Origin of the sequence: Streptomyces sp. NPDC016459, from assembly GCF_040632845.1 — a bacterium.
GTDB lineage: Bacteria > Actinomycetota > Actinomycetes > Streptomycetales > Streptomycetaceae > Streptomyces.
This window is the reverse complement of record NZ_JBEYCR010000007.1, coordinates 57,672-115,342: the sequence shown is the minus strand read 5'-3', so window position 1 is coordinate 115,342 and position 57,671 is coordinate 57,672. Positions and strand designations below refer to the sequence as shown.

44 protein-coding genes and 1 pseudogene (2 of these 45 cut by a window edge) are annotated in these 57,671 nt (G+C 71.8%); 24 read left to right on the top strand and 21 right to left on the bottom strand.

What is annotated here, in order from left to right:
* Window positions 1–782 carry the 3' portion of an ROK family protein gene (locus ABZ567_RS19060; protein WP_360791132.1) on the top strand. The gene continues 199 nt to the left of window position 1, outside the view, so 782 of the gene's 981 nt are visible here — the last part of the coding sequence; its start codon lies beyond the left edge, outside the window; its stop codon occupies window positions 780–782.
* Window positions 783–804: 22 nt separating this feature from the next.
* Here the strand turns inward: ABZ567_RS19060 and ABZ567_RS19055 are convergent, their stop codons facing one another.
* On the bottom strand, window positions 805–987 hold the full coding sequence (locus ABZ567_RS19055) for a hypothetical protein (RefSeq protein ID WP_360791129.1): 183 nt from the start codon (window positions 985–987) through the stop codon (window positions 805–807).
* Between the two features lie 138 nt (window positions 988–1,125).
* Between ABZ567_RS19055 and ABZ567_RS19050 the strand changes: the two genes are divergently transcribed.
* Window positions 1,126–2,160: an NUDIX domain-containing protein gene (locus ABZ567_RS19050; RefSeq protein ID WP_360791126.1), complete on the top strand. Its 1,035-nt coding sequence runs from the start codon at window positions 1,126–1,128 to the stop codon at window positions 2,158–2,160.
* 12 nt (window positions 2,161–2,172) lie between these two features.
* Here ABZ567_RS19050 and ABZ567_RS19045 read toward each other — a convergent pair whose 3' ends face one another.
* Window positions 2,173–2,853, bottom strand: a complete 681-nt coding sequence (locus ABZ567_RS19045; RefSeq protein WP_360791123.1) for an MBL fold metallo-hydrolase — start codon at window positions 2,851–2,853, stop codon at window positions 2,173–2,175.
* A gap of 85 nt (window positions 2,854–2,938) precedes the next feature.
* On the bottom strand, window positions 2,939–4,303 hold the full coding sequence (locus tag ABZ567_RS19040) for a dipeptidase (RefSeq protein ID WP_360791120.1): 1,365 nt from the start codon (window positions 4,301–4,303) through the stop codon (window positions 2,939–2,941).
* Window positions 4,304–4,696: 393 nt separating this feature from the next.
* Between ABZ567_RS19040 and ABZ567_RS19035 the strand changes: the two genes are divergently transcribed.
* Entirely contained in the window at window positions 4,697–6,151 is a 1,455-nt protein-coding gene (locus tag ABZ567_RS19035) for a geranylgeranyl reductase family protein (protein WP_360791686.1), read from the top strand.
* Window positions 6,152–6,384: 233 nt separating this feature from the next.
* Window positions 6,385–6,582: pseudogene (locus ABZ567_RS19030) on the top strand (WHG domain-containing protein); the annotation flags it as partial.
* Between the two features lie 27 nt (window positions 6,583–6,609).
* On the opposite strand, the gene ABZ567_RS19025 reads toward ABZ567_RS19030, so the two are convergent.
* Window positions 6,610–7,470: a maleylpyruvate isomerase family mycothiol-dependent enzyme gene (locus ABZ567_RS19025; RefSeq protein ID WP_360791683.1), complete on the bottom strand. Its 861-nt coding sequence runs from the start codon at window positions 7,468–7,470 to the stop codon at window positions 6,610–6,612.
* A gap of 124 nt (window positions 7,471–7,594) precedes the next feature.
* On the bottom strand, window positions 7,595–8,827 hold the full coding sequence (locus tag ABZ567_RS19020) for an MFS transporter (RefSeq protein ID WP_360791117.1): 1,233 nt from the start codon (window positions 8,825–8,827) through the stop codon (window positions 7,595–7,597).
* Window positions 8,828–8,941: 114 nt separating this feature from the next.
* Between ABZ567_RS19020 and ABZ567_RS19015 the strand changes: the two genes are divergently transcribed.
* Entirely contained in the window at window positions 8,942–10,168 is a 1,227-nt protein-coding gene (locus ABZ567_RS19015; protein ID WP_360791114.1) for an ROK family protein, read from the top strand.
* Window positions 10,169–10,237: 69 nt separating this feature from the next.
* Here the strand turns inward: ABZ567_RS19015 and ABZ567_RS19010 are convergent, their stop codons facing one another.
* A complete protein-coding gene (locus ABZ567_RS19010; RefSeq protein WP_360791111.1) occupies window positions 10,238–10,705 on the bottom strand; it encodes an SRPBCC domain-containing protein in 468 nt (155 codons plus the stop codon).
* 236 nt (window positions 10,706–10,941) lie between these two features.
* Here ABZ567_RS19010 and ABZ567_RS19005 point away from each other — a divergent pair, with 236 nt between their 5' ends.
* Window positions 10,942–11,712, top strand: coding sequence for a methyltransferase (locus ABZ567_RS19005; protein ID WP_360791108.1), 771 nt, complete (start codon window positions 10,942–10,944; stop codon window positions 11,710–11,712).
* A 72-nt stretch (window positions 11,713–11,784) separates the two neighbouring features.
* On the opposite strand, the gene ABZ567_RS19000 is transcribed toward ABZ567_RS19005, so the two are convergent.
* Together ABZ567_RS19000 and ABZ567_RS18995 are read right to left on the bottom strand one after the other, a co-directional pair.
* Window positions 11,785–12,390, bottom strand: a complete 606-nt coding sequence (locus ABZ567_RS19000; protein WP_360791105.1) for an ATP-binding protein — start codon at window positions 12,388–12,390, stop codon at window positions 11,785–11,787.
* A 231-nt stretch (window positions 12,391–12,621) separates the two neighbouring features.
* Window positions 12,622–12,942, bottom strand: a complete 321-nt coding sequence (locus ABZ567_RS18995) for a hypothetical protein (RefSeq protein ID WP_360791103.1) — start codon at window positions 12,940–12,942, stop codon at window positions 12,622–12,624.
* Window positions 12,943–13,115: 173 nt separating this feature from the next.
* Between ABZ567_RS18995 and ABZ567_RS18990 the strand changes: the two genes are divergently transcribed.
* Complete coding sequence (locus ABZ567_RS18990; protein WP_360791100.1) at window positions 13,116–14,258, top strand: PLP-dependent cysteine synthase family protein; 1,143 nt, start codon at window positions 13,116–13,118, stop codon at window positions 14,256–14,258.
* Here ABZ567_RS18990 and ABZ567_RS18985 read toward each other — a convergent pair.
* The 3 genes from ABZ567_RS18985 to ABZ567_RS18975 all read right to left on the bottom strand — a co-directional run bounded on the left by ABZ567_RS18985 (window position 14,218) and on the right by ABZ567_RS18975 (window position 16,241).
* Window positions 14,218–14,718: an SRPBCC family protein gene (locus ABZ567_RS18985; protein WP_360791097.1), complete on the bottom strand. Its 501-nt coding sequence runs from the start codon at window positions 14,716–14,718 to the stop codon at window positions 14,218–14,220. The genes ABZ567_RS18990 and ABZ567_RS18985 overlap by 41 nt on opposite strands.
* A 261-nt stretch (window positions 14,719–14,979) precedes the next feature.
* Window positions 14,980–15,417, bottom strand: coding sequence for an SRPBCC family protein (locus ABZ567_RS18980; RefSeq protein WP_360791095.1), 438 nt, complete (start codon window positions 15,415–15,417; stop codon window positions 14,980–14,982).
* A complete protein-coding gene (locus tag ABZ567_RS18975; RefSeq protein ID WP_360791092.1) occupies window positions 15,414–16,241 on the bottom strand; it encodes a DeoR/GlpR family DNA-binding transcription regulator in 828 nt (275 codons plus the stop codon). Before ABZ567_RS18975 ends, ABZ567_RS18980 begins: the two co-directional genes overlap by 4 nt.
* Window positions 16,242–16,374: 133 nt before the next feature.
* Between ABZ567_RS18975 and ABZ567_RS18970 the strand changes: the two genes are divergently transcribed.
* Entirely contained in the window at window positions 16,375–18,888 is a 2,514-nt protein-coding gene (locus ABZ567_RS18970) for a hypothetical protein (protein ID WP_360791090.1), read from the top strand.
* On the opposite strand, the gene ABZ567_RS18965 is transcribed toward ABZ567_RS18970, so the two are convergent.
* From ABZ567_RS18965 to ABZ567_RS18950, 4 genes are all read right to left on the bottom strand, one after another.
* Window positions 18,858–21,266 (bottom strand): right-handed parallel beta-helix repeat-containing protein, encoded by a 2,409-nt coding sequence (locus ABZ567_RS18965; protein ID WP_360791087.1) that lies wholly within the window; start codon window positions 21,264–21,266, stop codon window positions 18,858–18,860. The genes ABZ567_RS18970 and ABZ567_RS18965 overlap by 31 nt on opposite strands.
* Before the next feature lie 313 nt (window positions 21,267–21,579).
* Window positions 21,580–22,404: an MOSC N-terminal beta barrel domain-containing protein gene (locus ABZ567_RS18960; RefSeq protein ID WP_360791084.1), complete on the bottom strand. Its 825-nt coding sequence runs from the start codon at window positions 22,402–22,404 to the stop codon at window positions 21,580–21,582.
* Between the two features lie 54 nt (window positions 22,405–22,458).
* A complete protein-coding gene (locus ABZ567_RS18955; protein ID WP_360791082.1) occupies window positions 22,459–22,953 on the bottom strand; it encodes a DUF6643 family protein in 495 nt (164 codons plus the stop codon).
* Window positions 22,954–23,338: 385 nt separating this feature from the next.
* A complete protein-coding gene (locus tag ABZ567_RS18950; RefSeq protein WP_360791079.1) occupies window positions 23,339–24,550 on the bottom strand; it encodes a glycosyltransferase in 1,212 nt (403 codons plus the stop codon).
* A gap of 57 nt (window positions 24,551–24,607) precedes the next feature.
* On the opposite strand from ABZ567_RS18950, the gene ABZ567_RS18945 reads away from it, so the two are divergent.
* The 6 genes from ABZ567_RS18945 (at window position 24,608) to ABZ567_RS18920 (ending at window position 31,195) form a co-directional block, all read left to right on the top strand.
* A complete protein-coding gene (locus ABZ567_RS18945) occupies window positions 24,608–25,402 on the top strand; it encodes an aspartate/glutamate racemase family protein (protein ID WP_360791076.1) in 795 nt (264 codons plus the stop codon).
* 61 nt (window positions 25,403–25,463) lie between these two features.
* The gene (locus tag ABZ567_RS18940; protein WP_360791073.1) at window positions 25,464–26,030 is read left to right on the top strand and encodes a hypothetical protein; all 567 of its coding nucleotides are present in this window, start codon (window positions 25,464–25,466) and stop codon (window positions 26,028–26,030) included.
* 139 nt (window positions 26,031–26,169) lie between these two features.
* Window positions 26,170–27,768 carry an apolipoprotein N-acyltransferase gene (gene lnt, locus ABZ567_RS18935; RefSeq protein WP_360791070.1) on the top strand — a complete coding sequence of 533 codons (1,599 nt, stop codon included), beginning with the start codon at window positions 26,170–26,172 and terminating at the stop codon, window positions 27,766–27,768.
* 103 nt (window positions 27,769–27,871) lie between these two features.
* On the top strand, window positions 27,872–28,354 hold the full coding sequence (locus ABZ567_RS18930; RefSeq protein WP_360791068.1) for an NUDIX domain-containing protein: 483 nt from the start codon (window positions 27,872–27,874) through the stop codon (window positions 28,352–28,354).
* Window positions 28,355–28,409: 55 nt separating this feature from the next.
* On the top strand, window positions 28,410–29,225 hold the full coding sequence (locus ABZ567_RS18925) for a 3-hydroxybutyrate dehydrogenase (RefSeq protein WP_360791065.1): 816 nt from the start codon (window positions 28,410–28,412) through the stop codon (window positions 29,223–29,225).
* A 77-nt stretch (window positions 29,226–29,302) separates the two neighbouring features.
* Entirely contained in the window at window positions 29,303–31,195 is a 1,893-nt protein-coding gene (locus tag ABZ567_RS18920; protein ID WP_360791063.1) for a GAF domain-containing protein, read from the top strand.
* Between the two features lie 72 nt (window positions 31,196–31,267).
* Here the strand turns inward: ABZ567_RS18920 and ABZ567_RS18915 are convergent, their stop codons facing one another.
* Window positions 31,268–32,635 (bottom strand): MFS transporter, encoded by a 1,368-nt coding sequence (locus ABZ567_RS18915; protein ID WP_360791060.1) that lies wholly within the window; start codon window positions 32,633–32,635, stop codon window positions 31,268–31,270.
* A 937-nt stretch (window positions 32,636–33,572) separates the two neighbouring features.
* Here ABZ567_RS18915 and ABZ567_RS18910 point away from each other — a divergent pair.
* Window positions 33,573–34,298, top strand: coding sequence for a DUF4097 family beta strand repeat-containing protein (locus ABZ567_RS18910; protein WP_360791057.1), 726 nt, complete (start codon window positions 33,573–33,575; stop codon window positions 34,296–34,298).
* A gap of 235 nt (window positions 34,299–34,533) precedes the next feature.
* The gene (locus ABZ567_RS18905; RefSeq protein ID WP_360791054.1) at window positions 34,534–34,932 is read left to right on the top strand and encodes a TM2 domain-containing protein; all 399 of its coding nucleotides are present in this window, start codon (window positions 34,534–34,536) and stop codon (window positions 34,930–34,932) included.
* Window positions 34,933–34,944: 12 nt separating this feature from the next.
* Here the strand turns inward: ABZ567_RS18905 and ABZ567_RS18900 are convergent, their stop codons facing one another.
* Complete coding sequence (locus ABZ567_RS18900; protein ID WP_360791051.1) at window positions 34,945–35,487, bottom strand: DUF1707 domain-containing protein; 543 nt, start codon at window positions 35,485–35,487, stop codon at window positions 34,945–34,947.
* Window positions 35,488–36,006: 519 nt separating this feature from the next.
* On the opposite strand from ABZ567_RS18900, the gene ABZ567_RS18895 reads away from it, so the two are divergent.
* The 5 genes from ABZ567_RS18895 to ABZ567_RS18875 all read left to right on the top strand — a co-directional run bounded on the left by ABZ567_RS18895 (window position 36,007) and on the right by ABZ567_RS18875 (window position 43,105).
* Window positions 36,007–37,743: a fatty acyl-AMP ligase gene (locus ABZ567_RS18895; protein WP_360791049.1), complete on the top strand. Its 1,737-nt coding sequence runs from the start codon at window positions 36,007–36,009 to the stop codon at window positions 37,741–37,743.
* A complete protein-coding gene (locus tag ABZ567_RS18890; protein WP_360791046.1) occupies window positions 37,740–39,431 on the top strand; it encodes an acyl-CoA dehydrogenase in 1,692 nt (563 codons plus the stop codon). Before ABZ567_RS18895 ends, ABZ567_RS18890 begins: the two co-directional genes overlap by 4 nt.
* Window positions 39,428–41,113, top strand: coding sequence for an acyl-CoA dehydrogenase (locus ABZ567_RS18885; RefSeq protein WP_360791044.1), 1,686 nt, complete (start codon window positions 39,428–39,430; stop codon window positions 41,111–41,113). Before ABZ567_RS18890 ends, ABZ567_RS18885 begins: the two co-directional genes overlap by 4 nt.
* A gap of 65 nt (window positions 41,114–41,178) precedes the next feature.
* Window positions 41,179–41,460 carry an acyl carrier protein gene (locus tag ABZ567_RS18880; protein ID WP_360791041.1) on the top strand — a complete coding sequence of 94 codons (282 nt, stop codon included), beginning with the start codon at window positions 41,179–41,181 and terminating at the stop codon, window positions 41,458–41,460.
* Between the two features lie 115 nt (window positions 41,461–41,575).
* Entirely contained in the window at window positions 41,576–43,105 is a 1,530-nt protein-coding gene (locus ABZ567_RS18875; protein ID WP_360791039.1) for an aldehyde dehydrogenase family protein, read from the top strand.
* Between the two features lie 71 nt (window positions 43,106–43,176).
* On the opposite strand, the gene ABZ567_RS18870 is transcribed toward ABZ567_RS18875, so the two are convergent.
* Genes ABZ567_RS18870 through ABZ567_RS18860 form a run of 3 tightly spaced genes read right to left on the bottom strand, consistent with a single transcriptional unit; the run spans window position 43,177 to window position 45,978 of the window.
* Window positions 43,177–43,998, bottom strand: coding sequence for a DUF4097 family beta strand repeat-containing protein (locus tag ABZ567_RS18870; protein WP_360791036.1), 822 nt, complete (start codon window positions 43,996–43,998; stop codon window positions 43,177–43,179).
* 22 nt (window positions 43,999–44,020) lie between these two features.
* A complete protein-coding gene (locus ABZ567_RS18865) occupies window positions 44,021–44,698 on the bottom strand; it encodes a response regulator transcription factor (RefSeq protein WP_360791033.1) in 678 nt (225 codons plus the stop codon).
* Between the two features lie 5 nt (window positions 44,699–44,703).
* Window positions 44,704–45,978 (bottom strand): histidine kinase, encoded by a 1,275-nt coding sequence (locus ABZ567_RS18860; protein ID WP_360791030.1) that lies wholly within the window; start codon window positions 45,976–45,978, stop codon window positions 44,704–44,706.
* 183 nt (window positions 45,979–46,161) lie between these two features.
* Here ABZ567_RS18860 and ABZ567_RS18855 point away from each other — a divergent pair, with 183 nt between their 5' ends.
* Both ABZ567_RS18855 and ABZ567_RS18850 read left to right on the top strand, forming a co-directional pair.
* A complete protein-coding gene (locus ABZ567_RS18855; protein WP_360791027.1) occupies window positions 46,162–48,387 on the top strand; it encodes an MMPL family transporter in 2,226 nt (741 codons plus the stop codon).
* Between the two features lie 85 nt (window positions 48,388–48,472).
* Complete coding sequence (locus tag ABZ567_RS18850; protein ID WP_360791024.1) at window positions 48,473–49,213, top strand: 4'-phosphopantetheinyl transferase superfamily protein; 741 nt, start codon at window positions 48,473–48,475, stop codon at window positions 49,211–49,213.
* Between the two features lie 110 nt (window positions 49,214–49,323).
* On the opposite strand, the gene ABZ567_RS18845 is transcribed toward ABZ567_RS18850, so the two are convergent.
* Window positions 49,324–50,586: a helix-turn-helix transcriptional regulator gene (locus tag ABZ567_RS18845; RefSeq protein ID WP_360791021.1), complete on the bottom strand. Its 1,263-nt coding sequence runs from the start codon at window positions 50,584–50,586 to the stop codon at window positions 49,324–49,326.
* 339 nt (window positions 50,587–50,925) lie between these two features.
* Here ABZ567_RS18845 and ABZ567_RS18840 point away from each other — a divergent pair, with 339 nt between their 5' ends.
* Window positions 50,926–57,671: the 5' portion of an amino acid adenylation domain-containing protein gene (locus tag ABZ567_RS18840; protein ID WP_360791018.1), read on the top strand. The gene runs 2,545 nt beyond the window's last position; the window shows 6,746 of its 9,291 coding nt (coding positions 1–6,746); the start codon lies at window positions 50,926–50,928; its stop codon lies off the right edge, out of view.

The window sequence follows — 57,671 nt, the reverse complement described above, 5'->3', positions numbered from 1 at the left end:
CGCTGTGGGAGGGCGCAGGGGCCGTGGGCATCGGCAGCGCGGGCCCCGTCGACGCGTACCGGGGGACGGTGAGCCCGGTCAACGTGCCCGGCTGGCGCGACTTCCCCCTCGTCGAACGGGTCCACCGGGCCACGGGCGGACGACCCGTCACCCTGGTCGGCGACGGCGTCGCCATGACGGCCGCCGAGCACTGGCTCGGCGCCGCCCGGGGCCACGACAACGCCCTCTGCCTCGTCGTCTCCACGGGCGTCGGCGGTGGCCTCGTCCTGGGCGGCCGGGTCCACCCCGGCCCCACCGGCAACGCCGGTCACATCGGCCACATGGTGGTGGACATGGACGGCGAGCCGTGCGCCTGCGGCGGCCGCGGCTGCGTCGAGCGCGTCGCCAGCGGCCCCCACCTCGCCCGCCGCGCCCTGGAGAACGGCTGGCGGCCGGGACCCGACGGCGATGTCTCCGCCGCCGCCGTGGCCGCCGCCGCACGCGCGGGCGACCCGGTCGCCATCGCCTCCTACGAGCGGGCGGCCCGGGCGCTCGCGGCGGGCATCGCCGCGACGGCGGCCCTCGTCGAGATCGACATCGCCGTCGTCGGCGGCGGAGTCGCGGGCGCCGGGGAGATCCTCTTCGCCCCGCTCCGCCGCGGCCTCGCCTCGTACGCCACGCTCTCCTTCGTCCGCGACCTGCGCGTCGTCCCCGCCGTCACGGGAACCGACGCGGGCCTGCTGGGCGCGGCGGCCGCCGCGAGCGCGGGGGGCGTCCTCGACACCCGGACGCCGAAGGCGTAGGACCCGGGGGATCCGCCCGCCGTCACTCCCTTCGCACCCGCTCCGGCGTGCGCTGTTCCACGACCACCAGGAAGGTGTCGGACTCCAGGTCCATCACGACCCGGGCCGGCACCCCCTCGTCGCGCCGCGCGCCGGCGAACTCCTCCGCCGGCCAACTGCCCCGCGGGCCGCCGGCCGGAAAACGTTCGAGAACCCTACGACTCATCTGCGCACCCCCTCGTGCTTGCCGATCTCAACGACGACCGTGCGGAAGTGTCACGCACATGCCGAGACCCGCGATTCGTGGGTTTCCGTGGCAGGGTGTTGCGGGCAAGCCACTGGGGGCTACCGATGAGGGGGAATCGTGATCGTCTGGATCAACGGTGCGTTCGGCGCGGGAAAGTCCAGCACCGCGCGCGAGCTGGTCGAGCTGATCCCGAACAGCACGTTGTACGACCCCGAGCTCACCGGCGGGGGACTGCGCGGGCTCCTCCCGGCCAAACGGCTCGCCGAGGTCGAGGACTACCAGGACCTGCCGATCTGGCGGCGCCTGGTCGTCGACACCGCCGCCGCCCTGCTCGCCGAGGTGGGAGGCGTCCTCGTCGTCCCCATGACCCTGCTCCGGCAGGAGTACCGGGACGAGATCTTCGGAGGGCTCGCCGCCCGCCGCATCGAGGTGCGCCATGTGCTGCTCGACCCGGAGGAAACGATCCTGCGAGAGCGGATCGACGGCCGGTCGGAGTACGGCGACCCCGAGGTCGACGCCCGTGCGAGGGAGTGGTGCCACGCGCACCTCGGGCCCTACCGAGCCGCCCACGACTGGCTGACCGCCGACGCGTACACCGTCGACACCTCGGCGCTCACCGCCGCCGAGGCCGCCCGGTCGATCGCCGACGCGGTCCGCACCGGACGCGTCTCCTCGTGCGGCATCGTCCAGACCCCCGACCCGACAGGCGAGACCCTCGCCGCCGGCGTCCTGCTCTTCGACGACCAGGACCGCTTCCTCCTGGTCGACCCCACCTACAAGCCGGGCTGGGAGTTCCCCGGCGGCGTCGTCGAACCCGGCGAACCCCCGGCCCGCGCCGGGATGCGCGAGGTGGCCGAGGAGATAGGCCTCGAACTCGACGCCGTGCCCCGCCTCCTCCTCGTCGACTGGGAACGCCCCAAGCCGCCCGGCTACGGAGGACTGCGCCTCCTCTTCGACGGCGGCAGGCTCGGCCCCGAGGACACCGCGCGCCTCCGCCTCCCCGGCGCCGAACTGCGCGACTGGCGCTTCGTCACCGAGGACGAGGCCGCCGAACTCCTCCCACCCGTCCGCTACCGCCGCCTGCGCTGGGCCCTGCGCGCCCGGGAACGCGGCACGGTGCTCAACCTGGAGGCCGGGGTCCCGGTGGGCTGACGGCCGTCGGCCCTATCCGGTCGCGGCGGCGAGGAGGGACGCCGTGTCCTCGGTCACCGGAGCGCCGTGGCCGCAGCACAGCACCGAGGGGGCGAGCTTCGCGAGGCGCCGCATCGAGTCGAGCGCCGCCGCGCGGTCCACATGGAACACACCGAAGGTCACGCCCTCGACGGACGCCACCGTGTCCCCGGTGAACAGCACGCCGTGACGCGGCAGATGCACGGCGATCGAGCCGGGCGTGTGCCCCGGCGTGTGGACCACCACCGCGCCGTCGCCGAAGCCCAGCTCCTCACCGTCCTCGACCTCCCGGTCCACCCGTGTCGGCGGCGCCTCCGGCACGGTCAGACCGTGCGCGAACAGCGGGACCTCCCAGTCGAGGAGGTCCGGTTCCGGTACCGGCGCCTCGCCCCGGACCACCGGAGCGTCGAGCCGGTTCGCGAGGATCTCCGCGCCGTGCCGGTCCGCGAGCTCCTGCGCCGAGCCCACGTGGTCCCGGTGGCAGTGGGTCAGCACGATGCGGCGCAGCCGGTCCGGGTCCAGGCCGACCGCCCGTATCGCCGTCGCCGTCCCGGTCGCCGTGCCGGCCCAGCCGGCGTCGATCAGGGTCAGCTCCTCCTCGTCCCGCCAGAGGTAGGCCTGTCCGATGGAGAAGTCGAGGAGGTGCAGCCGCGGGGTGATCCGGGTGGGTTCCATACGGCGAACCTACGCATCCGCGCAGGCCCGCCGCGTGCTTCTACGCTCTCGGCGAGCTTCGCCGAGCGCTGAACCCGACGTCCGGTCAGACCCGCTTCGAGCGGGCGTACCCGAGCAGGAAGTGCGCCTCCGCCACCGAGAGCCGCTCCAGCTCCTCGGGCGAGACCGACTCGTTGGGCGCGTGGATCTGCGCCTCCGGTTCACTCAGACCGATCAGCAGGATCTCGGCCTCCGGATACAGCTCGGCCAGCGTGTTGCACAGCGGGATCGAACCGCCCATGCCCACCGCCTGCATCTCCTGACCCGGGTACGCGATCCGCATCGCCTCGGCCATCGACGCGTACGCCGGGCTCGACGTGTCCGCCTGGAACGGCTGGCCCTGACCCACCTGTTCGAGCGAGACCCGCGCGTTCCACGGCGTGTGCTTCTCGATGTGCGCGAACAGCAGCTTCGTCGCCTCCGCCGCGTCCTGGCCCGGCGGCACCCGCAGGCTGATCTGGGCACGCGCCGACGACGGGATGGAGGGGGTCGCCCCGGCCACCGGGTGGCAGTCGATGCCGATGACGGTGACGGCGGGGCGCGCCCAGATCCGGTCGGCGACCGTACCGGCGCCCGGCAGGGCCACGCCCGAGAGGACCTTGGCGTCCTGGCGGAAGGCGTCCTCCGGGTACTGCAGGCCCTCCCACACCCTGTCGCACGGCAGGCCGTCGATGACGGTCGAACCGTCCGGGCCGCGCAGCGAGTCCAGTACACGGATCAGCGCGGCCAGCGCGTCCGGCGCGGCGCCGCCGAACTGGCCGGAGTGCAGGTTGCCCTCCAGGGTGTCGATCCGCACCCGGATCATCGTCATCCCCCGCAGGGTGGCCGTCACCGTCGGGAGTCCCACCCGGAAGTTCCCCGCGTCGCCGATCACGATCGCGTCGGACGCGAGGAGTTCGGGGTGCTGTTCGGCGTACCGCTCCAGGCCGCCGGTGCCCTGCTCCTCCGACCCCTCGACGATCACCTTGACCGTCACCGGGACACCGCCGTTCGCCTTCAGGGCGCGCAGCGCGAGCAGGTGCAGGACGAAGCCGCCCTTGCAGTCGGCGGTTCCCCGCCCGTACCAGCGTCCGTCGCGCTCGGTCAGCTCGAACGGCGGCGTGAGCCAGGCGGACTCGTCCAGCTTCGGCTGCACGTCGTAGTGCGCGTAGAGGAGGACGGTCGGCGCTCCGGCCGGACCGGGCAGGATGCCGTACACCGCCTGCGAACCGTCCGGGGTGTCGAGCAGCGCCACATCCTCGAAGTCCTCGGCGCGCAGGGCGTCGGCGACCCAGTTCGCCGCCGCCTCGCACTCGCTGCGCGGCGCCACGGCCTCGTCCGCCACCGACTCGAAGGCCACCAGCTCAGTGAGCTCGGCCTTGGCCCTGGGCATCAGGGACCGTACGGTCTCGGCGATCGGATTCGAGGTCATGGGCACGCTCCTGGTGGGTGCGACGTTACGACGTAAGGACGGCGATTGGCGTATGTCGTGGTACGACGAACGCACCGGAGATCCTACGGCGCGGGTCGTCGGCGACCCGCGCCGTAGGATGCGTCAGGAGCAGACCACCGGTCGGATCAGGAGCAGAAGCACATCGTGAGCAGCGAGCACGCAGAGAACGCCGGTCCGGAGAACACCTCGCCCGAGGGCGCGGCTCCTGAGGGCATCGGTGTGGACGGGGCGGCGGACGTGGACGAGGCGGCGGAAGCGGACCTGGGGGCGCAAGCGGACCGGGAGGCGGAAGCGGATCCGGCGGACGGGGAGGCGAAGGACGTCCATCCGACGGACGGGGACGTCACGACGGACGTGGACGCCACGGCGGACGTGGCCCAGTCGGCCGCCGGGGAAGGCGGCGGGGAGGGCGACGTCTGGGACGTCGTGGTCGTCGGCGCCGGTCCGGCCGGGGCGACCGCGGCCTACGCGGCGGCCGTGGCCGGGCGTCGGGTGCTGCTCCTGGAGAAGTCCGAGCTGCCCCGCTACAAGACGTGCGGCGGCGGCATCATCGGCCCCTCCCGCGACTCGCTGCCGCCCGGCTTCGAACTCCCCCTCCAGGACCGGGTGCACGCCGTCACCTTCTCCCTGCAGGGACGCTTCGCCCGTACCCGCCGCTCCCGCCGCATGCTCTTCGGGCTCATCAACCGCCCGGAATTCGACGCCCAGCTCGTCGAGCACGCGCAGAAGGCGGGTGCCGAGCTGCGGACCGGTGTCACGGTCACCAGGGTGGAGCAGCACGGCCCGGCCGTCCCGGACCGGCGAACCGTCGCCGTCGTCCTCGCCGACGGCGAGACGGTGCTCGCGCGCGCGGTCATCGGCGCCGACGGCAGCGCGAGCCGCATAGGGGCGCATGTAGGGGTGAAGCTCGGTCAGGTCGACCTCGGTCTGGAGGCGGAGATCCCCGTACCTCCGTCGGTCGCCGAGGACTGGAAGGGGCGCGTCCTCATCGACTGGGGCCCGATGCCCGGCAGTTACGGGTGGGTCTTCCCCAAGGGGGACACCCTGACCGTCGGCGTCATCTCGGCGCGCGGCGAGGGCGCCGCCACCAAGCGGTACCTGGAGGACTTCGTCGCCCGGCTCGGCCTGTCCGGCTTCGAGCCCACGATCTCCTCCGGCCATCTGACGCGCTGCCGCACCGACGACTCGCCGCTCTCCCGGGGCCGGGTCCTGGTCTGCGGTGACGCCGCCGGACTCCTGGAACCGTGGACGCGTGAGGGCATCTCGTACGCGCTCCGCTCGGGCCGACTCGCGGGGGAGTGGGCCGTCCGGGTCGCCGAGGCCGGCGACGCGGTCGACGCCCGGCGTCAGGCCCTCAACTACGCCTTCGCCATCAAGGCGGGGCTGGGCGTCGAGATGGCGGTCGGGCGGCGGATGCTCGCGCTGTTCGAACGGCGGCCGGGGCTGCTGCACGCGACGATCACGGGGCTGCGCCCGGCGTGGAACGCGTTCGCCGACATCACCCGGGGTTCGGCGACGCTCGGCGGCATGGTCCGCTCGAACGGCATGGCCCGGCGGGCGCTCGAGGTCCTGGACCGGCGGATGGACACAGCGTCCGGTGTCGGCCCGGTGGGACGCGGGGTCGGCCAGCGGGAGCGGTCGGCGGCGGAGTCGTCGTTGTCGTTGTCGTTGTCGTTGTCGTTGTCGGAGGAGTCTGCCGGGGATGCGGATTCACGTGAGGGCTCTGCGCTTCCCAAGACGACGGAGCCTGCCACGGCTTCGGAGTCTCCCCAGGGTGCGGAGTCCTCCACGGGCACGGAGGCGTCCGACGCACCGGAGGCGTCCTGACGCCCCGACGCGAGGGTGAGTCAGCGGACGGGCTCCGCCGCTCCGGCCGGTTCACGGGGCCGGGGTGGTGGGGCCCGTCGTCGTGAGGCGGAAGACCGGGGGCCATCGACATCGCCCGCCGTGCGCACACCGGCGAGCGCGTGGCGCTTCCCCCGCTTCCGTAGGCCCCGCTTCCGTAGGCCCTGTGCCCGGAGGCCCTGCGCCCGGAGGCCCCGTTCCCGGAGGCCCCGCTCCCGGAGGCCGTCCGCATCGCCGCCGACATCGCTCCGGACCTTCCCCCGGCCCCGGCCGTCGCACTCGTCGCCGCCTGGTCGCAGCTCTTCGGCCTCGTGTCCTTCGAGGTGCTGGGTCAGTTCCACCGTGTCGTCGGGGAACGCGACACCTTCTCCGCCGCGGCCGCCCGCCGACTGGGCCTGTTGTCGCGTGGCTGAACGCCTGCCGCCCCGCAGGTCCTCCGCTCAGGACCAGGTGATCCCCGAGGTCTCCCGCCACAGCCGGGCGAGCTCCGCGTCCCCGGTGACCGTCACGGCGGCGGTCGGCAGCCGGTTCCACAGGGTCAGGTACAGACGGTCGGCGGGCCCGCTCAGTTCGACGTCCGCCGAACCCGAACCCGAACCCGAACCCGAATCCGAACCCGCAGCCGAAGCGGCTACCGAACCCGAACCCGTAGCGATGACAGCCTCTGCGGCGACACCCCCAGCGGCACCCGCCCCCACGACCGACCGCCCCTCCCGTTCCGCCCGGGGCTCCGTCGGCGACAGGCGTACGGTCCAGACGTCGCCCGTGTCCGTCGTGCGCACCCGCATCGTCCGTGGGCCGGGCGTCCGCACCCGGCTGCGGTCCCGGCCGCGGAAGCCGCGCAGCAGCTCGTCGATGCCGTCGGCGGCGACCGTCGGGTCCACCGGCCCTGGGCCGGTCGCGAGCGCCGACTCGGCGTCCGCCCGGTGGACGGTCGTCTCGTGCGCCTGCCGTCGCGTCCAGAAGGCGAGCGGCGAGGGCGCGGGGAAGAGCATCAGGCACTCCAGCGTCTCCGGTGCCGCGCGCAGGGTGGCGACGAGGCCCTCGTGCCCCTCGCGGCAGTGGGCGAGCAGTGCGTCACCGTCGAGCGTCGGCTCGACGGCGCCCCGATGGTACGTGGTGTGCCCCTCGGCCACGTAGGACGCGGCCCAGCGGTGCACCATCGTCGTGTGCCGCAGGACGTCCCGGATCCGCCACCCCGGGCAGTTCGGCACCTCCGCGTCCGGCCCGGCGGCCGCCGCTGCCCCGGCGAGGCGCCGGCCGGCGGTCTCCAGCACGTCGATGTGTTCCGTGATCATCATGGTCCCTCCGGTGATCGCGTCCATGCGCGGGATTCTCGCAACCACGGGCGCGCTGCGGAGGGGATCCCGGTCCGGTCAACGGCTGAGGGGAGTCCGCCGGGGCGGGGCGGCGTTCCGGGGCGGCTCAACTCACCGAGTCCGCGCCCGCGTTACGTACCCAGTAGCCCATCGCCGCCGCGCCCGCGGCGAGTACGGCGACCGTGGTGAGGGCCAGCGGCAGGGAGAACCAGTCGGCGAGGAACCCGATCGACGGCGGGCCGAGCAGCATCCCGCCGTAGCCGAGCGTGGACGCCGTCGCCACCCCGGCGGGTCCTGCGACGGCGCCCGCGCGGGCCACGGCGACGGGGAAGATGTTGGCGAGTCCGAGGCCGGTGACCGCGAAGCCGAGGAGGGTGGCCCAGACGGTCGGTGCGAGCGCGCCGAGCAGCATGCCGACGGCGGCCGTCGCACCCCCCGCGACCAGGGTGCGGGTCTGGCCGAGGCGTTCGAGCAGGGCGGTGCCGGTCAGGCGTCCGACGGTCATCGTCAGCGCGAAGACGGAGTACCCGGCGGCGGCCACCCCGGGGTGCGCGCCCAGGTCCTGCTCCAGGTGGAGGGCGCCCCAGTCGGCGAGTGCCCCCTCGCCGTACGCCGTGCAGAGGGCGATCACCCCGAAGACGAGCACGGTACGGCGCGTCCCGCTCCGAGAGGAGCCGTCGGAGGCGTGGGCGGCGGGTGCGAGGGACTCGGGCGGCGGAGCGGGGGAGGGGTGGCGCAGGAGTACGGGACCGGCGAGGGCCGTCAGGAGCAGACCGGCGCCGGTGAGGCCGAGGAGGTGGGAGGTCGGGGAGAGGCTCCCCGCGAGCAGTCCGCCGAGGCCCGCGCCGATCATGCCGCCGAGGCTGAAGGCGGCGTGGAAGCTCGGCATGACGGGGCGCCGGAGCGCGGCCACGAGATCCACGGCGGCGCTGTTCATGGCGACGTTGATCCCGCCGTACGCGGCGCCGAAGACGAGCAGGACGAGTCCGAGGGCGAGCGGGGAGCGCGTGAGCGGGGGCAGGGCGACCGAGAGGGAGAGGAGGACGCCGGTGGCGACGGTGACCGCGTGGGACCCGTAACGGCGGCAGAGCCGGCCGGTCAGCGTCATGGTGATCACGGCGCCGGCGGACACGCCGAGGAGGGCCAGGCCGAGGTCGCCGGCCGAAGCGCCGGTCTGCTGCTTGACGGCGGGGATGCGGACGACCCAGCCGGCGAACAGGAAGCCGTCGAGCGCGAAGAAGAGGGTCAGGGCGAGGCGGAGGCGGGACAGGGAGCGGGTGGCGGTGTCTCCGCCGGAGCCCCCCGAGGCGGCCGTCCGTACTTTGTTTAGTAGCGGCACAAACTCAGGATAGGGGGAGCCGGCGCCGGCGGGCAAGCGGTCGGCAAGCCTCCGCGCCTTCGGACCACAGGGGTACGGGACCTCCCGCCGTCCGATCATGGGAGACTCCCACCCATGAACGGCAAGGCGACGACGACCCGGACACGGCTGGACAGGGGGCGCAACGCGCTCGGCCCCGCACTGGAGCTGGTGCACACCGGCAGGGCGCCGACCCGGGCCGTCCTCACCGCCGAACTGGGAGTCACCCGGGCCACCGCAGGCGCGGTCGCCGCCGAACTTGAGGCCCTCGGCCTCATCCGTGTCGACTCGAACCCCGGCGCCGCCGCAGGTTCCCAGGGGCGCCCCTCGCACCGCCTCGCCGTCGACGAGAAGGGCCCCGTGGCCCTCGCCGCCCAGGTCCACGCCGACGGCTTCCGCGCCGCCCTCGTCGGTCTCGGCGGGACCATCGTCGCCACCGCCCCCGGCTGCGTCACGGTCTCCGCCGACCCCGCCCAGGTCCTCGGTGCCGTCGTCGAAGCCGGGGCCGCGCTGCTCCGGGAGACCGGCCGTCGGTGCGTGGGCGCCGGGCTCGCCGCCCCCTCCGCCGTGGCCGAGCCCGAGGGCACCGCGCTCAACCCGCTCCACCTCGCCTGGCCCGCCGGGGCGCCGGTCCGGGAGATCTTCGCCGAACGGGTACGGGCCGCCGGCATCGAAGGCCCCGCCTTCACCGGCAACGACGTGAACCTCGCCGCCCTCGCCGAGCACCGCCACGGCGCGGGGCGCGGGGCGCGGGACCTGCTCTGCGTGGCCACCGGCCACCGGGGCGTCGGCGGCGCGCTCGTCCTCGACGGGCGCCTCCACACCGGCAGCGCGGGTCTCGCCCTCGAGGTCGGTCACCTCACCGTGAACCCCGAGGGCCGCCCCTGCCACTGCGGCAGCCGCGGCTGCCTTGACGTCGAGACCGACCCGCTCGCCTTCCTCACGGTCGCGGGCCGCACTCCTGGCCCCGAGGTGTCCCTGCTCCAGCAGTCCCGCGACCTGCTGCGCACCAGCCCCGGCGACCCGGGGGTCCGGGTCGCCGTCGGGGAGCTGATCGACCGTCTGGGGCTGGGCCTCGCCGGTCTGGTGAACATCCTCAACCCCGACCGGATCATCCTCGGCGGCCTGCACCGCGAGCTCCTCGACGCCGACCCCGAGCGGCTCCGCGCGGTCGTCGCCGACCGCAGCCTGTGGGGCCGCAGCGGTGGAGTGCCGATCCTGCCCTGCACCCTGGACCACAACAGCCTCGTCGGCGCCGCCGAACTGGCCTGGCAGCCGGTCCTGGACGACCCCCTGGCCGCCCTGGGCCGCGAACCGGTCTGAGGCGGCTCGGACCGCGGCCCCGCCTCCGCCCCCCGTACGGGAGACCGGGCAGGCCCCACGGTCTGATGCCTACTTCTCGGAGCGGCCCTCGACCAGGGCGGCGAGCCGGTCCAGGGCCATGCGCGTCCCCGTCTCGTTGTCGGCGGCGGGCACCGCGTCCGGCACCCCCTCGTGGACGACGAGCACATCCGTGCCGCCGCCGATCGCGACCAGGGTCGTCGTGAGGGTCATCGCGCCGTGCAGCCGGGGGTCCGGGGCCTCGAACTCGACGACCTCGACCACCCGTTCGTCCGCGAGCAGCTTCACGAAGCGCCCGTGGTACGTGTCGGTGCGCGCCGCCGACTTGCCCACGCCGTCCGCGGTCCCGTAGTGCAACGAGACCCGGAAGGTACCGCCTTCGCGCGCGTCGAATTCGTGCACCTCGCAGGTCATTCCGTACGGCACCCGCCAGCGCCCGACGGCGCCCGGGTCGAGCAGGGCTCGGTAGACGGCCGAGGGCGGGGCGTCGACATGGCGGGACACACGCGTCGTGTACACGACTGCAAGGCTAGAGCGTGTCCGCCGACCCCGCCCCTCCGCCGACCCCGCCCCTCCGACGGTGCGGTCCCTCCAGCGGCGCCGGCCCTCGGACCGGACCGCCCCTCCGGCGGTACCGACCCCCGGCGGTACCGACCTCCGGCGAAACCGCCCCTCGGGCCGGACCGCCCCAAATCGCCTTCCCTCAGCGGAAATCCCTGGTCGGTGACATGCCGGACGACGTACTGTTCCGCCTCATGACCTCTTCTGAAAACGATCTTCCTCCGCGCCTCGGCAACCTCACCTTCCACGGTCCGCTCTCCGAGGCCCGCGCCACCCGCATGATCGAGCGGCTCGCCGCCACCGAGCCCGCCGACGTGCTCGACATCGGCTGCGGCTGGGGCGAGTTGCTGCTACGTGTCCTGGAGGCGGCCCCGGCCGCCAAGGGCGCCGGCATCGACATCAACGCGGAGGACCTGGCCCGCGGCCGGGCCCTCGCCGAGGCCCGGGGGCTCGCCGACCGCGGCGAGTTCGTCGAGGAGTCGGCCCTCGGCACCGACCGCGGGCCCGTCGACGCGATCCTCTGTCTCGGGTCGAGCCAGGCGCTCTGCGACCCCGAGCAGCCGCACGACCCCGCGGCCGCTCTGCGCGAGCTGCGCCGGCTGGTCCGGCCGGGCGGCCGGGTCGTGCTCGGGGAGGGCTTCTGGGAGCGCACTCCCACCGAGGAGGAGCTGGCCGGCATGTGGCCCGGCGCGAACGCCGGCGACCACCTGTCCCTCGGCGCCCTCGTCGACCTCGCGATCGAGGCGGGATTCCGCCCCGCGTGGATCGAGACGGGGAGCGCGGAGGAGTGGGAGGAGTTCGAGTCGGGCTACCGGTACGACACCGAGGTCTGGCTCGCCGCCCACCCCGACCACCCGCTCGCCGCCGAGACCCGCGAGCGCGTCGACCGGCAGCGTTCCACCTGGCTGAGCGGCTACCGGCGGGTCCTCAACATGGCGTACCTCACGCTCATCGCCGTGGCCTGAAACCACGACCACGGAGGGAAGCGCTCGTGCTCCTCGCGGGCGCTTCCCTCCGTGGCCGGGCCCGTGGGCCGTTCAGACCGCTCCGCCCACCAGCGCCGGCTCCGGTGTGAGGAGCGGTTCGGGCGCGAGGGCCGGTTCGAGGGCGGGGGCCGGGTCGGCCGGGGCGCTGAGCGGGAGGCCGGAGAACCGTCCGTACCCCCGGAAGGGGACCTCGGCCGCGGAGTCGTACACGGCGCCCGAGCGGGCCATGACCGGGACGGGGCGTGGCGGCGCCGAGAGGGTGAACCACACCACCTTCCCGTCCGCGCCGCAGGGACGGACACCCCAGCTCTCGCTGACCGCGCGGACGATGGCGAGGCCGCGGCCGGAGGTGGCCAGTTCGTCGGAGGCGTGGAGCGCGTCCGGGCAGCCGGCCTCCGGTATGCGGGGGTCGTGGTCCCGGACGGAGACCGTCAGCCGATCGAGCAGCAGCTCGATCTCGACGGTGCACCGCTTGTCCGGCCTGGCGTGCCGGTGGACGTTCGTCAGAAGTTCGGTGACTCCGAGCACGGCCTGATCGACCAGAGCGTCGAGGTGCCAGTGACGCAGATGCGCGGAGACAATCCTGCGGACCTGTCCGATCCGCGACGGCAGGGCCTGAAGCTCCACCGCGTAGTACCTGCTGGGCTCGCTGATCACGGCTGCGACTCCCCGAAGTAGTCCGGAAGAAGACGAAGATACGGATCTCTCCTGCGGCACAGGGAGCTCAGGACGGGGGCGGCGACCCGCAACGTACTGTCACCACCGGTGAACCCACTGTGAGGTGATTCCAGCGTGAACCAGTCGTGACGGTCTCGCAACTCACGGCGAACCGGGGCCCGCGCCGACCGTGCCCGCGCCGCCCCTCCCCGTCGGCGGCCGACGAGTGCGTCAGCGCCGCCCGGTGGCCCGCTTCAGCGCCGCGAGGAACCGGCCCGACTCCTCCGGGTCGCCCTCGCCGCCGCCCTCGTGATCGTCGCCCAGCGTCAGCCGGTAGCGGGTGCCGTTCACCGTCGCCACCGCCTCGTCGGCCCTCGCGAACCACGGGCGGCCGGCCCTGACCCTGCTGACGGGTGCGCTGTCGATCTCGCTGCCGTAACTCGTGAGCAGGGCGAGCCTGCCGTCCTCGATCCGGACCTCCCCGGCGCGCGTCAACGACCGCGGCCAGCGGTCGATCCGTACGCCCCTCGCGCTGAACTCAGCCTCCGCCATACCGATCCGCCCCTTTCACCCGGTTGTCGTTCCCAGTGTGCCCGGCCGCCCGTGCCCGCACCAGAGGCCCTTCCGCAAGTCATCCCTATGGACAGTCAAAGGAAACGTTTGCCCAGGTGAGAGGGGTATCGTCGGCACTGGACACCCAGTGGAAAGACCGAGGAGAGGCGCGCATGAGCACCACGGAGAACAACGTGGGGAACCGCGCGGGCGTCGCCGCGGTGACCGTCGACGTCGACCGCAGCGACCCGGCGTACCGGTCCTGGCTCAAGGAGGCCGTCCGCAAGGTCCAGGCCGACGCCAACCGCTCCGCCGACACCCATCTGCTGCGCTTCCCGCTCCCCGAGAAGTGGGGCATCGACCTCTACCTCAAGGACGAGTCCACCCACCCCACCGGCAGCCTCAAGCACCGCCTCGCCCGCTCCCTCTTCCTGTACGGCCTCTGCAACGGCTGGGTGCGGCCGGGGAAGCCCGTCATCGAGGCCTCCAGCGGCTCGACCGCCGTCTCCGAGGCGTACTTCGCGAAGCTCATCGGCGTGCCCTTCATCGCCGTCATGCCCCGCACCACCAGCCCCGAGAAGTGCCGGCTCATCGAGTTCCACGGCGGGCGGTGCCACTTCGTCGACGACTCGCGCACGATGTACGAGGAGGCCGCCGCCCTCGCCGAGCGCACCGGCGGCCACTACATGGACCAGTTCACCTACGCGGAGCGGGCCACCGACTGGCGCGGCAACAACAACATCGCCGAGTCCATGTACCAGCAGCTGAGGCTGGAGCGCTATCCGGAGCCCGCCTGGATCGTGGCCACCGCGGGCACCGGTGGCACCTCGGCGACCATCGCCCGCTACGTCCACTACATGCAGCACGACACCCGCATCTGTGTCGCCGACCCCGAGAACTCCTGCTTCTTCGACGGCTGGACGCACCACGACCCAGCCGCCACCGCGGACTGCGGCTCCCGCATCGAGGGCATCGGCCGCCCCCGGATGGAGCCCAGCTTCGTGCCCGGGGCCGTCGACCGCATGATGAAGGTCCCCGACGCGGCGAGCGTCGCCGCGGTCCGCGCCCTGGAGACCGCCATCGGCCGCAAGGCGGGCGGCTCCACCGGCACCGGCCTGTGGAGCGCCTTCAAGATCATCGCCGAGATGGTCGCGCACGACCGGACCGGCAGTGTCGTCACCCTGATCTGCGACCCCGGCGAGCGGTATCTCGACAAGTACTACTCCGACGACTGGCTTGCCGCCCAGGGCCTCGACATCGCCCCGTACAGCGCCGCTATCGAACGGTTCCTGGTGTCCGGGTCCTGGCCGGAATGAGCCGTCGGTCCAGCCGGCGCGCCGCGTCCCGGAACGACAGCCCGACGCCGGGCCCCGCGAGCCGCAGCCCCAGCCGGAACGGGGCCGCGCCGTCCGCCGCCATGGTCCACCGAAGCCGGGTGCCCCGGCCCGAGGGGGAGAGGACCCACTCCTCCGCGAGGGCCGTGACGCCCGGGGCGTTGGTGGCGTCCACCCGATAGGCGTACCGGACGTCCGGCTCGGTGGCCAGGACCGTCTCCTCGAACGCGATCCCGCCCCGCAGCCGGACGGTCCTGCCGGCCCCGTCGCCGGTGGGGACGGCGGAGACGACCGCCGTGAACCAGGCGGGCATGCTCCCCACCTCCACGGCGAGCGACCGGTAGACGGCCGAGGGCGGTGCCGCCAGCGTCGCGGTGAAGACCAGGCGGACGGGCGCGGATGCGGTGAAGTCGAGCTCCACCGGCCTCAGTCGGCGTGCCATGGACCGAACCTCCCCAGGACGGAAGCGAAAGAGCACCGTAGCTGACGAACTGTCAACAGCACAGGGGGCGACCGCGTCATCCGGTGCCTGTCAGGCCGAGCGCGGGGCCCGGCGGCCGTCGCAAGCAGCCCGGCGCCTGACACCCGGCGCCCGGCACTGCACGCTCCGCACCTGACGCCCGGAGCCCGGCGCGCCCGGCGCCCGCCGGGCGTCGCAAGTCGTGCGCCGGCCGCCGACCGCCGACCGCCGCCCGGAGCGGACTCAGTCCCTCCCCAGCAACCCGTCCACCGCTCTGCCGAACAGGACCCGTCCCGCCCGCGCAACCACCGGATCGAAGACCTTCGGCACCCCCCGTACGGACAGCTCCTCCGTCCACACCACCCGGCTGCCGCCGGGCAGCTCCGTCACCTCGACCAGGGCCCACCCCCGTACCACGCGGCCGGACTTCTCCAGCCGGCACGCACCCGGCCGACCGGCCCCCGGGGGTTCCCAGCGCACGACCTCCATCGGGTCGTCGAAGGCGAGGCGACCGATCCCGGTACGGGCGGTGAACCGGGTACCGGCCCGGTTCGGCCCCGGCGTCAGCACCCTCGTCCGCGTCAGCGGCACCAGACGCCCGTGCGCAGGCCAGTCCGTCAGCCGCCGCCACACCTCCCCCGGCGCCAGCGGCACCGTCCGCTCGACCCGGAAGCGGCTCACGCCTGGTCCTCGCCCGCCACCACGAGGCCGGGCAACTGCTCGGCCACCTCGGCCCGTACGCCTTCGGGTAGACCGCGGTCCGTCACCCACGTGTCCACGTCCTCGAGCGCGGCGAAGGAACTCAGGCCCACCGTCCCCCACTTGGTGTGGTCGGCGACCACCACCACCCGGCGCGTCGACCGCACCAGGCACCGGTTGGTCTCCGCCTCCGCCAGGTTCGGCGTCGAGAGGCCGGCCTCCACCGAGATGCCGTGCACCCCGAGGAACAGCAGGTCGAAGTGGAGCGAGCGGACCGCCCGGTCAGCCACCGGCCCCACCAGGGCGTCGGACGGCGTGCGCATCCCGCCCGTCAGGACCACCGTCGCCGCCCCGCGCCGGGACTCGCCCCCGCTGTTCGCGAGCTGGGCCTCGTGGAAGACGTCCGCGACCCGGACCGAGTTCGTCACCACCGTCAGGTCCGGGACGTCGAGCAGATGTCGGGCCAGGGCGAAGGTCGTCGTCCCGCCGGACAGGGCGATCGCCGTGCCCGGCGCGACCAGGGCCGCCGCGACCCGGGCGATCTCGTCCTTGGCACTCGGTTCGAGCACCGACTTGGCCTCGAAGCCAGGCTCGTGGGTACTCGCCTCGACCACCGGGACGGCCCCGCCGTGCACCTTCTCCAGCATGCCCTGCCGGGCCAGCGCGTCGAGGTCGCGGCGGATCGTCATGTCCGAGACGCCGAGGCGACGGGTCAGTTCGTTGACCCGGACACCGCCGCGCCGCCGGACCTCGTCGAGGATCAGGGCGCGCCGCTGCTCCGCGAGGAGGTTCTGGTTGTCAGTCACCGCCGGGGCCGGTCCTTCCGCAGGAGACAGGGGGATGGGTGTCGGATTCGGTGAGGAACGGTGCGCGGACGCACATCGTCCGCGATCCTGGTGCCGACGTCGCATCTTCCCACCCTGAGAGGAAGTCCCCTCAGTGTCCCCTGCCACACCCGCCCCGGAGAGCGGGGGCGCGGCGCTCGAACTCCTCGTCCACGGAGTCGGCGGAGCCACCCCCCAGGACATGCTCGACGACCCCAGGACCGTACGGATCACCGGCGACCGGACCGCCGCCGTGTACCGGCGGGCGGAGGACCTCGACGCCGAGATCCACCCCCGGCGGTACGCGGCACGCCCCATCCCGGAGGCGTACTGCTGGTCCAATCTGACCTCGGGCGACGGCGCCCGAGCCTTATGGCTGCTGCTCCTGCCGTTCATGGTGGTCAACCTGGCGCACTGGATGCGCCCGCCCGCCCGGGGCCGCCGCGGGGCGGTCCGGCTGTACGGGGTCCTCGTCCGGCTCGTCGCCCTCACCCTCACCGTGCTCCTCACAGCCGCCGCCTGCGAGGTCGCGCTCGACCTGACGGCCTGGCAGTGCGCCGGGACCGCCGCCTGCGCCGACACGTACCCCTGGCTCGGTTTCCTCTCGGCGGACCGCGGCGGCTGGTGGTCCGCCCCGGGCCGTCGTCTCGCCCTCGCCGCCCTGGTGCCGGCCGCCCTCGTCGGCCTCCTCTGGTACCTGTCGAACCGCACCTGGAGCGCGTACGAGGCCCAGCGCCCGCCCACCGGCTACGACGCCCCCACGGCGGAACCGCCGACCGGCACGGAGACGACCGGCACGGAGACGCCCGGCACGGAGACGCCCCGTACGGAGACGCCCGGCGCCGCCGCCACCGGGACGGCCGCCACCGCGACGGCCACCACCGCCTCCGACCCGGCGACGACCGGGATCCCGGCGCCGGAAGGCGGTCAGGACCCCGGCGAGCGGCGGCCCGCCCTCGGCCGCCCCGGTTTCTGGTACGGGCGCAGGCTCGTCGCCCGTCTCAGAGCCGCCCACACCGCCGCCGGCTTCCTCACCATCTCCGCCGCCCTCGCCACCGCGACCGCACGGCACGACGCCACCACCCCAGGTACCGGTTCCGGCGCCGCCGCAGGACCGGCCCTCCAGGCCGCCGTCATCGCCCTGTCCGTACTCGTCGTCTGGGTCGTCTGCCGTCGCGGCCGCAGCGAACGCCGGCTCGACCTGTGTGTCGAACGCGCCCTCGTCACCTGGCTGCCCGGCGCCTCACTCGCCCTCCTGGTGCTCACCGCCCTGCACGCCGGCTGGTCCCGCCGCGGCTGGGCGTCCACCGGCACCCTCCCGGGCGACGCCTTCTTCGGCGCCCTCACCCTCGCCCAGGGCGGCCTCGTCGTCGCCCTCGGCGTGGTCGCCCTGCTGCTCCAGCGACCCGGGAGGAACCCGCGTACGGCGCTGCGCGGACTCGGCGGCCCCGCCGTCGCCATGCTCGCCTGCGCCCTCGCCGGAGTCATGACCGGGGGAGTGGCCCAGCGCGTCGCCGACTGGCTCGACGGCCCCGGCGTCGCCCACGGCGGCCCCCGGATCGCCCCGCCCGTGCTGCTCAGCTGGCAGGCGTCCGTCATCCCCGTGCTGCTCCTGCTGCTGCTCGCTCCGGCCGCCCTCCTCGCCGTACGGACCGCGCTCGCCGCCCGGCGGCTGCGCACCACCGTCGAGGCCGACTACGACACCGCGGACGAACGCGACCCGGTCCGTACGGGACAGATCGCGTCCGGCCGGGCCCGGGCCGCGCTGACCGACTCCGCGCCCGTCCTCGTCGGCGTCGTCTCCGGCGCCACCCTGCTCCTCGGAGCCGCTTCCGTCGCCGGTGCCTGGACCAGCGGAAACGTCCCCGGGCGGGCCTTCGACGGTGCCCATCCGGCCGTCGCGTCCCTGGCCTCCGCCGCCCAGGCCCTCGGTTCCTGGATGATCGGCTTCGGCTTCCTGCTCTTCGTCACCTGGGGCCGCCGCGCCTACCGGGACGCCTCCGCCCGCCGGACCATCGGCATCCTCTGGGACGTCGGCACCTTCTGGCCCCGCGCCGCCCACCCCTTCGCTCCGCCCTGCTACGCCGAACGCGCGGTCCCCGACCTGATCTGGCGGATGAACTCCTGGACCCGGAGCACCGGCGGACGGCTCGTCATCTCCGGGCACTCCCAGGGCAGCGTCCTCGCCGCGGCCGCCGTCTGGCAGCTGCCGCCCGCCACCCGGCGCCGGGTCGCGCTCCTCACCTACGGCTCACCCCTGGAGCGGCTCTACGGCCGCTGGTTCCCCGCCTACTTCGGACCCCAGGCGCTGCGCTCCCTGAACCGTACGGTGCACTGCTGGAACAACCTGTACCGAGCCACCGACCCCATCGGCGGGCCCGTCCGGGTCCCCGCGGAGGACGGCCGGCCGGCCGTGGACGCGGCCGTCCTGCTCGACCCCGTCGCCTACGGCCGCACTCGCAGGCACCCGCTGCCCGAACCGATCCTCGGCCACTCCGACTACCAGGCCGACCCGACGTTCGCCCTGCGGCGCACGGCCCTCCTCGACCAGCTGCTCCCCGCCATGCCCCGGCAGCGCGATCCCAACGAGACGGCCGATCAGGGGAGTTCCGGAAGGTCCTCCGGATAGAGCAGGGTCAGGTCGTCCGTGCTCACCTCGGCGAGCGCGGACACCCGCCCCGCGTGCCGCTCCACCATCGACTCGAACGTCTGCCGCGCCGTACGGCCGTTGCCGAAGGCCGGACCCTTCGGCAGCTTCGTGAAGTACACGAGCAGCGCCTCGTCCGTCCCCGGGGCGAGCCGGTACTCGTGCTCGTCCGCCTGCTGCCCCACGATCCGCAGCAGCTCGTCCGGAGCGTAGTCACCGAAGCTGATCGTCCGTGAGAAACGGGACGCCACGCCGGGGTTGACGGTGAGGAAGCGCTCCATCTCCGCCGTGTAGCCCGCGACGATGACGACGACCGCGTCCCGGTGGTCCTCCATCAGCTTCACCAGCGTGTCGATCGCCTCCCGGCCGAAGTCACGCCCCGAGTCCTCCGGCGACAGGGCGTACGCCTCGTCGACGAACAGCACCCCGCCCCGCGCCCGGTCGAAGGCCTCCTGGGTACGGATCGCCGTCGACCCGATGTGCTCACCGACCAGGTCCACCCGGGACACCTCCACCAGGTGCCCCCGCTCCAGCACGCCGAGGGAGGCCAGGATCTCGCCGTACAGCCGGGCCACCGTCGTCTTGCCCGTGCCGGGGTTGCCCGTGAAGACCAGATGGCGGCGGACCGAGGCCGCCTTGAGACCGGCCTCCTGACGTCTGCGCCCCACCTCGATCATGTTCGTGAGGGTGCGTACCTCCAGCTTGACGCTCTCCAGACCCACCAGGGCGTCCAACTCGCCCAGCACGTCCTGTGACGAACGGGAAGCGGGCACCGGCTCCGGGACCACCGGCGCCGCCGCTGCCGTGGGGCGCGGCGCGGGCACCGTCCCGAGCAGCCCGGCCGGCTGGGTGGCCGTCAGGACCGTCCCCCCGTCGGGTACGGAGGAGCGGACCGCGCTCTCGTCACTGGTGCAGTCCTCCGCGCTCGTCCCCTCCTCGGGGAACTCGTACCCGCCGCGCGCGCACCGCTCCGTACGGCACTTGCGCAGCGTGGTCCTGCAGCCCTCGGTGACGTGGAACCCGTATCCGCCGCTGCCGGTGACCCGGCAGCCGTGGAAGGAGCCGCGTCCCTCGGCCGACACGTAGAACCCGGCCTCGGCGGGCGAGGTGACCGTGCACCGCTCGATGGTGGGGTCGGCGCCCTTGGTGACGATGACGCCCGTCTGCACGGAGTCGATGGTGCAGCCGCCGAGGGTGCCGCCGCTGCCGTGGTCCCGGAACCAGGCGCCCGTCGACGCCTCCCGGATCCGGCAGTCGTCGAGCTGCGCCGTCGCCCCGTCGCTCACCGACACCGCCGTGTTCCGCACCTGTGACAGGTCGCTGTCGACGACGTCGACCCGGGAGCCCCGGTCGAGGACGAACAGCGCGTCCGGTACGTCGTGCACCCGGCAGGCGTCGAGGACGGCGGTCGCCCCGTCGCTCACCCACACCGCCGGGTAGTCGCCCGTACTGTCGTGGATCTCGCACTGGTTGGCGTCCACCCGGGTCCCCGGGTCCCACACCGAGAGGCCGTTGCGGCCGAAACGGCGGACCGTCGACCGGGTCAGGGTGAGCACCGAGCGGGAACGCAGGTCGACGGCGTTCTCGGGGATGTCGTGGATGTCGCAGTCCGAGAGCGTGAGCACCGCGTCCGTGTCGAGGGTGATGCCGTCCGCCGACGTGCGGTGCACGGAGGAGTCCGTGAGGTGCGCGGTCGCGCGGGCCGCGATCTGGAGGCCGGCGCCCTTGATCTCGTACACCTCGCAGCCGATGCCCTCCAGGGCGCTGCCCTCGCCGGTGACGGCGATCCCGGCGCCGGAGGCGTGGTGCACCCGGCAGCGTTCGAACCGCGGATGCGCCCCGCCGCGCACCGAGATGCCCGCCTGTCCGGCGGAGACGACCTCGCACTCCTCGAACACCCCGCCGGCCCCGTCGAGTACGGCGATGCCGACCCCGGCGGGGTTGTCGACCGTGCAGCGGCGAACCGTCGGCCGGGCCGCGCCCCGCACCTCGATCCCGGCGGCCGAGCGGGTCATGATCCGCAAATCGAGCAGCTCGGGCGTGCCGTCCTCGACGAGCAGGGCCGGAGCGGCGACGTCCTGCCCCTCGATGTGGAGGTCCTGCACGGTGACGGAGGCGCGGAGCGTCAGCGCCACCCCGTCCGGCGGCGCGATCCGCACCGAGCCGACCCCGCCCTCGGGGCCGCGCAGGGTGACGGCCCGGTGCACCACGAGGTTCTCCCGGTAGGTGCCCGGCGCGACGGTGAGCACGTCCCCGTCCCCGGCGGCCTCGAGCGCCGCGGCCAGCGAGGGGTACTCACCCGTGCGGCGCCGCCACCGCGATGTGCCGGTGTGCGTCACCTGGACCGTGCCCTGTGCCATGGGTGTGTCCTGCCCCCGCCTCATGCCTCGCCGCTGATCGGATGCCCCACCGTAGCGCGCGCGGGGCGGCCGGGTTGACGGGTCACCGACGAGCACCCCTCCGCGCTCAGCTGCCCGTTCCCGCGCGGCCCCGGTCCGGCCCGGTCGCCGCCCACGTCCGGTCGGGACGCGCGTACCGCAGCGGCACCAGCCGGCGTACGGCGAGGCGGCGGACGGTCTCCACCAGGAGACCCGTGAGCAGTGCTCCCAGGTCGGGGTCCCGCGTCCCGGCCGGACGTCCGACGCGCTCCGGGGGCCGCGCCGGGTCCGCATCTCAGTCCAGGATCTTGACCTCGTCGCCGACCCGGACCGTGCCGGTGTGCTCGGGGACGAGGTTCTGGCCGAAGATGACCCGGCCGTCGTTCCTGCGGTGCAGGGCGAGGGCCCGCAGGGGTTCCTTGCCCCGCTCGGCGGTGGACTGGTCCGTCGTGGTGACGACACACCGCCCGCAGGGCCTCGCGACCCGGAAGGTGACCTCTCCGACGCCGAGCCGCGTCCAGCCGTCCTCCTCCCAGGGGGAGGTCCCCCCGATCACCAGGTTCGGCCGGAACCGGTTCATCGGGAGGGGGCCCTCGTGGGCGTGGTCCCCCTGCGCGACGAGGGAGTTGAGGGCGGCGAGCGAGGACGTGGTGACGACGAGCAGCGGATAGCCGTCCGCGAAGCTCACCGTCTCGCCGGGCAGGGCGTACGCCGGGTCGACGGGACGTCGGTGCTCGGGGGCGTCCATGTGGACGAGCCGGAACTCGCCCTCCAGGAACGCCGAGAGCCAGCCTCCCGCCGCCGCGTGGGCCGGGACGGCCTCCACGGGCTTGTCGAAGACGTCCACCGTGAGGGTGGCCGAGGGGTGCGGCACCTCGACCGTCAGGGGCGGGTGGCCGGGCGCGGACAAGGTGACTCCGCCGCCCGGCAGCGGCTCCGCCGTGGCCAACGCCATCCGGGGGTGACGGCGTTGGGTGACCACCTTGCCCGCGGCGTCGACGACGGCCCAGCGGCGGTCCCCGGCCAGCCCCCAGGGCTGGACCTCGGCCTCCGCGGGAGCCAGCGCGCGCATGGCCTTCACCGGATGGACGTGGATGGAGCGGAGCGCAGGAGTCGGCATACCGTCATCCTGCCAGCAGCTCCGGACCTCCCGCGGTCCGGTGCGGGGCGCCGGTCAGTAACCCCCGCCCTGGTAGGGACGGTTGTACGGGTCGTCGTACGGGAAGGGGGCGGGTACCGGCGCCGGGGCGGGCCGGGGCGCCGCCGGGCGCATCGACTCGTACCCGGCGGGCGCCGGACGGGGCTGCTGCGGGTACTGCTGGCCCTGGTAGCCGCGCGGGGCCACCTGCTGCTGCGGGATGTACGGGGCGGGCGCGTGCTGCAGGGGCACGGGGGCCATCTGCGGAGAGGGCTGCGGGTAGCCGTAACCGCTGCCGTAGGAGGGCTGCGGGGTGGGCGCCGCCGGAAGGGCGGGCAGGGCGGAGGGAAGCGCCGGCAGGTAGGAGCCGCTCACGGAAAAGCTGCTGCCGGTGTCGTAGGCGGCGGGCACTCGGATCGGGGCGATCTGAGGCGTGCCCCGCTCCGCGACCAGGGAGTCGTAGATCGGGGTGTCCGGGAAGGACGGCGCGGTGTGGTAACCGCCTCCATAGGTGGAGCGGGGGGAGGTCATGGCACATAAGTTAAGCCCACGATGTGCTGGTTGGGGAGCCCGATTAGCGGGTTGTTTGACGGGCTTCGTGCGGAAGTGGATCCCCAATCAGAGCGAACGTGCCAAAAACGGGCGGCGCTGGGAGCCAAGATCGTGTAAAAGCCGAGTTCGGAGGGGGTTACCGGCGGGTCGGACCGTCCCGTTCCGGTGCGGCGGCCCTGGCATGAAGAAGAGATAAAGAAAAAGTGCGGAGAAGGCGAGCGGGAAGTGATCATGGGCATGCTTAGACGTCAATCCGCAGCCTCTCCGGGCTCACGCGCACGCGCCGAATTGACGGCGCTACTCCCCGTGTCGGAAAACCCTTTCCGGGCTGAGCCCTCCTCGGACGCGACCGGCGGCCGGCCGGTCACCTGTCCGGGGCCGTCTCCGGGCGCGGGTACGTCCGCCCCTTCCAGGCCGCCCCGACGCCCCGGTGGTGCCGCAGCGCCGAGTCCACCGTCATCAGGAGATAGAGGAACGCGGTGAACGGCAGCAGCGGAGCGAGCCACAGCTGCTGCCGGTAGTAGCGGAGCATCGGCGCGTACGTCCCCGCCATCACCATCCAGGCCGCACCACCCGCCCAGGCCGCCACCGGGTCCCCGCCCAGCACGCCCGCCACCAGGGCCACCGGCGGCACCAGGTAGACGAGAACGAGACCCGCCACCGTCCCCGCGAGCAGCAGCGGGCTGTGCCGCAACTGCGCGTACGCGCTCCGCGCGACCATCCGCCACAGCTCGTTGAGACCCGGGTACGGGCGGACGCTGTCGACCCGCTCCGCGAGCCCCAGCCAGATCCGGCCGCCGGCCCGCCGTACCGCCCGCGCCAACGACACGTCGTCGATCACCGCCTGCCGGATCGCCTCCGGGACGTCCGCCGCGTCCGCCGCCGCCGTCCGCAGCAGCACACAGCCCCCCGCGGCCGCCGTCGCCAGAGGCCGCGCCCGGTTGATCCACCGGAACGGGTAGAGCTGCGCGAAGAAGTAGACGAACGCCGGCACGACCAGGCGCTCCCAGGGACTCGTCACCCGGAGGCGGGCCATCTGCGACACCAGATCCAGATCGTTCTCCACCGCCGCCGACACGAGCAGCCGCAGACTGTCCGGTTCATGGGCGATGTCCGCGTCGGTCAGAAGCAGGAACTCCGGTCCCCGCGCGCGTGCCAGCGCCATGCCGTGCCGCAGCGCCCACAGCTTGCCCGTCCAGCCCCGCTCCGGCTCGCCCGGGGACACCACGGTCAACGGCAGCCCCTTGTACCCCTCGGCCAGCTCGGCGGCGAGCCTCCCCGTGCCGTCCGTACTCCCGTCGTCCACGAGGATCACCTCCGCGAGACCCGGATAGTCCTGCGCGAGCAGCGACGGCAGGCTCAGCGGCAGCACCCCGGCCTCGTCCCGCGCCGGCACCACGACGGCCACCTGCGGCCACCGGTCCTCGGCTCCCGCGGCAGTCGTGGTCTCCCCGCGCGCGTGGCGCCGGGCGATCGGCGGTAGCCGCTGGTCCGTGCGCCAGAAGAACCCCTGGCCCAGCAGCAGCCAACCCCACACGACCGACGAGCCGAGCGCGAACCAGGCGAGGGTGCTCATGCGCGGAGCATGCCCCAGATCGAGGGGGATGTAAGGCTCATCCGCTAGGGTGACCGGGTGAAGATCGCGCTCATGGACTCCGGAATCGGCCTCCTCCCGGCGGCGGCCGCGGTGCGGCGCCTCCGGCCGGACGCCGATCTGCTCCTGTCCAACGACCCCGACGGCATGCCGTGGGGCCCGCGCACACCGGAGGACCTCACGGGGCGCGCCCTGGCCGTCGCGCTCGCCGCCGCCGAGCACCGCCCGCAGGCGCTGATCGTCGCGTGCAACACCGCCACCGTGCACGCGCTGCCCGCCCTGCGCGCCGCCCTCGAACCGGCCATCCCCGTCATCGGCACCGTGCCCGCGATCAAGCCCGCGGCGGCGGGCGGCGGCAAGGTCGCCATCTGGGCCACCCCGGCCACCACCGGCAGCGCCTACCAGCGCGGGCTCATCCGCGACTTCGCCGACGGCGCCGAGGTCACCGAGGTGCCCTGCCCGGGGCTCGCGGACGCCGTGGAGCACGCCGACCCGCAGGCCGTGGACCGGGCCGTCGCCGCTGCCGCCGCGCTCACCCCCCGGGACGTCCGCGCCGTCGTCCTCGGCTGCACCCACTACGAACTGGTCGAGGAGCGCATCGTCTCCGCGCTCGAAGCCCGTCGCGCGCCCGGGCTGCCCGCCCTCGTCTTCCACGGCTCGGCGGACGCCGTAGCCGCCCAGGCACTGCGCCGCGTCGGCGCCGAACCGGCCCCCGACGCCGACCCCACCGGCAGCCTCTCCGTCCTGCTCAGCGGACGCCCCGGGCCCCTCCCCGCCACCGCGTTCGGCTACGCCGAAGGCCGCCTCCTCGGGGTGACCGCGCCCGCTCACTGAACGTGCGCGGACGACCTCGTTCCGACGCGCTGTTCCGGCCGGCCCCGAGTACGCTTCCCTTATGAGGGAGCACGCCCGGAACCAGCACGCCGACGAGCGGAGAACCGTCGTCTGGACCGGCCGCGCCACCAACCGCTTCCAGTGGGTGGCCGCGATCGCGGGCGCCGCCTGCATGGCCCTCGGCATCACCATCGCCGTGGAATCGCCCTGGACCTCCGGCATCGCGGCCCTCCTGATGGCCGTGATCGGCTGCGTCGTCGGTGGACTGCTCGTCCTCTTCGGCACGCTCGCCTTCGTCCATGTGGCCGTCAAGGTCGACGACCTCGCCATGGAGGTCCGCTGCGGCCACATCGGCCTTCCGCGCCGCCGCATCCTCCTCTCCCACATCGTCGGCGCCGACTTCGCACCGAGCGTCACCCCCCGCCACTGGGGCGGCTGGGGCTATCGCTGGCGCCCCGAGATGGGGACGGCCGTGGTCGTCCGTCGCGGCGAGGGCCTGGTCCTGCGCCTCGGCGACGGGCGTACGTTCACGGTGACCGTCGACGACGCCGAGTCCGCCGTACGTGTCATCCGCGACCGGCTCCGCCACCCGGCCCCACCGGGACCGCCGGCGGCGACGGGCGTCTGAACCCGTCCGCACCACGCCCCTTCGGCGTGCACGCGCCCGGCGCCGTGCCCAGGCGGCGGACGTACGGGCAGGTCACCGGGGTCGTCCCCGGCCCCTGCCGACCGCCTCGCCGACAGGAACGACCCGTAGACTCCGCAAGGTGAGCGCCACCATCACCCCCGTCGACCCGTCCGGAACCGACACCGCACCCACGCCGGCCTCCCGGCTGCGGCGGTTCGTGCGGCCCGGGGCGGCCCTGCTGTCCGGGTTCCTGCTCTACCTGAGCTTCCCGCCACGGCCTCTGTGGTGGCTGGCGCTGCCCGCCTTCGCCCTGCTCGGATGGACCCTGAGGGGCCGCCGCCTCCGCGCCGGCTTCGGCCTCGGATACCTCGCCGGGCTCGGCTTCCTGCTGCCGCTCCTCGTCTGGACCGGCGAGGAGGTCGGCGCCGGCCCCTGGGTCGCCCTGGCCGCCGTCGAGGCGCTCTTCGTCGCCGCCGCCGGACTCGGCGTCGCGGCCGTCTCCCGGCTCCCGGGGTGGCCGGTCTTCGCCGCCGCGGTGTGGATCATCGCGGAAGGGGCACGCGCGCGCGTGCCCTTCGGTGGATTCCCCTGGGGCAAGATCGCCTTCGGACAGGCTGACGGAGTCTTCCTGCCGCTCGCCGCCGTCGGCGGTACGCCGGCACTCGGCTTCGCCGTCGCCCTCTGCGGTTTCGGCCTGTACGAGACGTACCGCCGGATCCGGGGGCGCCGCGCCGCCGGCGCCGTCCCCCGCGGCCCGCTCGCCGTCGCCGTGCTGTCCGTCGTCGTCCCGGTCGGCGGCGCCCTCGCGGCCCTGCCCCTCGTCGACGACACGGCCGAGGACGGCACAGCGACCGTCGCCGCCGTCCAGGGCAACGTGCCGCGTCTCGGCCTCGACTTCAACTCCCAGCGCCGGGCCGTGCTCGACAACCACGTCGCCCGCACCCGCGAACTCGCCGCGGACGTCAAGGCCGGCCGTGCCCCTCAGCCCGACTTCGTCCTGTGGCCCGAGAACTCCTCGGACATCGACCCCTACGCGAACGCCGACGCCGCCGACGTCATCGACGGAGCGGTCCGGGCGATCGGCGTGCCGACCGTGATCGGCGCGGTCGTCGCCCCCGAGACCGGCAAGCTCCGCAACACCCTCATCGAGTGGGACCCGGAGCGGGGCCCGGTCGCCAGCTACGACAAGCGGCACGTCCAGCCGTTCGGCGAGTACATCCCGATGAGGTCACTCGTCCGCGTCTTCAACAGCAACGTCGACCGCGTGAGCCGCGACTTCGGCGCCGGTACGAAGGTCGGCGTCTTCGACCTCGCGGGGACCCGGGTGGGCCTCGCCACCTGCTACGAGGCGGCCTTCGACTGGGCCGTGCGGGACACCGTCACCGCCGGCGCGCAGCTCATCTCCGTCCCCAGCAACAACGCCACCTTCGGCCGCAGCGAGATGACCTACCAGCAGCTCGCGATGTCCCGCGTGCGGGCCGTCGAGCACAGCCGGTCGGTGGTCGTGCCCGTCACCAGCGGGGTCAGCGCCGTCATCCTTCCCGACGGCGAGATCGTCGCGGAGACGAGGATGTTCACCCCGGACGTCCTGGTCGAGAAGGTGCCGCTGCGCTCCTCGCTGACCCCGGCGACCCGGATGGGCACCCTGCCGGAGGCCCTGCTCGTGGCGCTCGGGGCCGCCGGCCTCGGCTGGTCGGTGTTCCGCTCCGCACGGGCCCGGCGTTCGCGGGCGGAATGATCCGGTTCCAGACGGAGCGCCCCGGTTCCGGGCGGATCATGCCGGATCGCGCGCCCTGGCAGGGGCAGGAACCTCCGTACGCCCATGATCTAGGGTCGGACGCATGGCTACCCCCGACTTCATCCGGTCCCTGCGCGAGAAAGCGGGACAGCAGCTCCTCTTCCTTCCCGGCGTGAGCGCCGTCGTCTTCGACGACCGCGGCCGGGTGCTGCTCGGCCGGCGTTCCGACAACGGACAGTGGGGGATCATCGGCGGCATCGTCGACCCGGGCGAGCAGCCCGCCGACTGCGCGGTGCGCGAGGTGTACGAGGAGACGGCCGTGCGCTGCGAGGTCGAGCGGATCGTGCTCGTCGAGACCCTCGACAGGCCGATCGTCTATCCCAACGGCGACGCGTGCCAGTTCATGGACGTGTCCTTCCGCTGCCGCGCGGTGGGCGGCGAGGCCCGGGTCAACGACGACGAGTCCACCGACGTCGGCTGGTTCGACGTGGACGACCTGCCCGAGATGGCGCGCTTCTCCCATCTGCGGATAGAGAAGGCGCTGGCCGACGAACCCACATGGTTCCGCACCACAGCAACCAGCTGAACTATGGGCTCGGCGCACATCGGTGGGGGAGAGAGCCCTTCGTAGGGTGCGGAGCATGAGCCCCGCACCCGCACCGGCGCCCCTGCCCCCGGCCCAGCCCCGCGCCGTCACCCTCGACCTCACCGGCCGCACCGCGCTCGTCACCGGCGCGGCCGGCGGCATCGGGCGCGCCTGCGCGCTGCGGCTCGCCGCCGCAGGGGCCGGGGTCAGAGCCGTCGACCGCGTGCCCGAGGGCCTGGAGACCCTGGCAGAAGAGGCCGCCGCGCTCCCCGGAAGCCTCGAACCCCGGCTCCTCGACCTCACCGACCTGGACGCCGCCGAGGCCGCCGCCGCGGGCACCGACATCCTCGTCAACAACGCCGGACTCCAGCTCGTCCGCCCCATCGAGGAATTCCCGCCGGACGTCTTCCACACCGTCCTCACCGTGATGCTGGAAGCGCCCTTCCGGCTCATCAGGGGCGCCCTGCCGCACATGTACGCCCAGGGCTGGGGCCGGATCGTCAACCTCTCCTCCGTCCACGGGCTGCGCGCCTCCCCCTTCAAATCCGCGTACGTGGCCGCCAAGCACGGCCTGGAGGGCCTCTCCAAGACCGCCGCCCTCGAAGCCGCCCCCCACGGGGTCACCTCCAACTGCGTCAACCCGGGCTACGTACGCACCCCACTCGTCGAACGGCAGATCGCGGACCAGGCCGCGGCCCACGGCATCCCCCCGGAGCGGGTCCTCTCCGAGGTCCTGCTGAAGGACTCGGCGCTCAAGCGGCTCATCGAACCGGAGGAGGTCGCCGAGGCCGTCCTCTATCTCTGCACCCCCCAGGCCTCGTTCATCACCGGCACCTCCCTCACCCTCGACGGCGGCTGGACCGCGCACTGAACGGTCGGCCGAACACGGTCCAGAAGGCTGTCCACAGGGGTGGTGCGACCACACCTACGGCAGGTATCCCTGTGTCCATGTCCCACGAACACGTCTCCTACCTGGAACTCCTCGCCCGGGGAGCGGCCACGGAGGCCTACGACCGGCCCGTGCTCCTCGCCCGTGCGAGCGGCGCGGGCCCCGAGGCGCTGGCCGGGCTCGAAGAGGCCAAGCAGCTCGCCCTGCGGGTCCGGGCCGAGCTGGAGGGACGGCGGCGGCGCGAGGCGGAGCTGTCCGCGCTCTTCGCCACCGCCCACGACCTCGCGGGACTCCGCGACCTCGACGCGGTACTGCGGGCCATCGTCCAGCGCGCCCGCTCCCTCCTCGGCACCGAGGTCGCCTATCTGAGCCTCAACGACCCGGCCGCGGGAGACACGTACATGCGGGTCACCGAGGGCTCGGTCTCCGCGCGCTTCCAGCAGGTCAGGCTGGGAATGGGGGAGGGGCTCGGCGGCCTCGTCGCCCAGACGGCCCGCCCGTACGTCACCGACGACTACTTCGAGGACCCGCGCTTCCAGCACACCCGGAGCATCGACGCGGCCGTACGGGACGAGGGCCTCGTCGCCATCCTCGGCGTCCCGCTCAGCCTCGGCAGCCAGGTCATCGGCGTCCTCTTCGCCGCCGACCGCAGGGCCAGGGTCTTCGAGCGCGAACAGGTCGCCCTGCTCGGCTCCTTGGCCGCGCACGCCGCCGTGGCCATCGACACGGCCAACCTCCTCGCCGAGACCCGCTCCGCCCTCGCGGAGCTGGAGCGCGCCAACGACATCATCCGCGAACACAGCGGAGTCATCGAGCGGGCCTCGGAGGTCCACGACCGGCTCTCCGAACTCGTCCTGCACGGCGGGGGCGTCCACGACGTGGCCGACGCCGTCTCCGAAGTCCTCGGCGGCACCGTCGAGTTCACCGAGGAAGGCGCCGGAGCCGTCCGCCGCGCCGGGGGCCACGCGGTCCGCGAGGGCGACGACTGGGTCGCCGCCGTCTCCGCGGGCGGCGAGACCCTGGGCGCCCTCGTCCTCCGCGGCCGGCCCGACCTCGACCCGGTCGACCAGCGCACCCTGGAGCGCGCCGCCCTCGTCACGTCCCTGCTGCTGCTCGCCCGCCGTTCCGCGGGCGAGGCCGAACAGCGGGTACGGGGCGAACTCCTCGACGACCTCCTCGACGCCCCCGACCGGGACCGCCGCCTGCTCAGGGAGCGCGCGGCCCGGCTCCGTACCGACAGCGAGGCCCCGCACGTCGTGCTCGCCGCCCGGATCGACCGGGAGGGCGGCGCGGCCGCCCCCGACGCCGGCGGCCGCGAGGGCGCCGACCGCCAGCGCCTGTGGTCGGCGGCCACCCACCTCGCCGCGACCCGCCACGGACTCGCCTCGGCACGCGACGGCGGTACGGTCCTGCTGCTGCCGCTCGGCCCGGGCGAGAGCGCCGCCGACCTCGCCCGGGGGACCGCGCGGAGCCTCGGCGGCACCCTGCGCGAACCGGTCACCGTCGGCGCCTCCGCGCCCGTGCGGGCCCCCCTGGACCGGCCGGGCGAGGTGGCCGTCGCGTACGGGGAGGCCCGCCGCTGCCTCGACGCGCTCGTCCTGCTGCACCGCGCGGGCCAGGGCGCCGCCGCCGAGGACCTCGGCTTCCTGGGCCTCCTGCTCGCCGACGGCCGGGACGTCGACGGCTTCGTCGACCGGACCATCGGCCAGGTCGTCGCGTACGACCGGCGCCGGGGCACCGACCTGGTCCGCACCCTGGACGCCTACTTCGCGAGCGGCATGAGCCCGGCCCGTACCAAGGACGAACTCCACGTCCACGTCAACACGGTGGCCCAGCGCCTGGAACGGGTCGGCCGGCTCCTCGGCCCCGACTGGCAGTCCCCGTCGCGCGCGCTGGAGATCCAGCTGGCGCTGCGCCTGCACGCCCTCGCGGACGCGGTCACCGGCACGTAGCGCACGGCGAAAGCCCCGTGCCCCGCCGGTGAAGGCGGGGCACGGGGCGCGCCCGTGGCGCCGGTCCGCGGATCAGACCTCGGCGCGGACGCGGGATGCCGTGGAGGTCCGCTCCTCGATCTCCCCGAGGTCACGGTCGCGGGTCTCCCGGGCGCAGGCGATGGCGACGATCGTGAGCAGCGCGGCGGCGATCACGTACAGGGCGATCGGGGTCGAGTTCCCGTAGTCGGCGAGGAGCGCGGTCGCGATGAGCGGGGCGGGCGCTCCGGCGGCCACGGAGGCGAACTGGGCGCCGATGGAGGCGCCGGAGTAGCGCACCCGGGTCGCGAACATCTCGGAGAAGAAGGCCGCCTGAGGCGCGTACATCGCCCCGTGCAGGATCAGGCCGACGGTGACCGCGAGCAGCAGGCTGCCGAAGGAGCCCCGGTCGATGAGGGAGAAGAACGGGAACATCCACGCCCCCACGCCGATCGCGCCGATCAGATAGACCGGCCGGCGGCCGATCCGGTCGGAGAGCGCGCCCCAGGCGGGGATGACGGCGAAGTGGACGGCGGAACCGATGAGGACCGCGTTCAGGGCGGTCTGCTTGGAGAGGTCGACCTCGGTGGTGGCGTACACGAGGATGAACGCCGTGATCACGTAGTACGAGATGTTCTCCGCCATGCGGGCGCCCATCGCGATCAGCACGTCCCGCCAGTGGTGCCTCAACACGGCGACCAGCGGCATCTTCTCGACCTGTCCGGCGACGGCCTTGCGCTCCTCGGCGGCGGCGAGGGCCGCCTTGAAGACGGGCGACTCGTCGACCGACAGCCGGATCCAGAGGCCGACGATCACGAGGACACCCGAGAGCAGGAAGGGAACGCGCCAGCCCCAGGACGTGAAGGCGGCGTCCGAGAGCAGCGCGGTCAGTGCGGAGAGCACACCGGTCGCGAGCAACTGCCCGGCCGGCGCACCGGTCTGCGGCCACGAGGCCCAGAACCCGCGCCGCTTGGCGTCCCCGTGCTCGGACACGAGCAGCACCGCCCCGCCCCACTCCCCACCGAGCGCGAAGCCCTGCACGAGCCGCAACACGGTCAGCAGCACCGGAGCGGCGGAGCCGATCGTCGCGTGCGTCGGCAAGAGTCCGATGGCGAACGTCGCCCCACCCATCAGCAGCAGGCTCAGCACCAGCAGCTTCTTCCGCCCGAGCCGGTCCCCGTAGTGCCCGAACACCAGCGCCCCGAGGGGCCGCGCGGCGAACCCGACCGCGTACGTCAGGAAGGACAGCAGCGTCCCGACCAGCGGATCGGACTCGGGAAAGAACAACTTGTTGAACACGAGCGCCGCGGCGGACCCGTACAGGAAGAAGTCGTACCACTCGATGGTGGTGCCGATGAGGCTGGCGGCGACGATCTTCTTGAGGGAGTTGGGTGGCGTAGGGGAGGGTGTTGCGGCGGCCATGTGCACCACTTCCAGGCATGTGCGGGGACGTTTCGGTGTCGCCATACCGTAGGAAGGGGCAGGTCAGGGGCGTATGTGGTGGGACACCATAGTTCGGGTCTGCCGTGTGCGCCCGGCCTCCATGGCCTGCTATTGCGACCCTACCGAAGGCCCGAGAGGGACCGAGAGAGGGGCTGTCCGGGTTGCACTGATCGGGCACGTTTTGGTGGTGCGGTGCTGACTCCCGTGCTGACTTGGTGCTGACTACGCAGCGTTGAACTCCGACATCTGCGACAGACCGGTTCCGATGGGTGCCCCTGCGCCCACCGGGGCACCGGTACAGGTACTTCGGCACACGGCCGCTGGGGCTCGACCCGGTAGCGAAGACGACGGCGCCCGCGCGAGGGTGGCGGACCGAGCGCCGGCAGCAGGCAGCGCGGACTTCTCCGGGGCATGGGAACGAGGCGACGGCAGCGCTGCGTGCTGCACCCGACGAGCTGCTTCGCGGCCTCGGCGACGACGTCGGTAGCGCCGACCGTAAGCAGTACCGTGCCTACCGGCGCTTGCGGGACTTCGCGTGCGTCAGCCACGCCCGTAAGCAGGAGGTCGTGGTGGCCCTTCGGTGAAGGACATCGACCTCGTCCCGGGATTCACGCGGGATGTGAGTCGGCTCGGGCACCACGGCACTGGGAACGTTGAGCTCCGGCTTCGCGCGGAGCGCGGCCTTCCGCATGCGGAACCACTCCTGAACGCGAGCTACGAGAACCCCTGAAGCGTGGTGCAGAAAGGGGTGTCCGGGCAGGTCGGGGCCGGGCCGCCGATGGCGGTCACGTAGACACCGGGCCGTATACGGGGTAGCCGGTGGTCGAAAGGTGGGGGTAGCACGGTCGCCTCGAGCTGTCGGACGCCGATAGCTTCGTGGCTGACCGCCATCGCTCAAAGACTTGGAGTCACCGACATGACGATGCGCCTACGCGTGCTTTGGGCTGTTCTCGCAGGTGGTTTGGCTGCGGCAGGGCTTAGTGGTTGCGGGCCAGGGGAGACCTTCGAAGACGACGCATCGCTGCAGGAGCAGATCACGTCTGTGCGGCTGGACACGGGTTCCGGCAGCGTCACGCTCCGCGGCCGAAAGGGCCTCGACAAGATCTCCGTGCACCGCGAGATCACCTATCACGGGGACAAACCCGATGGATCAACCCACCGGGTCGATCAAGGGCGGTTGATCCTCGAGGGTTGCGGCGACGACTGCAAGGTGGACTACACGGTGGAAGTGCCCGTCGGGGTAGCAGTCGACGGAGGAACCTCCAACGGCGATATCAGTCTGTCTGATGTGGGACTGGTAGACCTGAAGACCGGCTCAGGCGACGTCACGTTAGAAGGAGTAGCGGAAGGGGTGAAGGTCCGGACCTCCAACGGAAATATCAACGGGAAGGACCTGCACGGCAGCCGGATCGATGCAGAGACCTCCAACGGTGAGATCGACTTGACGCCCGGAAAGGCACAAGACATCCGTGCCAAAACCACAAATGGAGGGGTGAAACTCACTCTGCCCGACAGTAGTTACAGGCTCTTGGTACAGACCGGTAACGGCAACAAGGACATCAACGTCCGCAACGAGCCGTCCGGCGACCACCGGATCGAAGTGACCAGTGGCAACGGAGACATCTCCGTCAATCCCTCTTGAAGTGTCCCACCGATGACTGAGTCCGATGCCTGAGTCCATGGAGCACGGTGACTCACGCTCACCGGAAGAGCGTGGTCGAGTCCGCCCCTCCGGACAGATCCGCGCTGAGCCCGTCCGGCGTACTGAGTCCGGTGGCACGGCGGACCACCTTGTCCCCGCGCTGCGTTCATTCGGCGGGGCCGGCAACGGCAATCGCCCCAGTTCCCGCACCACGTCCGCCCGGAGGAACCCACCCGTGAGCCAGGTCCCGAACAACCCGTACGGTCAAGGGTCGCTGCCCCCCGGCCAGGCCGATCCCGAATACGGTCACTCCGGTGACGGCTACCTCGGTGAGGCCCGGCCCGCCGCGGCGCCGGTCCCCGGTGCCCCCGGTTACGCGTCCGACACCAGAGCCCCCTACGGCTACGACCCGTTTGGACGGCCGTACTCCGACAAGTCCAGGAACGTCGCGGGAGTGCTCTCCATCTTCCTGGGACCCCTGGGCTTCGGCCGCTTCTACACAGGCCACAACGGCATGGCGCTTTGTCAGCTCTTCACCCTGGGCGGACTCGGCGTTTGGACGCTGATCGACGGCATCATCCTGCTCACCGTCAGGGGCAAGACCGATGCCGAGGGCCGTGTCCTGCGCGGTTGACCGCCGGCACGATCAACTACGGCGGTGTCTGATCCGCAGCCGGCCGTGCCCCATGGTCCCGGAGATCCGGATGCGCGGCCCGCTCGATCCGCCGCGCAGCGGGGCCTTATAGGCCGGTTGCTTCCAACTGGCGTTCAGGCCACCGTAGTCGACCGTGGCATCGCGGGGCACAACGATCCAGGCCCACCCGTATTCCAGATGCAGCTCGATGTTGACCACCGGGTGCTTGATGACGGCGCGTGACAGGTCCAGGTACACCTTGCCCATCTTCGAGGTGACCTTGAAGACCTGCGGTACCTGCCATCCGCCGCGCCGCTGGATCAGCCCGCCGACGGAGTCCACGATGACGGTTGGACCCTCGTCCCTGGCGGGCAGTGAGGCCAGGGCGGACGCCAGCTCGCCGGGTGTCTCAGCGGTGAGCGCGACGTGCAGACGTGCGTCCATTTCCTCCTGAGGGATGTGCCCCTCGGAGTATGCCTCTTGGAGACGCTCGACAGTCATGTCGCGGTCAACCTCGGATACCCGCGGCGGCAAGTTTTCTGGCACGGAGGACATGACGCAACCATAGCGTCGGTCGCCTCGCGGTAGTCCAGTACGTACGAGAACATGCCTGCCTGCTGCCGGACTTGCGGGCTGACGGCGTGACGTCAAGCCCGCCGGGAGGCGGGATCCTTCACGTCGCCGCAGGTCACGTCGGGATGCAAGGTGTCTGCCAGTATTCTCTTGAGGTTTGACCCACTCCCTGTCTAAGGTTGTGACTCACGTGACGAAATGAAGTCAATTTCTGTGACGACTCAGGGGGGAGTCGGAATGGCTGTCGTGCACGGCGGAGAACGCCACCGAACCAGCGGACTGTAGAGCTGCGTCAGCACACGATCGGCATGTGCACCCTTCCCGGCTTCTCTCCCTGCCTCAGGGACGGCGAAGCCGTTCCCTCCGTATTCGCCCGGTGGCTTCCCGGTGTCATCCGGCCAACCCGTCATCTCGCAGGACTCGTGAGCCCGCCGACAAAGTCCTCGATCCCTTCCATACCAGGAGTAGACGAGCATGATGGATCTCCTCGGCGCGAGAAGCGTGTCCGAGATTCTTGAACTGCACGCGCGCGACCGAGGCCAACAGCCGGCGGTCACCATCGTCAGTGACCCCTCGGATCCGGCGTCGGCCCAGTTGCTCAGCTATGCCCAACTGGACCAGGTGGCACGCGTGTTCGCACAGCAATTACTTCAGGTGTGCCCCGTCGGCTCCCGTGTGCTGCTGCTCCAGCCGACATCCGTCGAGTTCGTCGCGTCCGTGCTCGGCTGCCTCTACGCCGGCCTGATCGCGGTGCCCTCCTCGATGCCCGGACGCTACAAGCAGGACCAGCGGCGGGTGCTCAGCATCGCTCGCGATGCCGACGTCGGCTGTGTACTGACCACACCGGACGAGCGAGAAGGGGTCGTCGACTGGGCCGAGCAACAGGGATTCACCGTGCCGGTGCTCTCTCCGAGGGTCGATCTCGCGCTCCGTGCCGATGACTTCCAGGTGCACGGCTCCTACCACGAGACCATCGCGGTGCTGCAGTACACGTCCGGCTCCACGAACGACCCCAAGGGCAGCGTGGTCACGCACGGAAACCTGCTGGCGAACGCGGCGACGACAGCCGCGACGTTCCCGTTGGCGGAGGGCGAGAAGTTCGGCGGCTGGCTGCCGAACTACCACGACATGGGCCTCATGGGACTGATCCTGTCGCCGCTCCTTACCGGCTTCGGCACGGTGCTGATGAGCCCCGCCGCCTTCCTGCGCCGGCCCCGGACCTGGCTCCAGTTGATCGACCACTTCGACATCGCCGCCACCGCCGCGCCGAACTTCGCGTACGAACTCTGCGTCACGCGGGTGACCGAGGACGACGTCCGCGGCCTTGACCTGTCGCGCTGGAAGTACGCCGTCAGTGGCTCGGAACCGGTCAAGGCGAGTGTGCTCGACGACTTCGCCGCGCGGTTCGCGTCGGCCGGGTTCAGGCCGGAGACCTTCGCACCGTGCTTCGGCATGGCGGAGGCGACGCTGCTCGTCTCGAGCACCCCGCGACGTAAGCCCGTTGTTCTGCGCTGTGACCCCGACGCCCTGGAGCAGGGCCGGGTGGAGCCGGCTGTCGACGGCGCGGGCCGCACCCTGGTCAGCTGTGGTGGGCTGCTCGACATGGACGCACGGATCGTCCACCCGCAGACGCTTCAGGAGCTCCCGCTCGGCCAGGTCGGCGAGATCTGGCTGCGCGGCGGCTCGGTCGTACGCGGCTACTGGCGCAACGAGGAGGCCACCGCTGCGACATTCGACCGGCGGCTCGGCGACGAGGACGGCTTCCTGCGCACCGGGGACCTCGGCGCACTTGTCGATGGAGAGCTGTACGTGACCGGTCGCATCAAGGACATGCTGATCATCCGCGGCCGGAACGTCTATCCGCACGACATCGAGCACGAACTCCGCCTTCACCACGAACCGCTGCGCGACACCTTCGGCTCGGTCGTAACGGTGCCCAGCGACGACGGCGACGACGGACACCTCGTGGTGATCCACGAGGTACGCCGCAGGTCCCCGGAGCAGGAACTGGCCAAACTAGCCGCGCAGATGAGGAAGACCGTGTCCCGCGAGTTCGGCCTGCGGGCCCACTCCGTGCTGATCATGCGACGCGGCGAGGTGCGGCGCACCACGAGCGGGAAGGTCCAGAGGTCCTCCATGCGCTCACTGTACGTCAGTGGTGAGTTGCAGCCGTTGTGGGCGGACGGCTACCGGCCGCGGGTGAGCTCCGCCACGGCGGGGACGGGAGAGGCGAGTTGAGAGCCGATGAGTTCGCCGGGGAAGTCGATGGTTGGTCGCAGTCCGGCGGCCCCTTCGATCCGGTGCTGCTGACCGCACACGACGAAGCCGAGACCTTCCCGACCGAGGCGTGCGCGGCGCTCGATCGGTGGGGGCTGCCCGACTACTACGTGCCGAGCCGCTTCGGTGGCCGCCTCGCGCGCCTCGACGAGGTGCACGCCCTGCTGCGCACGGTGGCGTCGCGGGACGTGACCGTTGCGGTCGCGCACGGCAAGACGTTCCTCGGCTCGGTTTCGGTGTGGGCCGCGGGCGAGGGAGAACCGGCCACCTCCCTGGCCCGGCACGTCATGGCGGGCGAGGCCGTGGCCTGGGGGCTCACCGAGCCGGGCGGCGGCAGCGACCTGCTCGCCGGTGAACTCACGGCGACCCGGCAGGGGTCCGGCTGGCGCCTGTCCGGCCGTAAGTGGCCGGTGAACAACGCGACGCGCGGGCGCTTCGTCTGTGTGCTCGCGCGCACCGATCCCGGCGGCGGTCCGCGCGGATTCAGCGTCTTCCTGGTGGACAAGCGGGCCACGGCGCCCGGAACCGTGCGGTACCTGCCGAAGATGCCGACGCACGGCATCCGGGGCGCCGACATCAGCGGAGTGGAATTCCTTGACACCCAGGTGCCAGACCACGCGCTCATCGGCACGGTCGGAGGGGGCCTGGAACTCGTCCTCAAGTCGCTCCAACTGACCCGCGTCGGCTGTGTGGCGCTTTCACTCGGCGCGGGCGACCACGCTCTGAGGATCGCCCGCCGATTCCTGGGCGAGCGCCGCCTGCACGGCCGACGCTTCTCCGAACTGCCGCACGCGCGCACCGTCGCCGGCCGGTCGGTGGCGCGTCTGCTGCTCGCCGAGACCGTCGCGTACACGGCGGCGCGGTCGGCACACGAGGTGCCGGAGGAGTTGAGCGCCGTGTCCGCGATCACCAAAGCGCTCGTACCGACACTCATCCAGGGCCAGCTCCGCCTTGTCGGCGAACTGCTCGGCGCACGCGGCTTCCTGACCGGCGTGGAAGGCTACGGCGGCTTCGCGAAGATCGAACGGGACCACCAGATCGTGGGCATCTTCGACGGCAGCACCTGGGTCAACCGCAGCGCACTCGCCTCGAGCCTCCCAGTGCTCCGGCCCGGCCGCCGCCGCCCGGCCGCGTCGACCGGCGCTCCCGTGCACGAGTGGCTGCGAGAGGACCATGAACCCGCCGCCCTCGATCCGCTCCGGCTGGGGGTGATGGCGCGCGACAACACGGTGCTGAGCAGTCTCGGAGACCTCGTCACCCGGCTCGCGGTCGATCCGCCGGACGGCGCCGACCGTATGGCAGCCCGACTGCTCGACGCGTACGGCGAGTTGAGCGGACGCATCTCAGACCTTCGGCCGGTCGCCGCCGGGCCTCCGCTCACGGCGGCGATGCGCCTGGCAGAGCGCTACGAGTGGTGCCACGCCGGCGCCGCGGCCTTGGCGCTGTGGGTCGCGAACCCGCAGCACCACGACCGTGACTGGTGGCGCGACGGCCTCTGGCTGCGCGGCTGCCTCGCCCTGGTCCTGGAAGGCCTCGGCGCGCCGCCCTCCGAGGCGACCGCCACGTTCGACGAGCTCGGCAGCCTTCTGCTCGGTGACGCGGGTGACCGCGTCTCCCTGCTTGGCACGCCTGTGGAGGTGTCCGCATGAGCGACATCCATACGCGGATGGAAGCGCTGGAGGAGCGCCTCGGTGACCCCTTCGACCCGGCCAACCCGGCAGGGTTCGCAGCCGTAGTCGCCGCGGACGAACGCGAGGATGTTCCGGAAGGCGGTGCCGGTGCGCTGGACGAGTTCGGGATCCTCGCCGAGTTCGTGCCCGGCTCGCTCGGCGGTCGGCTCGAACGGGTCGATCACCTCGTCGAGCTGATGCGTTCGGTCTACCGGCGCGACCCGAGCCTCGGCCTCGGCCACTGTTCCAGCTCACTGCTCGGCGCAGTCAACATATGGACCTCGGGATCGCCCGGCCAGCGTCGCGACGCGGCCGAGCTGCTGCTGGCGGGCAAGAAGATCTCCTGTGCGTTCCACGAGCTCGCGCACGGCAACGACATCGGCTCCGTCGAGTTCGCGGCCACGCCCACGGACGGCGGCCTGTCGCTGACCGGCCGCAAGGAGTCGATCACCAACCTGGACCGGGCCCACGGGGTGGTGTTCCTTGTCCGCTCCGATCCCACCGGCGGGCCGCGCGCCTGCTCGCAGCTGTTCGTTCCGGTGGCGGAGCTCGATCCCGAGCGCTTCCGGTTCCTCCCGCGATTCCGCTCGGTCGGGATGCGCGGCGTGCGCCTGGGCGGGATCGAGATGCAGGACTGCCCGGTGGACGCGGACGCGGTTCTCGGCACCCCGGGCACCGGAATCGAGACGGTGGCCCGTGCCTTCCAGCTGACCCGCATCGCCATGCCTGGTATGAGTACCGCGTTGCTGGACACCTCACTGCGCGTCACGCTGCACCACGTACGCAGGCGTCGGCTCTACGGCCGGGACGTCGCCGCCATTCCGATGGTGCGCACCACACTGGCCAATGCGTTCGCCGACCAGTTGCTGTGCGAGGCGTTCGCGGCGGTTGCCGCCCGGTCGCTGCACGTGCTGCCGGAGTCCGGCAGCGTGTACGCACCCGCCGTGAAGTATCTCCTGGCTGGAGTGTTGCTCGACGCGCTGGAGCAGCTCTCGCTGGTGATGGGGTCCGAGTTCTACCGCCGCGACGGTGAACACGCGGTGTTCCAGAAGATGGCAAGGGACATCAAGCCGGTCGGCTTCGGACACATCGCCCGCGCGGCCTGTCTGTCCGCGATACTGCCGCAGCTTCCGGTGCTCGCACGCCGTTCGTGGTCCGGTGCCGCACCCGCCCCGGCCGCCCTGTTCGTCCCGGACGCCGAGCTTCCGCCGCTCGACCTGGCCGGGCTGCGGGTTTACGCGGGCGGACAGGACGGGCTCGCCCAGGCCCTCAACGCCGCGCTGGATGCTGATGTCCCGGAGCCGCTGCGGCCGCTGATCGAGACCCATGTGCGACGCCTCGAATCGCTCACGGAGGCGTGTGCCGGCCTCAGACCCCGAGATCTGTCGATCGCGGCATCGGTCGAGGTACGCGATCTCGCGGCCCGGTACACCACGGTGCTCGCCGCCGCCGCGTGCATCGGCGTCTGGCGGCACGCCCCGACCGGCGACTTCCTGGCGCGCCCGGAGTGGCTCGTCGCCGCGCTGACCCGGCTCACGGGTATCGACGCCGGACGGCCCGACGACGTGCCGACCGAGGTGGAGGGCGCACTCGTCGAAGAGCTGTTGGACCGCGACGACCGCACGGTGAGCTTCGGCCTCTCCGCACGCGGGTACCGGTGACCACCCGAGACAGAGCAGAACAGTCATCCCAGATCAGCAGCATTCCACTCTTGAGGAGCAATCAGATGCCCAACCCCGGAACTGACCCGATCACCCTCGACGAACTGGAGAGCTGGCTCGTCGCTCGTGTCGGTGAGTACGTGCCCGACCTGGACGACGCGGTTGACCCGCACCAGGAACTCGGCGAGTACGGCCTGGACTCCATCGCGGTCGTGGCCTTCACCGCCGACGTGGAGGACTGGCTTGGGATCCGGGTGGAACCCACGGCCGTGTGGGACCACCCGACGATCGCCCAACTCGCCAAATTCCTGATGGCGGAGCGCGAGGAGCAGGCGAGAAGGGCCTGATGGCACAGCATCTATGACAGCACATTCATCGGAAATGACAGCAGCTTTGACAAGAGGTCGGGTGCTCGCGCGGCCGAGTGTTGTTTTTCATACCTGAGGGGGAGGGCTTTCCAACGTGGCCGAGCGGAAGAACGTGGCCGTCGAACGGCTGACCGTGTCGCGTAATCCGGCTGACCTGAAGGACGTCGTCGCGGAGCGGATGCTGAGCGACGCGGACGGCCTGGTCGAGGCAGCACGTGCCGCCCACGAAGCGCAGAGCGCGTGGGCGTCGTGGCCGGCGCCGCTCCGGGGGCGGGTGGCGCAGAACGTGGGCCGACTCGTTGCGGAGAACAAGGAGGCGCTGGCCGCGCTGATCACCCGGGAGGTCGGCAAGCCGTACCGCGAGTCCCTGGGGGAGGTGCAGGAGGTCATCGACACCTGCGACTTCTTCCTGGGTGAGGGACGGCGGCTGTACGGCCAGACCGTGCCCAGTGAGATGCCGGACAAGCAGCTGTTCACCTACCGCAGACCGCTGGGCACCGCCGCCGTGATCACTGCGGCGAACTTCCCCGCCGCGGTACCCGCCTGGTATCTCGTACCGGCGCTGCTCTGCGGCAATGCGGTGGTGTGGAAGCCGTCGGAGTCCGCGGTCGCCGTCGCGGAGGCGCTCGCCGCGCTGTTCCGGGCCGGTGGGGTGCCGGAGGATGTGCTGCGCCTGGTGCACGCCGATGGCGAGACCACGTACGCCGGGCTCGAACGGGCGCTGGCCGAGGGGCTCGTACAGAAGATCGGCTTCACCGGGTCCACGGCGGCCGGGCGTCGGGTGAGCGAGCTGGCGGGGCGGCACTTGCAGTCCCCGTGCCTGGAACTCGGCGGCAAGAACCCCCTCGTGGTCGCGGATGACGCCGACCTCGAACTCGCCGTCCAGGGAGCGGTGTTCAGTGGATTCGCCACCGCTGGGCAGCGCTGTACATCGCTGGGCACCGTGATCGCCCACCGCGATGTGCACGACGAGTTCCTCGCCCGCTTCAGCGCGGCCGTGGAGGACCTGGCCGTCGGGGATCCCCAACGGGAAGACGTCTTCTACGGACCGCTCATCGGCGAGCGATACCTGGAGAACTTTCTCGGCTCCCTGAAGCTCGTACGACCGCACCACACGCTCTCCGGTTCCGGCGCCACCGGCCAGATCACCTCCGACAGCCCTCGCAAGGGCTTCGTGGGCGACCCGGATGCCGGAGTATTCGCGCACCCGACCATCGTGGCCGGGGTGCGGTCGGACGACGAGCTGTACCGGACCGAGACCTTCGGCCCGCTCGTGTCGGTCATGGCGTACGACACCTTCGACGAGGCCGTCACGCTTGCCAACGGGCACGGGTACGGGCTGTCGGCCGCGGTCTACACCGGCTCGGCGCGGACAGCGTTCTCCTTCCGTGAGCGCTGCTCGGCCGGCATGGTCAGCGTGAACAACTCGACGGTGGGTGCGGAGGCGCATCTGCCGTTCGGGGGCAACGGCCTTTCCGGGAACGGCAGCCGGCAGTCGGGCATCTGGGTCATCGACCAGTTCACCTCCTGGCAGTCGATGAACTGGGATTACGCGGGTACCCTGCAGCGCGCGCAGATGGACGTCCGGGAGATCGACGCGGACTTCGGTTTCCGGCTTTCCTGAACGTCCCACGTAGACAACACTGAGGCACCGCCCGGAGGGCCCTCCGGGCGGTGCCTCAGTGTTGACCGGTGTCAGTCGTTGCGTACCGTCACATCGCCGATCTCCGTGCGGGCCTCCACCGCCGTACCGGAGGAGGCCACCTCCACCTCCACGTTCCGGTCGCCGATCTCCGTCAGGGCGTTCACCGCGAACGGGCCCGCGCTCGACGGGAGACGCAGCTCCACGTCCCCCATCTTGGTGACGGCCTTCAGCTTCTTGAACGGCTCGATCTCATCGACCCGGATGTCACCCATCTTGGACGTGGCCTCGGCGGTGTCGAAGTCGACATCCTTGAGCGTGACGGCACCGGTCTCGCTGGCTGCGACGATCCGGTCGCCGGTCACGTGCTCGACGTGGACGCTGCCGATTCGCGTGCGTCCCTCCACCGAGGCCCGCACGCCCGTCACGGACACGTCGCCGAGCCGCGTGCTGACCTTGACCCGAGTACCTGCCTGCACTGTCAGGGAGTAGTCCGACCCGCACTGGCCCATGCCGTCCCCGCACGTGGTGGTGATGCGCAGAGTGTCCCCGTCGTGCTCGATCTTCTCGTCGGGAGAGCGCAGTGACTTTGTCAGTTTCTTGTGCAGCTCCGTCTTCTCGCCCTGCCCGGCCACGTCGATCCGGACGTCGCCGCTGTCGATCGTGACCTCCACGATCCGCACCGACTTGTCGATCGCCGCGGATCCGGAATCGGTTCGGGTGACCAAGAAGAGCAGCAGGTACCACGCGCCCCCGCCGACGAGCACGATGCTGGTCAGGATCGCGATGAGGCGGATGACGCGCCGCAGGCCGGAGCGCCGGGGGGAGCCCCCAAGACGCGGTGCCGAATCGGTCGAGCCGATGGTCTGGTGCATTTCCTACTCCCGTGTCCGGTGGTCAGCGCGGTTCGATGGGATGGTCGGTCGATGGGGAGCTGAGGTACTGCAGGACGGCACGGACGCGGCGGTTCCCCTCGTCGCCGGGGAGCAGGTCGAGCTTGGTGAAGATGGAGCGGATGTGCTTCTCGACGGAGCGTTCGGTGATGAACAGGCGTTCCGCGAGGCCACCGTTGCTGAGACCCTCGGCCATCAGAGCGAGCACCTCCCGCTCACGCGCGGTGAGCGGTGCGAGACTGTCCTTCTTCTGATTGCCCGCGAAGATCTGGCTGATCACCTCGGCGTCGAGGGCGGTGCCACCCTCCGCGACGCGGTGCAGAGTAGCCACGAACTCGTCCACGTCGGCGACGCGGTCCTTGAGCAGGTAGCCGAGCCCCAGGCTGCCGTGCGCGAGGAGCTTGGAGGCGTAGCGGGCCTCCACGTACTGGGAAAGGACCAGGACGGGTTGGGTCGGGTCCGTGGCACGGATCGACAGAGCGGCGCGCAGCCCTTCGTCGGTGTGCGTGGGAGGCATTCGTACATCCACCAGGCACAGGTCGGGGGCGAGGTCGGCGACCAGCGTGAGCAGTTCGTCGCCGTCTCCGGCCTGCCCCACGACGTCGATGTCCTCGTCCGTGAGCAACTTGACGAGGCCGGTCCGCAGCAGGACGGAGTCTTCGGCGATCACGACGCGCAACATGTCTGCTAAGCCCTCCAGGGCAGTGTGACGTCGACGACGGTGGGACCGCCGACGGGGCTGGAGAGCGTGAGATGTCCGTCGACCGCCCGGACCCGGTCCCGCAGCCCGCTGATGCCCGACCCTCGGGCAGGATCGGCGCCGCCGATACCGTCGTCGGTGACAGTGAGCCGCAACAGGTTCTCATCGCGCAGGACGGTGACTGCGGCCCGGTCGGCCGCGGCGTGCTTGGCGATGTTGGTGAGCAGCTCGGAGACAACGTAGTAGGCGACCGCTTCGGCCCGTGGGCTGGGGCGCTGCGGAAGCTGCACGGACAGGTCGACGCGGATCGGGCAGCGGGCCGCGATCGTGATCAGAGCCGGCTCGATGCCCTGCTCGGTGAGGATGGCCGGGTGCAGGCCGCGCGTGACGTCCCGCAGCTCCTGCATGGCGGCCTTGGCCTCCTGGTGCGCGGCGATCACCAACGCCTGCGCACTCTCCGGATCCCGGGCGAAGCGAGACTTGGCGCGGCCCAGACTCATGGCGACCGAGAGCAGCCGCTGCTGTGCTCCGTCGTGCAGGTCGCGCTCGATGCGCTGTCGTTCCAGCTCAGCGGCGTCCACCATCCGCGAGCGGCTGTCCTCCAGGTCCATCATCCGGCGTACGAGGTGGTCGACGCGATTGGCGCCGAGCATCCGGGCGACCACGGCGGACTCGGCACGGGCCAGCGGGCCGCCGAGCCACAGGCCGGCGGAGAGCAGTGCCAGGCCGACGACGCCGCCGGCCACCGCGCCGGCCATGCTTCCTACGTCCAGACCCAGCAGTGAGGAGCCGTCCGGCAGGAAGGGGCCGATGAAGGGCAACAGGGCGAGCAGCAGGCCCGCCGCGAGCACCATCATCACCAGTCCGCCCGCGCCGAGCCCCCACAGCGTCATGATCGCGGTGAAGCCCAGCTCGCGCCAGGCGCGTCGGCCGAAGAGCCGCTCCAGGCGGTCCTTCCAGCCCTTGCCGGGGTTCGCGACGGGCATGTCGATGGCGAAACCACGCAGGACGTCGAGCCGTTCGCGGTCGAGCCGGGCGATCCAGGCCGCCAGCTTCATGGCCAGGGGCACCAGCGGCAGCCCCACCAGGAGCAGCGGGGTCAGGCTCACACCGAGTGTGAACAACACCATGGGGATCACGTACAGCGGCGACATCACGAGCGTGGTCAGCAACTGCAGCAGGTCGTTGCGTGTGTCCTTCGAGAGCAGGCCCCGAGCCAGGCGGTACAGGGCGACTCGAATCCGCGGTGGCCTCAGCCGCATGGCGCCCTCCGGTTCAGATCGACTAACTGGATCTTAGGCACGGGAGCTGGGCCGCTCCGAGCGTGCAGGCGTGTCCTTTTCAGGTAGTGGCAGCACTACCTGCCCACGGGTGGCTGCACGCCCGACAGCGGCAGGGGCCGCTGAGTAGCGTCACGGCATACCCCTTGACGAGGAGCTTTGACGATGTCAGTCAGCGAAGAGAAGGACACCGCGCACAAGCGCCCCGGAACCTCGGGGGCCCGGCCCCCACGCGGCTTTGTGGAGCGCACGGCCGCTTGGAGCATGGAGCACCGCAAGAGCACCATCCTGCTGTGGATCGTGGCGGTGATCCTGGCGTACGCGGCAAGCCTGGTCACAGGCGTCCAGGCCCAGGAAGACGCCGACAACCTCACCGGGCAGTCAGCGGTCGCAGAGCGGATGCTGGACGGTGCCGACTTCGCCGACGACGGCGTCGAGAGGGTGCTGATCCAGGCCCGCAGTGGCAAGCTGTCGGCAGGGACGGTCGAGACCGTGGTCGCATCCCTGCGCGAGCGGTACGACGCGGTGGACGAGGTCACCCGGGTCGGCGACCCCATCCCCTCGAAGGACGGGCGGAGCGTCCTGCTGCCGGTCACCCTCGAACTGGGCAGCGGCGACGAGAAGAAGAAGCCCAAGAGCGTGGTCGGTCCCATGCTGGAGGCGACCGCGGCCGAGCAGGCGGCCCGTGCCGACCTGCGCGTCGAACAGCTCGGAAAGGGCTCCGTCACCAAGGAGTTGAGCACGCAGCTGGGAGCCGACTTCCAGCGGGCGGAATTCATCAGTGTGCCGCTGACGTTGGTGATTCTCCTGGTGGCCTTCGGTGCACTGCTCGCCGCGGGACTTCCGGTACTGCTCGGCATCACCTCGGTGGTCTTCGCGTTCGGCCTGGCCGGAGTCACCTCGCTGTTGGTCCCGGTGAACGAGAACCAGGCCAGTCTGATCCTGCTGATGGGTCTTGCGGTCGGGGTCGACTACTCACTCTTCTACATCCGGCGCCGGCGCGAGGAGCGGGCGCTCGGCGCATCCCCGGACGCGGCGTTGCGCATCGCGGCGGCCACCTCGGGGCGGGCCGTCCTGGTCTCCGGTCTGACCGTGGCGATTGCCATGGCCGGCATGTTCCTCTCCGGCAGCATGCTCTTCTCCTCGCTGGCCCTGGGCACCGTCCTGGTGGTCCTGGTGGCCGTGCTCGGCTCCCTGACGGTACTTCCGGCCGCGCTCGCGGGCCTCGGCGACAAGATCGACCGGCCGAGGATCCCGCTGCTGTGGCGGCGCACCACCGACGTGGGCAAGGAGAGCAAGCTGTGGGCCGCCGTGCTGCGTCCCGTCCTGAAGGCGCCGGGTGTAAGCCTGGTCATCGGCCTGGTGGCGATGCTGGCGCTGGCCGCGCCCGCGCTCGGCATGAAGCTGAAGATGCCCGGTGACGACGATCTGCCCCGCTCGTACGAGATCATGAAGACGTACGACCGGGTGGTCGAGGCCTTCCCGAGCGAGGGCACGTCCCACGACGTGGTCGTCCAGGCCGACAAGGCCAGCGCCGGCGAGGTGGCCCGGGTGCTGACCGGACTGCACGAGAAGGCGATGGCGACCGGCAGGTTCGCGGATTCCGAGAAGCCGGACCTCGCTGTGTCCGAGGACGGAACGGTGTCCCGGCTCGAACTGCACGTGGGCGGTGACGCGGGTGGCTCCGAAGCCAAGGAGACGCTGACGCTGCTGCGCTCGCAGCTGGCGCCGGAGGCCTTGGAGGACGCCGATGTCGGCAAGTGGGCCGTCGGTGGGGAAACGGCCTTCTCGGCGGACTTCTCCCAGACGCTGGAGGACCGGCTGCCCATGGTGATCGGGTTCGTCACCCTGCTCTGCCTGGGGATCATGCTGCTCGCGTTCCGCTCGGTGGCGCTCGCACTCCTGACCGGCGTGCTCAACATCCTTTCGGTCGCGGCTGCTTACGGCGTACTTGTTCTCGTCTTCCAGTACGAGTGGGCTGAAAGTCTCCTGGGCTTTGACTCAAATGGAGCGGTCGTTTCCTGGCTGCCGCTTATCCTGTTTGTTGTTCTGTACGGTCTGTCGATGGACTATCACGTCTTCGTTCTGAGCCGGATTCGCGAGGGCGTCAAGCTGGGGGGCTCCACACATGCGGCGGTCAGACACGGCATTCTCACCTCTGCCGGCGTGGTCAGCACAGCTGCAGTGATCATGGTCGCGGTGTTCGCGGTGTTCGCGACGCTGTCGACCCTCGAGATGAAGCAGCTGGGTGTGGGCCTGGCCGTCGCCATCCTCCTCGACGCCACTGTGATCCGCGGTGTGTTGCTGCCTGCCGCGCTGACACTGCTGGGCTCACGGGCATGGCAGGAGCCGCGGTCGATGCGCAAGGTGCCGGCTCTCTCCCACGACTGATCGGATGTCCGAGGGGGAAGGCCCGGGCCCTTGCCCCGGACCTTCCCCCCAACCCGGCGGCCAGCGAACCAAGGAGATTAGGGATATGGGTGGGTGGGCCGCGGTTCCTTCCGGTCTGGTGGTGAGGTCGAGCGAACTTCACGTCTTCAGGGCCCCTCTGGGTCCGTCGAGCGAGGACGTCGAGGAGGCGCTGGGCCTGGTCACCGAAGAGGAGCGGGACATGGCGGAGGCTCTGGGCAGTGTCGGCGACGGATTGGCCTTCTTACGCACTCGAGCCCTGACCCGCAGAGTGCTCGGCTGGATCCTCGGGCGCAGCCCGGTCGACATCGAGTTCTGCCGCTCGGAGCATGGACGGCCCGCTCTGGTGGACCGCGAGGTGTGCTTCAGCGCCGCTTACGGAGGCGGACAGCAGCTGGTCGCCGTGTCGCTGGACAGCGATGTCGGTGTCGACGTCCAGGACGGCGACGTGGCTTACGGGGAGAACCTGCACCTGTCCCTGACGGAGTGGGAGCAGCGGTTGCTTCGGCGACTGTCGCCGTCTGCTCGGCAGATGTTCTTCCTCAGTCTGTGGACCCGCAAAGAGGCGGTACTGCGCGCGGCCGGCTACGGGTTGCGCGTGCCGCCGGACGAGGTGGACGTGCTCGTCGAGGACGGGGCGGGTGCGGTGGCGGTGCCGCTGCCGGACGGCGCCGGCGTCGCCGAAGTACAGGTACGCGACCTGCCTGGCGGGCGCGGCACGGTGGCGGCCGTCGCGGTCGCCGGGCCCGTGAGCGTCCTGCACACCTGGATGTTCGATCCGTCTTTCCAGCAGGCGCACTGCCACTGAACTCCGTCTGGCAGGCGCTCTGCCCACGGAACTCCGGCTGACCGGACTCGGCGCGACTTTCCCCCCGCGCGCTCATGTCCGGTCAGCCGGTTGGCTCCGACCGGCCCCGCTCAGGGGCCGGTCGTGAGCAGTTCGCTCAACTGCCGCCAGGCTTCGGAGGACTTTCGGTAGGCACCGGCCCGGTCCAGGATCTCGGCCGCGTTCCGGTAGCAGTCCTTGGCCGCCTCGATGTCCCCGGCCAGCGCGTGCGCCCGGGCCGCGAGCATCTGGCACTTCCCTTGCCCTGCCAGCGGGAGCTCGGCGCCGCCTTCGCATACCTTGGCCGTCAGTTCCAGGATGCGCTCAGGCTGCTCCAGGCGCAGCGCCAGCTGAGCCTCGGCCAGCATCAGGTCGGCCATGTCGCCGGCGCGGCCGACGAGTTCGAGGGCCTGGCGGGCGCGTGCGAGCAGCCGTGCCGCTTGCTGCGCGGCGTCGTCCGAGGGGTCGTACTCCAGGCGGAGCGCCGCCGAGGCGCGACACAACCGGGCCCAGGCCGCCAGGTTCGCCTCCGGGTGCAGGCAGGTGAACGCCTGCTCGTGCAGTCGCGTCGCGTCTCGCGGCCGTTCGCACAGAAAGCGGGCGCTGCCCACCGCCCAGTACACCTGGCCGCGCAGCTGCCGGGACGGAATGTCCTCGACGATCTCCTGGAGAGTATCGGCGAGGCTCGAAGCGTTCTCCAGCTCTCCGCTGTCGGCATAGGAGTTGACCAGCGCCAGCATCGCGCCCACCCGTTCGTGTGCGGTGGGCGGCAGTGCGACGGTGACCGACACGGCGTGCTCGGCGGCGCGGACGGCTTCGCCCAGTCGTCCCTGACGGAGCAGGTTCTTGGAGAGCGCGGTGGCGACGCGAGCGGCCAGCCGGGGTGTCTCCTGTGACAGGGCGGTCTCGGCCAGGCCGGAGAGGACGGTGTGTTCCTCGGCGGCGTTGCCCAGCTCCCGCAGAATGTCGGCGAGATCCCAGGCCGCCTCCCACAGCACATCCTCCTCGGCGCACCCGTCGGCCTCCGCACCGATGCCGCGCAGCAGCTCAGCGGCATCAGCCAGTTCGTTGTCCTTGCGCAGGGCGCGCGCCTCGAGCAGCCTGCCGGCCATGTCGAGACGTCGACTGCGGAGTTCCCCCGCGTCCTGGGAACCGGGGCTCGTCAGGGCCTCCAGGGGCACGTCGAGCCTGCGAGCGAAGAAGGCCGCGATCAAGTCGTTGGGCGAACGCTGACCGCTTTCCACGCGCGAGACATAGCTGGCCGACACCTCGTCGCCCGCTATGTCGCTCTGGGAAAGGCCGCGCTGTAGTCGCAGTTGTCTCAGTCTGCGTCCGAATGCGGGCTGCTCGATCATCATCGTCCTCCGGGATCGCCTCGGCTTGCCGGGAGTGGCAAGCGATGGCCACAACGCCCGGCCGTGTGGCCATCGCTCTTGGTCAAGTGCCGCATGGGATTTGCTGCACCGTCACCCGTTGTTACGGGGGCAGCGTAGAGCTCGTGTGGTCTGGCTGTCGAACCGTGGCCAGGACTCGGAGCGGTGCGAGCGAAAAACTGAAGGCGTCGCAGGTCAAGAGCTTCTGGCAATCTGTGTGCAAAATCTGGCTTGATCTGTGACAGGTGACTGTCTACAGTCGTGACACATGTGACGGGTGCTGTCACACATGTGACAGCTTACGGGGGAAGGCGTCGCACAATGGATGTCATGCGTGCTGGGGGGAACTCTGCCGCCGAGCGGAGTCCCGAGGCGGTAGAGGTAGCACTTTCTGTGGGGCAGGCCTCCCTCTTCTTCCTTCAAGAACTCGCGCCCGACTCGCCTGCGTACCACGTGGCCGGATGCGTGAGGGTTGCCGAGAGTCTCGATGCCGAGCTGCTGCGCCGTGCCTGGGACGTCGTCTGTGTTCGTCACCCGGTGCTCACCGGCGTCATCGCACCCAGGGCCGAAGGCTATGTGCAGCGTTGGCATGCGGCTGACGCCCCCTTCGCCGTCCGCCGGACGCCGGGAATCAGTGCCGAGGAGCTACGGGTGCTCGCCGCCCGCGACTACGAGCGCCCCTTCGCCCTGGACCGCGAGGCGCCCGCCCGGCTCTTTGTCTATCAGGACACCGACGCCACCACCCTGCACCTCGTCCTGCATCACGTCGCAGGCGACATGAGCTCCCTCTTCATCACTCTGGAGGACCTGCTCACGGCCTACCGGTCCGAGGGGGACGGTACGTCAGGTCCGACTGTTGAACCCGACACCTCCTACGCGCGTCACGTGGCCGATGAGCGCGCATTTCTGGACGGCCCCCGCTCGGAGGGGTTACGCGACTACTGGGCGCAACAGTTCGAGAACTGCCGGTTCGCCCTCGACCTGCCCGGCATGACCGCACCCCGCCCTGTGGCCGATGTCGATGCCCCCGCCCACGTCCCGTTCCGTCTCGGCATCGAACTCGCCGATCGAATACGTAAGCTGGCTGAATCCAACCGCTGCACCACCGCCACGGTGCTGCTCGCCGCCTTCAACGTGCTGCTGCACAAGCTCACCGGCTGCGAGGACATCGTCGTCGGGTTCCCCGTGGAGGGCCGCAAGAAGCCCTTCAAGCGGACTGTCGGTCACTTCACCAACTCCCTGCTGCTGCGGACCCCGGTCACCGCCGACGCCACCTTCGACTCCGTCCTGAATGCCACACGCACCACACACGTCGGTGCCGTACGGCATCGGGCCCTGCCCACGCCGACGGTCCTGGGGCGCTTGGCGCCGGGGTCGGCGCTTTCCGGGCAGTCGCTCTACCAAGTGAGCTTCCAGTTCGAGTCGGACCGGCTCTCCTACGGCACCAGGTCGATTCTCGGCGGCCTGGGCACCGTCCCCTTGGCCGGATACGACATCGAGCCTGTGCCGGTGCGCCAGCAGGTGGCGCAGTTCCCGCTGCGGATGCAGGCGGGCGAGATCGACGGCGAAGTGCGTGGCGTCCTCCATTACGACCCGGCCCGGCTCGACGCAGACACCGTCGCCGGCTACGCCCGGCTCTTCGAGGCCTTGGTGAACGAGGCCGTCGCCGACCCGACCGCGACCGTCGCCGACCTCGGTGTCGGTGATGCCGGGGCGGTGTCGGTGTGGTCGGGTGTCGGGGTTGAGGCGGCGAGTGGCGGCCGGCCGGTGTTCGAGGCGATTGTGGCGCATGCGGGTTCGACGCCTGATGACGTGGCCGTCGTGGATGGCGAACGTAGTTGGACTTATTCGGAGTTGGAGCGGGCGTCGGCTGTAGTGGCGGTGCGCCTGCGGGAGCTGGGCGTGGGGCCGGATTCCGTGGTGGGTCTGTGCTTGCCGCGTGGCGCGCTGATGGCTGTTGCGATGTTGGGTGTGCAGCGGGCCGGTGGTGCGTGGCTTGCCCTCGATCCTTCGTATCCGGCTGAGCGGTTGCGGTTGATGGTGGGTGAGGCGGGTTGTGCCGTCGTCGTTCGTGGTGCAGCGCAAGAGAAGTTGCTTGATGGTGCGTTGCCGGCAGGTACTCCGGTTCTGGAGACCGACGGTCTTGACCTGACGGCGCAGGTCGACCGGGTGGGTCTGGACGCGGCGTATGAGGACGACCTCGCCTACCTGGTCTTCACGTCGGGTTCCACCGGCCGGCCCAAGGGCGTGGCCGTGACCCACCGCACGCTCTCCCGCTCCACTGCGGCACGCGCCACCTTCTACGGGCCGCGGCCACCGCGCTTCCTTCTGCTTTCGCCCTTCGCCTTCGACAGTTCCTACGCGGGCATCTTCTGGACCCTCACGTTCGGCGGCACCCTGGTCGTGCCCGACGCCGAGCAGGTCAAGGACGCCGACCAGCTGGCCGCTCTGGTGGAGCGGCACGCGCTGACCCACACCCTGACCGTGCCCTCGTTCTACCGCGCCCTCCTTAACCGGCCGGGCGGTCCCGGCCGTTCCCTGCGCACCGTCGTGGTCGCGGGCGAGGCCTGCCCCGCCGACCTGGTAGCCGAACACCGGGCCGCGCTGCCGGACTGCGCCCTGGTGAACGAGTACGGGCCGAGCGAGGCCACTGTCTGGGCCACCGGCCACTTCTGCGTCGACGACAGCCCCGGCAACGTGCCCATCGGCACCCCGATCGCCGGCACCACCGTGTTCGTACTCGACGGGCTGATGCGGCCGGTGGCTGCGGGCGGTGTGGGTGAGTTGTATGTGGGTGGTGTGGGCGTGGCGCGCGGATACGCGGGGCGGGGTGGGCTGACCGCCGAGCGGTTCGTGCCGGATCCCTTTTCGGGGATGCCGGGTGCGCGCCTGTACCGCACCGGTGATCTCGTACGCTTCGACGCCGGCGGCGCCCTGGAGTTCTGCGGCCGCGTCGACGAGCAGGTCAAGATCCGCGGGTTCCGGGTGGAGTTGGGCGAGATCGAGGCCGTGCTCCGGTCCGCCGCCGACGTCACCGACGCCGTGGTGGCCGCCGTGGCCGCCCCGGGCGGTGGTGAGCTGCGCCTCGCCGCCTACGTGGTGACCCAGGGCGGCGCACTCGTGGACGCAGCCGGTCTGCGGGCATGGGTGGGGGAGCGGCTGCCCGGGCACATGGTGCCCGTCGCGGTCATGGGTCTCGACGCACTGCCGCTGTCCCCGAACGGCAAGGTGGACCGGCGCGCGCTGCCCGCACCCCGATGGGAGGTCGCCGGGGAGGGCTATGTCGAGCCTCGCAGCGAGGTGGAGCGCCGTCTGGCCGAGGTGTGGTGCCAGGTTCTGGGCCTTGAGCGGGTCGGCGTGCACGACGACTACCTGGCGCTCGGCGGGGACTCCATCCTGTCGATCCAGGTGGTCGCCAAGGCCCGCGGGGTCGGTATCCGCATCACCCCGCGCCAGATCTTCGAGCACCCCACGATCGCCGCTCTCGCCCTGCAGGCCGAGCTCCTGCTCGCCCCGGACGGCGGAGATAGGGACGAGGACGGCGTCGGTACGTCGCCGGACGGCATGGCCGGGCTGCTGCCCGCCGGCCTGATCGCCTCCTGGGAACGCGACCACGGCCCACTGCATGCGGTGTGGCCCATGTCCGGCCTCCAGCAGGGCATGCTCTACCACGCCCTCGCCGAACCGCGGTCGGACGCCTACACCGAGCAGTTGGTGTGCACCCTGAGCGGCGAACTCGACCCGCAGGTCTTCCTCGACGCCTGGCGTCGTGCCATGAACCGGCACTCCGCCCTGCGCGCGCACTGCGCCTGGCAGGAGGTCGACACGCCCCTGCTCGTGGTGCCACGGGACGTCGACGTACCCTCCGTGTACGAGGACTGGACGGCCGTGGACGGCGACGCCGAAGAGACGACGGCGGAGCGCATTGAGGAGTTCCTGGCGCGCGACCGGAGCGCGGGCTTCGAGCTGAGCGGCAGCCCTCTGGTGCGCCTCGCGCTGTTCCGCACCGCCGCGGACGCGTGGACCTTCGTGTGGACCAACCACCACATCCTCATCGACGGCTGGTCGCTGCCCGTCGTCGCCGGCGACGCGTTCGCGCTTTACACCGCCCTGCGCACCGGCACCGACACCGGTCTCGCACCCGCTCCTGACTACGGCGCCTTCGTGCGCTGGAACGCGAGCCGTGACCGTGCCGAGGACGAGGCCTTCTGGCGCAAGCAGCTCACCGGTCTCACCGCCCCCGCCCTGCTCGCCCCCGCCCGAGCCACGGCCGCCGACCTCGGCGCCGGTCGGCACGAGCCCGCACTGCGGCTGCCCGACGAGCGGTCCCGGACCCTGCGCTCCATCGCCCGCGAAAGGGGAGTCACCGTCGCCGCGCTGGTCCACGCCGCGTGGACCCTGGTGGTCGCCCGGCGCACCGGCGCCCGGGACCTGGCGGTCGGCAGCGTGCTCTCCGGACGCCCCGCCGAGATCGACGGCATCGAGCGCGCCGTCGGCCTGTTCATCAACACCCTGCCGCTGCGCGTACGGATCTCCGACGACATGCGGGCCGACGCGTGGCTCGCCTCCGTCCACCAGAGCCTCCAGGACCTCACCGACCACCAGCACGCCCCACTCGCCGACGTCACCTCCTGGGGCGGCGCCCCGGCCGGTGCCCAGCTCTTCGACTCCATCGTCGTCGTCGAGAACTACCCCTTCGAGGGGCTCGCCACCGACGGCTTCACCGTGGACAGCGGTCGCCTCGTCGAGCGCACCACCTACCCGGTCAGTGTCCAGGTCATGCCCGGCGAACACCTGGAGCTGCGGCTGTGCGTCGACGCGGCGGCCTTCGACGCCGACGCCGCGCAGCGGCTCCTCGACGACCTCGATCACACCTTGGACGCACTCACCGGTGACCCGGGGACCACCTTGGGCGAGCTGGGTATCGGTGACACCGGCGTGGCGTCGGCGTGGTCGGGTGTGGGGGTCGAGGCGGTGGGTGGCGCCCGACCGGTGTTCGAGGCGGTCGTGGCACATGCGGTCGTGGCGCCTGATGACGTGGCTTTGATCGATGGCGAGCGAGGCTGGACGTATGGGGAAGTGGAGCGGGCGTCGGCTGTAGTGGCGGTGCGCCTGCGGGAGCTGGGCGTGGGGCCGGACTCCGTGGTGGGTCTGTGCCTGCCGCGTGGCGCGCTGATGGCTGTTGCGATGTTGGGTGTGCAGCGGGCCGGTGGTGCGTGGCTTGCCCTCGATCCTTCGTATCCGGCTGAGCGGTTGCGGTTGATGGTCGGCGAGGCCGACTGCGCCGTCGTCATACGCGGCGGTGCAGAGCGGGAGTTGCTCGACGGCCTCCTGCCCGCCGGTACTGCGGTGCTGGACGCCGACCGTCTCGATCTGGCCGCGCGGGTCGACCGGGCGGGTCTGGACGCGGCGCATGAGGACGACCTCGCCTACCTGGTCTTCACGTCCGGCTCCACCGGCCGGCCCAAGGGCGTGGCCGTGACACACGGTCAACTGGCCGCACACCTCGTACAGATCGGCGGAGCCTTCGGGCTGACCGCCCGCGACCGGGTCCTGGTCTTCGGCTCCTTCTCCTTCGACGTCAGCACCGAGCAGCTGTTCGCGCCGCTGATCGGGGGCGGCGCGGCCGTGATCCGGACCGACGGCCTCCTCGGCGCCGATGAGCTGCTCGCCTTCCTGGCGGACCACCAGGTCACCGTCTTCAACCCGCCGACCGGACTGTGGCGGCAGCTGGCCACCGCCCTCGCCGACGGTGCCGCCGTGCCCGCCGCGCTGGACGTCCGCCTCACCGTCGTCGGCGGCGATGCCATGCCCGCCGCCGAGACCGGCATCTGGCGGCGCACGGTGGGTGGCCGCGTCATCAACGCCTACGGACCCACCGAGACCGTCATCACCGCCACCGTCCACGAGGTCGCCGCCGACGACGCGGAGGGAACCGGCACCGTCGGAACCGTTCCGCTCGGGCGGCCGCTGCCCGGCCGCACCGTGTTCGTGCTCGACGGGCTGATGCGGCCGGTGGCTGCGGGCGGTGTGGGTGAGTTGTATGTGGGTGGTGCGGGCGTGGCGCGCGGATACGCGGGGCGGGGTGGGCTGACCGCCGAGCGGTTCGTGCCGGATCCGTTCTCCGGCACGGCAGGTGCCCGCCTGTATCGCACCGGTGATCTCGTACGTTTCGACGCCGACGGAGCCCTGGAGTTCTGCGGCCGCGTCGACGAGCAGGTCAAGATCCGCGGATTCCGGGTGGAGTTGGGCGAAATCGAGGCGGTCGTGCGTGGCGCGGCAGGGGTGGCCGACTGCGCTGTGGCCGCCGTGACGCCGCCCGGCGGTGGCGAGGCGCGGTTGGTGGCCTACGTCGTCGCTCGTGCCGGTGTCGTCTGCGATCCGGAGACGGTGCGGGAGTGGGCGGGGGAGCGGTTGCCCGCGCACATGGTGCCCGTCGCGGTCATGGACCTCGACGTATTGCCGCTGTCGGCGAACGGCAAGGTGGACCGGCGTGCGCTGCCCGCCCCTACCTGGGAAGCGGCGGAGGACGGCTTTGTCGCGCCCCGCAGCGAGGTGGAACGGCGACTGGCCGAGGTGTGGTGCCAGGTTCTGGGCCTTGAGCGGGTCGGCGTGCACGACGACTACCTGGCGCTCGGCGGGGACTCCATCCTGTCGATCCAGGTGGTCGCCAAGGCCCGCAGGCTCGGTATCCACGTCACCCCGCGCCAGATCTTCCAGCACCCGACCATCGCGGGACTCGCCCCGCACGTCACCACCGGCGTGGCGGCGGGCACCCGCACTCAAGGAGACAGCACCGACGCGCTCAGCCCGATCCAGCGGTGGTTCCACGACCTGGAGCTGACCTCACCGGACCACTGGAACATGGACGTGCTCCTCGACGTCCGCACCCGGATCCGGCCCGACGAGCTGGCCGCCGCGCTCAACGCCGTGGTCGGCACGCACGAGGCGCTGCGCACCCGCTTCGTGGACGGCGAGGGCGACGGTAGCGGGGTACGGGCCGTGGTCGACACGGCGGTCGACGTCCCGGTGGAGCACACCGATCTGTCAGCCCTCCCCATCGCCGA

Bases quoted from the DNA above. Each gene is read 5' to 3' on its own strand.
- ABZ567_RS18870 (WP_360791036.1), bottom strand. From the start codon at position 43,998: ATGCACCAGACCATCGGCTCGACCGATTCGGCACCGCGTCTTGGGGGC.
- ABZ567_RS18865 (WP_360791033.1), bottom strand. From the start codon at position 44,698: ATGTTGCGCGTCGTGATCGCCGAAGACTCCGTCCTGCTGCGGACCGGC.
- ABZ567_RS18885 (WP_360791044.1), top strand. From the start codon at position 39,428: ATGAGCGACATCCATACGCGGATGGAAGCGCTGGAGGAGCGCCTCGGT.
- ABZ567_RS18855 (WP_360791027.1), top strand. From the start codon at position 46,162: ATGTCAGTCAGCGAAGAGAAGGACACCGCGCACAAGCGCCCCGGAACC.
- ABZ567_RS18915 (WP_360791060.1), bottom strand. From the start codon at position 32,635: ATGGCCGCCGCAACACCCTCCCCTACGCCACCCAACTCCCTCAAGAAG.
- ABZ567_RS18995 (WP_360791103.1), bottom strand. From the start codon at position 12,942: ATGGCGGAGGCTGAGTTCAGCGCGAGGGGCGTACGGATCGACCGCTGG.
- ABZ567_RS19045 (WP_360791123.1), bottom strand. From the start codon at position 2,853: ATGGAACCCACCCGGATCACCCCGCGGCTGCACCTCCTCGACTTCTCC.
- ABZ567_RS18880 (WP_360791041.1), top strand. From the start codon at position 41,179: ATGCCCAACCCCGGAACTGACCCGATCACCCTCGACGAACTGGAGAGC.
- ABZ567_RS18960 (WP_360791084.1), bottom strand. From the start codon at position 22,404: ATGCCGACTCCTGCGCTCCGCTCCATCCACGTCCATCCGGTGAAGGCC.
- ABZ567_RS19025 (WP_360791683.1), bottom strand. From the start codon at position 7,470: ATGATGATCACGGAACACATCGACGTGCTGGAGACCGCCGGCCGGCGC.
- ABZ567_RS18965 (WP_360791087.1), bottom strand. From the start codon at position 21,266: ATGGCACAGGGCACGGTCCAGGTGACGCACACCGGCACATCGCGGTGG.
- ABZ567_RS19055 (WP_360791129.1), bottom strand. From the start codon at position 987: ATGAGTCGTAGGGTTCTCGAACGTTTTCCGGCCGGCGGCCCGCGGGGC.
- ABZ567_RS18940 (WP_360791073.1), top strand. From the start codon at position 25,464: ATGAGGGAGCACGCCCGGAACCAGCACGCCGACGAGCGGAGAACCGTC.
- ABZ567_RS19040 (WP_360791120.1), bottom strand. From the start codon at position 4,303: ATGACCTCGAATCCGATCGCCGAGACCGTACGGTCCCTGATGCCCAGG.
- ABZ567_RS18860 (WP_360791030.1), bottom strand. From the start codon at position 45,978: ATGCGGCTGAGGCCACCGCGGATTCGAGTCGCCCTGTACCGCCTGGCT.
- ABZ567_RS19015 (WP_360791114.1), top strand. From the start codon at position 8,942: ATGAACGGCAAGGCGACGACGACCCGGACACGGCTGGACAGGGGGCGC.
- ABZ567_RS18850 (WP_360791024.1), top strand. From the start codon at position 48,473: ATGGGTGGGTGGGCCGCGGTTCCTTCCGGTCTGGTGGTGAGGTCGAGC.
- ABZ567_RS18985 (WP_360791097.1), bottom strand. From the start codon at position 14,718: ATGGCACGCCGACTGAGGCCGGTGGAGCTCGACTTCACCGCATCCGCG.
- ABZ567_RS18930 (WP_360791068.1), top strand. From the start codon at position 27,872: ATGGCTACCCCCGACTTCATCCGGTCCCTGCGCGAGAAAGCGGGACAG.
- ABZ567_RS19005 (WP_360791108.1), top strand. From the start codon at position 10,942: ATGACCTCTTCTGAAAACGATCTTCCTCCGCGCCTCGGCAACCTCACC.
- ABZ567_RS18925 (WP_360791065.1), top strand. From the start codon at position 28,410: ATGAGCCCCGCACCCGCACCGGCGCCCCTGCCCCCGGCCCAGCCCCGC.
- ABZ567_RS18950 (WP_360791079.1), bottom strand. From the start codon at position 24,550: ATGAGCACCCTCGCCTGGTTCGCGCTCGGCTCGTCGGTCGTGTGGGGT.
- ABZ567_RS18910 (WP_360791057.1), top strand. From the start codon at position 33,573: ATGACGATGCGCCTACGCGTGCTTTGGGCTGTTCTCGCAGGTGGTTTG.
- ABZ567_RS18845 (WP_360791021.1), bottom strand. From the start codon at position 50,586: ATGATCGAGCAGCCCGCATTCGGACGCAGACTGAGACAACTGCGACTA.
- ABZ567_RS18900 (WP_360791051.1), bottom strand. From the start codon at position 35,487: ATGTCCTCCGTGCCAGAAAACTTGCCGCCGCGGGTATCCGAGGTTGAC.
- ABZ567_RS18920 (WP_360791063.1), top strand. From the start codon at position 29,303: ATGTCCCACGAACACGTCTCCTACCTGGAACTCCTCGCCCGGGGAGCG.
- ABZ567_RS18955 (WP_360791082.1), bottom strand. From the start codon at position 22,953: ATGACCTCCCCCCGCTCCACCTATGGAGGCGGTTACCACACCGCGCCG.
- ABZ567_RS18990 (WP_360791100.1), top strand. From the start codon at position 13,116: ATGAGCACCACGGAGAACAACGTGGGGAACCGCGCGGGCGTCGCCGCG.